The following is a 57671-nucleotide window of genomic DNA, read 5'->3' on the forward strand; positions in this document are numbered from 1 at the left end:
GACGTCTTCAATACAGACAATATCAGTGCGGAATGCGCCCGGAGGGAAGCCCGGGATCGCCTGCGTTCTTTTCTCAGATGCCGGGGTGCCGGAAAGGCGGGATGTGAGGGGCGCATTGTTGGATGGCGCCTTGTATCTGCTTATCGTGGTGGGCGCAGTTCTGGGGAGCTCGATGGGTCATCTCGCTAGGTAAAAAGATGCTTCGCGGTGGTATTGTTGCTGTGGGTTTAATTCGATATGAAAGGGTGACTTTGGTGTCCAAGATGGATTCTACGCTCTCCTATATTACTGACCAGTTGAAGGCGCTTACCTCGATTGCTTCGCCTACGGGCTATACCCGTGCGGCGACTGATTATCTGATGGAGACCCTGCGCGATATGGGCTTTGGCCCCGAGCGCTCCAATAAGGGCAATGTGCTTGTTGAGCTTGGTGGCGAGGGCGAGCCGCTCGTATTGGCGAGCCATGTCGATACCCTGGGCGCCATGGTGCGCTCCATCAAGGACAATGGTCGCTTGCGTCCCACGACGCTCGGCGGGCATCAGTGGTCTACGGCCGATGGCGAGAACTGCACCGTTTACACGCGCGATGGCAATGTCTACACGGGTGTGGTTCTCAACACCGAGCCTTCGGCGCATGTGGCCGATGAGCCGGTCAAGACCATCGAGAAGAACATGGAAATCCTGCTCGACGAGAACGTTGACAGCAAGGACGATGTGCTCGAGCTGGGTATTCAGACCGGCGACATCATCGCTATGGATCCGCGTACCACGGTGACGGAGAGCGGCTACATCAAGAGCCGCTTCCTGGATGACAAGCTGTCGGCGTCGATTCTGCTGGGCCTGGCCCGCGCCGTTGCTGGCGGCGAGGTGACGCTTTCGCGCAAGGTATCGCTGCTCTTTACGGTGTACGAGGAGGTCGGCCACGGCGGTGCCTTTGTGCCGGACGACACGCGCGAGATGATCAGCGTGGACATGGGCTGCGTGGGCGACGACCTGGGTTGCACCGAGCGCATGGTTTCGATTTGCGCCAAGGATTCGGGCGGTCCGTACAACTACGACCTGGTGACCACGCTGTCCAACATCGCGCGCGAGCTGGAGCTCGATTACGCCATCGACGTGTATCCGCACTACGGCTCCGACGTCGAGGCCACGCTCTCGGCCGGCTACGACATTCGCCATGGCCTGATCGGCCCCGGCGTGTACGCGAGCCACAACTACGAGCGCAGCCACATCGACGGTGTGCGCAACACCTACGAGCTCGTCCGCGCCTACGTCCAGCGCTAGGGAAGTAGTTTGCGACTCGGCTGACCAATCGCTAAGGCCCGATTTCTCGGGCCTTTTTTCGCCTTAGGTCGTTTAGTATTATGATGTATGTAATATGTTAAATAAACGCGTAAATTACTTAACGAGGTGATGCAGCATATGAATACATCTGAGTACTTATCTATGGGTGATGCCGCCCGCCTGTTGGGCGTTACGAAAGCCCGCATATCGCAACTTGCCGCATCGGGGACGCTTGTGTGCGATATTGTGGGCGGCCGGAAGATGGTCGAGTACAATTCTGCGATTGCCTACCAAAAGGTCCGCAAGCGAGGACGCCGTCCTGCGGCCGATGTTGGACGCAAGTTTACGCTGATGTCGGCCGACCATGAGGTCGCTCATGTCTCATTTGATCCGACGCGCGAGTTTCCCTTCGAAATCGCCGAGGTCCTCGATGCGCAACGAATGCCGTTTGGCACATGCTCGAGCTCTTCTCCTGCGGTGAATAAGCGGGAGCTCAACGCGTGGTGGGGGCATCGGTCGGTGCCCGATGTTCGCCCCGGGCTTATCTCGCGCTACCGCGAGCTGGGAATTGTCAACGGCGTTGAGGCGCCGGTTCAGTGCCTGGGCCTATCGCTTTCGGATTGCTATTGGCTGCGGCCGGCAGAATGCGACGGGCTCGAATGGCGAAACCTCAATTACTTCGAGAATGATTTTGAGCGATCGACGCCCGAGGGGCGTTCGGGTTGGCTGGAGGGCATCGGTCTTAAAAATCCGGATAACACGTCCGAGGGCGAGCTCCCTAAATCGTGGATGATCCGAAACGGCATTCGCGTTTTGGCTAAAGGGTGCGGGATGGACGATCAGCGTCCCATTAACGAGGCGGTTGCAACGGCTCTACATCGTCGTTTGCTTCCCAAGGGCGAGTTTGTTCCTTATACGGTTGAGCGGATGTTCGATGGCCCTGTGTGTCTGTGCGACGACTTTCTTGACGGCCGCGAGGAATATGTTCCGGCTTTTTACGTTAAGAACGCCCTTGGTGGCCAGCGAGGAAGCTCGACGTACGACCGGTACTGCCGCTTTCTTGGTAAGCATGGAGCAGACGAGGCCGCTGTGAGAAGGTCTATGTCGCAGATGATCGTTTGCGATGCCCTTTTGGCCAACAGCGACCGCCATTGGCGAAACTTCGGCATCATCCGTAATGTCGACACCCTGGAGATAAAACCTGCTCCGCTGTTCGATAGCGGCAACTGTCTGTGGTACAACGTACCAACTGCCGTGCTCGCAACTGGGGAGTTTGGGTTTTCCGCTAAGCCGTTTGGGCCCGACCCTTCCGTCCAGCTGGCGCTTGCGGATTCGCTCGATTGGTTCGATTCATCGCGGCTCAACGGATTTGTTGATGAGGCGATCGAGATTCTTTCGCAGAGCGAATGGGCCACGGCGGAGGGTCGACTCGAGGCCATCCGCCGCGGCCTCGAGCGTCGCATAATCGAGGTTGGTGCCGCTGTTGAGGTACTTCGACACGTGCAGCGATAAACCCGCGGCTACTTAAGTGCGCCGGTCACGGTGCCGCCGCCCAGGACGACGTCGCCGCGGTAGACGACGACGGCCTGGCCGGGGGCGATGGCTCGCTGTGGCTCGTCAAAAGCCAGCAGCATTTGTCCGTCGGCGCCACGTGTAAGGGTCGCCGCCTGGTCCTTTTGACGGTAGCGGTACTTGGTGCCCACGCGAATGCCGCCGGCATCCAGCTCGGCCTCCATGTGGTCGGCAGGGGCGCTCCAAATCCAGTCGTTGGCAGTGAGCGCCGTGGCCGTCAGGTCCTCTGCCTCGCCCAGATGTACGGTGTTGTTGACGGCGTCGACACCCGTCACATACACGGGATGCGCCATCGCGACGCCCAAGCCTTTGCGCTGGCCGATGGTGTAGCGCAGCGCGCCGTTGTGGCGCCCGACCACGCTGCCGTCGCGCCATACGATATCGCCCAGTGCAGCGGGATGTCCGCAGCGGCGCTCGATATAGCCCGCGTAGTCACCGTCTGGAATAAAGCAGATATCCTCGCTCTCGGCCTTCTGGGCGTTGGTAAAGCCCTGCTCGGCGGCTATGCGGCGCACGTCGCGCTCTTTGTCTAGGCCCGCCAGCGGAAAGATCGTGTGCGCCAGGCGCTCCTGCGTAAGCGAATACAAAAAGTAGCTTTGGTCCTTTTTGGGATCTTCGCCGCGGTGCAGCTGCCGGGTGCCGTCTGCCGCTTGGCTTGTTTTGGCGTAATGGCCCGTGGCGATGTAGTCGCAGCCCATATCCAGCGCCGCATCCAGCAACGCGCCAAACTTAATGTGGCGGTTGCAGATAATGCACGGATTGGGCGTCAGCCCCTCCTGGTAGGCGTTCACAAAGCGCTCGATTACGTTACGGTCGAAGGTTTGCTGCAAGTCGAGCACATGGTGGGGAATGCCTATGCGCTCGGCGACGGCCTCTGCGTCGGCGATGTCGCGGTCGACCTTACTCATGCCCGTGGCGGGGTCGGGTGCGGGGCAGGTGAGGCGCATGGTGGCGCCGACACATTCGTAGCCCTGGCTTTTGAGCAGATACGCGGTCACGCTGGAATCGACGCCGCCGCTCATGGCGACGAGCACGCGCTTGTTGTGCATGAGGAGGTTCTCCTTGGTGGCATGTGGCCAAAAAAGAAAAGCGGCGCGGGAGGCTGGTTCCGCGCCGCAGACATTGTAGCAAGTTCGGACGTCTCGTGGGGCATCCTGTTGGGATGAGCTCAGGCTGCCAGAAGAGAGGGGAGACCGGCGTGCCTTGGACTCGTTCTAAGAACGAGAAGCTCTAGTCCTGGAAGAGCGCCGTGGACAGGTAGCGCTCGCCGGTGTCGGCAAGTAGGGCCACGATGGTCTTGCCTTCGTTCTCGGGGCGCTTGGCCAGCTGCAGCGCGGCCCACACGGCGGCACCGGACGAAATGCCCACGAGCACGCCTTCCTTGTGGCCCACGGCGCGGCCGGTGGCAAAGGCGTCGTCGTTCTCGACGGGGATGATCTCGTCGTAGACCTGGGTGTCAAGGACGTCGGGCACAAAGCCGGCGCCGATGCCCTGGATCTTGTGCGGGCCGGCCTGGCCCTTGGAGAGCACCGGGGAGGTGGCGGGCTCGACGGCGACGACCTGAATCTCGGGGTTCTGCTCCTTGAGGAACTCGCCCACGCCGGTCACGGTGCCGCCGGTGCCGACGCCGGCGACGAAGATGTCGACCTTGCCGTCGGTGTCGTCCCAGATCTCGGGGCCGGTCGTGGCCTTGTGAATGGCCGGGTTCGCGGGGTTCACAAACTGGCCGGCGATGATGCTGTTGGGAGTTTCCTTCTGCAGCTCCTCCGCCTTGGCGATAGCGCCCTTCATGCCCTTGGAGCCGTCGGTGAGCACGAGCTGTGCGCCGTATGCCTGCATGAGCTTGCGGCGCTCGACGGACATGGTCTCGGGCATAGTGATGATCACCTTGTAGCCGCGGGCCGCCGCCACCGAGGCGATGCCGACGCCGGTGTTGCCGCTCGTGGGCTCGATGATGGTGTAGTCGCCACCGCGCACGAGCTTGCCGGCCTTCTCGGCCTCGTCAATCATGTTCTTGGCGACGCGGTCTTTGACGGACCCGGCGGGGTTGAAGTATTCCAATTTGACGAGCACACGGGCCTTGAGGTCCTCGTCGGCCTCGAAGTGGGTGAGCTCCAGAAGCGGGGTGTGGCCGATAAGCTGATCGATGGACGTGTAAACATTGCTCATGGTGAACCTCCAAAGTGTTCAAATGACTGGATACCGTGTGGTTTTACGGTGTGTGTGGCAGCGAAACCCACAAACCTTATAGGTTGTTCGTTTTGCTGTTGGCAAGCATAGTAGACAGTAAAGCCTAGTAACGCAATAGGAAATAGAAGATTATTACGAGTCGATTAACCATCTTGACGGGAATAGGTATTTTCAAAACCAATTTTTCGGCTAGAATTTCTACGAATTAAAAGACCGAAAGGCAGCTATATATATGTTGGTTTCCACAAAGGGCAGATATGCCCTGCGCGTTATGGTCGACCTGGCCGAGCACCAGGCGGCCGGCCGCATCCCGCTCAAAGAGATCGCGGCGCGACAGGGGATTTCCGAGAAATATCTCGAGAACATCTTGGCTACGCTCGTGCGCGCCAACATGCTTTCGGGCATGCGCGGCAAGGGCGGTGGCTACGTGCTCACGCGCCCGCCCGAGCAGTACACGGTGGGCGAGATCCTGCGCCTGACCGAGGGTAGTCTGGCGCCGGTCGCCTGCCTGGATGGCGACTGCAAGGGCTGCTCGCGTTCGGATGAGTGCCCCACGCTCGACGTGTGGAAGAACCTGGACAAGCTCATCAACGACTACCTCGACGGTGTGACGCTCGATCAACTTGTCGCTCCCAGCCATGGCTATGACTACGTCATCTAACCCAAATCTGCCATGTGGGGACGGGGCGGAAATGGTAGATTCTCTCGTCCTTTGAGACCTGACAAATAAGAAGGCCGCCCATTTTTGCGATGGGCGGCCTTCGTTTTGGGCTGTTGAGACGGGCGCGGCCGGAATGGCCTTTTAGTCCTCGGCGATGCTGTCGAGAATGCTGCGCATGATGGACACCAGGATGCTGCCCATAAAGGCCGAGCCAAAGTTTGCGATGGAGATGCCGACGCCCAGCAGGTTGACCGACAGGTAACTCGCGAGCTCGAGCATAAAGCTGTTGACGACAAGCTGGAAAATGCCCAGCGTAATGATCGTGAGCGGCAGCGAGATGACCGTCAGGAACGGCTTGACGAACGAATCGACGATGTTCAGGAACAGTCCCACGAAGGCGAAGCAGACCCAGGCCTCGGCAAAACCGAAGGGCTGGATGCCGGGAACGAGGAACGTGGCAATCGCGATGGCGACCGAGGTAAAGAGCCAGTTAAGCATAAAGCGCATGGTGTGAATCCTTTCTTGCGCAGGGTGCGTCGGTAACGCGTGAAGCGGTTTGCTGCGGCAGCTTGGGCGGCCGCTCGGGTGTGCCGCCTTGTTCGGCCGCCCATTGTCTCAGATATTCGTGGAGCTTACGTGCGCATTCGGTTTCAAAACGGCGTTCGTCCTAGAAAATGCGCCGCTGGCAGAGAGTTTTGTCGCTTTAGTTTGGTGGTGTGCTAAACTGCTACGGGCAAAAGCCACACGCGTTGCCCTATTGCATAGAACGGGCGAACGATGCCCGATGTCAGTATCAACTTCGATGCCTTTTGGCGGGTTTGGCGGTGATCGATGAATATCGAGAACATGTTTGACAAGCCTGATGTCAAGCAGCTGGTCCACGCATTTAGTCTTTTGGATGACGAGAAGGATATCCAAGCGTTTTTGACCGATATCTGCACGCCGCGCGAGATCTGCGATCTATCGCAGCGTCTGCAGGTTGCGCGTTATCTGGATGAGGGCGAGCCTTATGTTGAGGTTCAGGCCCGCACCGGCGCTTCGTCCACTACGGTGAGCCGCGTTTCAAAGGCACTCAACGGCGAGTACGGCGGCTATCGCAAGATCCTCATCAAACTGGAGGATGGTGAGTAGGCCAGCGGCAACAAACGAATTGCGCAGAACCGTCCCTTCGGGGGCGGTTTTTTGATCCTTTGGGGACGGAGGAAAACGGATCGCTGGGTTAGACTGACCTCCTCGGTGATCCATTTTCCTCCGTCTCCAAGGGGTCAAATCTGTTGGCGTGGGGCAAATCTGTCCGCGCGGGCGGGTAGGATGGAAACATTGAATATTGCGAACGGTTTGAGTGGAGGACCATGCCTGTTCGAATCTATACCACCAACGCCGGCGCGGATTTGAGCGATGCCGAGGCGGCGCTGCTTGCCGACCTTATTGCCCGCCACGGGCGTGCCGTGCTGCTGGCGCCAACGTTTGCTGAGCTCGACCTGTGCCGTCATGATGCGGCGGAAGCCGGCGTTTCGCTGGGTATTGACTACAAGACGCCTACATCGTGGCTTCGCTCGCTTTGGGAGCTTTTGGGCGACGGGCGCGGTTTCGTCGACAACCTGCAGCGCCAGATGCTGTTTTCGGACATGGTAGCGCGCCTCGACGACGCCGACCTGCAGCCGCTTTCGCGCAGCCAGGGCACGGTGCGTATGCTCGCGCGTATGGCTCGCGATGTGCTGCCGGGTGTGGCAGGGACAGGCACCGAGCGTTGCTGCGACAACGTTTGCAAGCCCAAGCCCAAAAGCGACGCCGAGGCTCGCGTGTTTGAACTTTTGTGCGCCTATGCGCGCGGTTTGGACCGTCGAGATATGGTCGAGCCCTGCGAGGCGGCTGACATTATGGCCGATGCCCTGGCCGATAACCTGCCGGCGTGCACCCGCGCCGTATGCGTGCGCGGTATCACGTCGTTTACGCACGGCCTGCTCGAGCTGCTGTCTGCCGTGGCGAACAATGGGGGAGAGGTCGTCGTACTGCTTGCCTGCGAGCAGGCGGCGATGCGCGAGGAGCTTGCCGCGGCATTTGATGCCCGCGGTGTGCTGTTCGAGGCCGCGCCGCTGAGGGAGGACGCCGTCGCGTCTGATGCCGCTTGCGGGACCGCCGCTCAGCCTGCCTTTATTGAGGTCGCCGGCCCCCATGCCCGTGCCCATGCTTATGCGGACGCCATCGATAAGTTGGCGAAAACGCACAAGGAGTCCAAGGACGATAAGGCTGCTGCAACGCCCGCCGACCCCGTACGCGTGCTCGTTGTTTCTGCCCGGGCACCCCAGCTGTTCGGTGAGCTCGCCTCTCGTCTGGCGGCTCGTCATATCGCTGCCGAGACAGTTGAGTTCACGGCGTTTTCTCAATCCATTGCGGGCAGGCAGTTCACGGCGCTCGCCAACCTGATCGAGCGTATGAAGGCCGCCGACGAAGGGGCAGCTTCTAAGACTGAGTGGTGGCCCGCGCCGGAGCTTACCGACTGGATTTACAGTCCGCTTTCGGGCGCTGATGCTGTCAATGCCCGTACCTTCGATAAGAATATGCGTCTCTCGCGCAGCAAGACTACCGCGGGCGTTAAGAGCCTGCTGCAGAGCGTCCAAGGCCAGGTGAGGGGCGCGCGCAAGGCGGCGAGCGACGAGAACTGGTTTAAGAACGTGCCGTGCGTGGTCTCGGACGTGTTCCAGGCGCTGTGGCGTGACAAGCCCGTGACGGCGCTCAAGGCCATGCTTGCCGTTGCCGAGGCGTTGCCCGATCGCTCGCTGGGCAGCTTGGATGGCCAAGCCCGTCGCCAAGCGGAGGTGGCCCTGCTGCGCCACGTCATCGGCATCCTTATGAATGGCGCCCGCGCGCTCGACGTGTCGCAGGCCGCGATCGTGCCCGTGCTCGATGGCATTCGCACCAAGGTGGACAAGCGTAGTACCGCCTACGATTACGAGACCTACGAGGTTGACCGTGCGCCACGTGCTCAGGTTCGTTTTGCTTCGCTTGCCGATGCGGCGGCTCTGCGCCCCGGCAGCTACGATGCTGTGCTGTTTGCCGATGTCGATCTGGACAGCTATCCGCTCTCGCACGAGGAGGGACCGCTGGCTACGCTGACGGCGAGCCTTGGTCGCGAGGGCGTGACGCTTGAGCCTGCGGCCCTGCTGCGCGTGCGCTTTGGCCGTGCGATGCAAGCGTCGCGTGGTCCGGTTGCGCTCGCCCGCGTGACGCACGATCGCCAGGCGCGCGAGTGCTATCCGGCTGCCGTGTGGACCGAGCTGCGGGCGCACGCCGAGGCCGCTGACGCCGACAAGGCCGCTGACGATGCTAGGGCCGCTGACGATGCTAAGGCCGCTGACGATGCTAAGGCCACTGGTGACGCTAAGGCCGCTGACGCCGACAAGGCGAAGTGCGTGGGTGAGGGCGATATCGTAAGGGACTTCGATCCCGCGGCAGGCGAAGGTCTCAAGCGCGAGCGCGTGACCTGTGAAGCCCCTCAGCATCTGAGTGCCGAGGCCGTGCCGTATTTGGTCCTGCGCCGTCGCGATGGCGAGGGCGAGGGCGCGCCGCTCGTGCCGCGCCTGACGTCCGCCTCGCAGATCGAGGCCTATTCCACCTGCCCGCTGTGCTGGTTCGTCTCGTATCGCGTCAAACCTCAGTCCATCGATGCGGGCTTTGGCAACATGGAGAAGGGCAACTTTGTCCATGACGTGCTGGAGCACTTGCATGCACGTCTTCCGCAGGAGGGCATGGAGCGCGTGACGCCCATGAATCTGCCGCGCGCGCAGGGGCTGTTGCGCGAGGTCTTTGCCGAGACCCTGGCCGAGCATGCGGGCAAGCGCGGTACCGAGGGCCCGCTGGTGCCGCTCTCTCCAGTGGAGGAGCGCCAGGTGGCTGAGATCTTGCCGCAGCTGGAGGGCGTGCTTGCCTACGAGTCCGAGGCGCTCACCCCCTTTGCTCCGCGCTACCTGGAGTTTGCGTTCAACGAGCTCCAGGTCGAGTATGCCGGTTGGCCGCTCGGCGGGCGCATCGACCGCGTGGATGTGGATGCCGAGAATCGCGCCGTGGTAATCGACTACAAGCATCGCACGGGCGTTGAGGAGTTTAAACTCGCCGACCCCACGGTGCGCGACGAGGAATCGGGCGAGGCCGCCATCGACGACCCGCGGTGGCTGCCGCCCCATACCCAGACGCTTATCTATGCGCAGGCCATGCGCCGGGCGCTGGATCTGGATGCCCGTGCGGCGCTCTATTTTTCGACCAAGGGCGGCAAACCGGCGCTGCGCGGCGCCGCGAGTGCCGAGCTGCTCGAGGAGGAGCGTGGTGACGGCCGCATCCCGGGGCTTAAGAAGGGCTTTCCCGGCGAGGGTGGCAGCATGGACTTCGACGCCCTGCTCGATCGCGTGGAGGCCGGCATCGCCGAGCGCCTGCACGAACTCGAGGCAGGCGACGTTGCCGCCGTCGACCCGACGTCGGCTCAGGCCGCGCATGCGCGCTGCTCGTATAACCACGAAGGAACGTTTGTAAGGAGGGACGTGTAGACCATGGATCTTTCGACTTTGATGCCGCAACAACTGCAAGTCGTCAAAACGCTCGACCGTCCGCTGTTTGTCTCGGCGGGCGCCGGTTCGGGCAAGACCTTTACCCTCACGCGCCGCATCGTCTACGCGCTCTCGCCCGAATCCGGTCCGTTTGTCGAGCATCTGGATCAGGTGCTCGCCATTACCTTTACCAAAGATGCCGCGGCCGAGATTCGCGACCGCGTGCGTCGCGCGCTTATCGAAGAGGGTATGGACGAGGAGGCCCTGACCGTCGACGATGCGTGGATCTCGACCATTCACGGCATGTGCTCGCGCATCCTGCGCGCACACGCGTTGGAGCTGGGCATCGACCCCGAGTTCACGGTGCTCACCGATACCGACGAGCTTATGGACCAGGCCGTTGAGCATGTGCTGGCCCGCGCGACGGCGCCCGATGCCGTCCCCGAGCTCGCGGCATCGCTCAAGGCCCTCTACGCCTGGTATCCCATGGCGGGCGAGGGCGGTCCCTTTGGCGCCGGCACGACCATCAAGGGTCTGGTGCGCGACCTGCTGGAGCTGTCGAGTCAGTTGCCGGGCGGTATGGACGACGTGTGCGTGGCGCGCGGCCAGGCCGATACCTCAGCGCTCGCCGATGCCTATCGCGCGGCGCTGGGCGCAAGCAAGGCCGCGACCGAGAAGGCGCAGACGGCGCTCGATGCCATCGACGCGTTCGAGGCGAGCGGCAAGACCATGGTCGATGCGGCGCGACTTATGATGTCGTGCACCATGCCGCGCGCGAGCAAGGCGTTTTCTAAGGAGCAGGTGGAGCTACTCAAGGCCGAGACTGCTGATGCATTTATCAATATCGTGCTTGCCTGCGGTGCCCCCGCGCTCGATGCACTGGTGGGCCTGGCCCGTTCCGTGGAGGCCGAGTATCGCGCGCTGAAGGCCGGCCAGTCCGCGCTCGATAACAACGACCTGCTGCGCATGGCGTACGAGGCGCTGCGCGACTACCCGGCTATTCGAGCAGCCTATGAGGGCCGCTTTAAGATGGTCATGATCGATGAGTTCCAGGATACCGACCAGATGCAGGTTGACCTGATCCGTTACCTGACCGGCGCGGGTGAGCGTGCGCTGTGTACCGTGGGCGATGCGCAGCAGTCGATCTACCGCTTCCGTGGCGCCGAGGTTGAGGTCTTCCGCCGCCAGGAGCGCAAAGTGGGCTCCTCTGCTGCGCCCGAGACGGCTGCCGCATCCGATGCCCCCGCCGGCGAGCTCGTCAAACTCGTGCGCAACTTCCGCAGCCACGACGAGGTGCTGCGCTATGTGGCGCGCGTCTTTGACGGCGATACCGGTGGTTTGATGCAGGGGTTCTTGGATCTTGAGCCGAGTGACGATCGCGAGGACAAGCTCAAGGCAAAGGCGTCGCGCCGCCAGGCGGTCTTCGTTGCCGGCGGCAGCACCCAGGAGCGAACGCAGGCGAAAGCTCGTGCGATTGCGGAGCGATTCCAAGCGCTCGTTAAAGCGGGCCAGCCCCAGGGCAGCATGGTACTGCTACTGGGGCGCATGACCAATGCCGATGTCTACGCACAGGCGTTTCGCGACCAGGGGCTCGACTGCGTCATCGCGGGCGGCTCGGTCTTTGCCCAGGCTGCCGAGGTCCAAACGGTGCGTGCCCTGGGGTGCGCGCTTGCTAACCCGGCCGATACGGCGCAGGGTCTTATGCCGCTGCTGGCCTCGCCGATGTTTGCGCTCGGCGCTCAGGAGTTCCTGGCGCTGGCGACCAAGCTGGACGACCAGACGGGGGAGACCTCGCGCCGCAACATCGACGTGGGCATCATGAGCGATTGCGATGTGCCGGGGCTGCGGGATCTGCCGCTGCTGACGCGCGCCCGTGAGGTGCTGCGCTATGCACTTCGTCGCGTGGGGCGCGATTCGTTCGCCGCCATCGCGCGCGATACTGTCAACGCCTCCGGCTGGTTTGTGCGTCTGGCGCAGCGTGGTCCCGAGGGCAAGGCCATCGCCGCCAACGTGCTCAAGGCGCTCGACGCCGTGGCCGAGGCAGAGGCCGAGCTCGGCAATTCTCCGCGCTCCATCGCGCTCGCCTTCGACCGCTTCTTGGCGGGCAAGGAGGCCCCGGGCGCGCTCAACGAGGAGGGCGACGGCGCGGTGCGCATCATGACGGTGCATGCGTCCAAGGGTCTGGAGTATCCGGTCGTAGCGGTTGCCGAGTGTTTTGGCGTGCGCAAATCGTCCGGTGCGGCTCAGATGGGGCGTGTCGAGGGCGGAGCGCAGGTCGTGGCGCTGCCGGCACGCTTCGACGGCGTTAAACTCGCGGACGGCACGTTCGTGAAGGGCGATGACGTCAAAAAACAGTTTGAGCACGCGTTTAAGGGCAAGGGCACGTCGCTGTGGCTGCCGCCAGAGCTCATGGAGGACGTCTGTGCGACGGGCTCTCCCGCCGAGGCATTTGCCCGCCTGCGTAACGACGACCTGCAGCTTTCGCTCGAGGAGCGGGCTCGCTTGCTCTATGTCGCCATGACGCGTGCGCGAGAGCTGGTCATTCTGGCGATGGATGCCGGCGTGAGCCGCGGCAAGGTGTGTGCGCCGACCTTCGACGTCGAGACCGATCTGACCTATGACGTGCTGCGTCGTATTCTGCCTACCGACGCTCTGGACATGCCGCAGCTCGATGCCGACCGCCTGGTGTTCGACAACTCCAAGCCGGGCGACTACGAGCTCATCTCGCTGGCGGACTTTACGTTTGGCGAGCAGGCGTTTGAGGCCAATGCTTCTCTGGATGCCGAGGGCAGGCTTGTCCGCGGCGATGCGGAGCCGGGGGGCGCCGGTGCGGATGCCCGCGCCGCCGTTCCCGGCCCTGCCGACCCCGAGCCCGATGCGTTTGAGCTCGTGTATCCCCAGACGGTGGGCGTGCGCATGGGCGCCTGCCCGTATCCGGTGCGCGATTCGTACAGCTACTCGTCAATTGCCGCGGCGCTGCATGCCGAGGCCGAGGACCGTGCCGCCGAGGCGCGCGTGCCCATGGACGAGGCTGGCGATGATGCCGAGTCGGATGGCTCGGAAATGACGGATGCGGACGTGGCCGCTGTCGAGCCCGCCGGCAATCCCATGGCCTTGGGTTCGGCCTTCCATGCCGCCTGCCAGTGGCTGATCGAGATGGGTGCCGATGAGCTGCCCGCCGAGCGTGCCGACGCCCTGGCTCGCCTGTGGCGCCTGACGCCGGAACAGCGCGAACGCTTCGACGTTGCCCTGGATCGCTGGCTCAAGTCGGCGGTCCGTGCCGAGCTACTTGCCTGGCCGTGCGTTCGCGCCGAGGTGCCGTTCTTTTCGCTGGGCTGCGAGGATGAAGACATCGCTCGCTACGGTGCATATGCCGAGGGCGCCATCGATGCTTTGGCGACGAACCCGGCGGATTCGTCATGCGCGCTGGTCATCGACTACAAGACGGGCGGCACGCCGGACGAGACGCCGGAACAGCTGCAGGAGAAGCACGCCCTGCAGGCGCGCGTCTACGCTGATGTTTTGCACAAGGCGGGCTTTGAGGCCGTGACCGTCAAGTTCGTCCGCGTGGAGCAAGTCGACCTCGCCAACCCGTGCGAGCCTCAGGTGGTCACCTACAGCCTCTAGCCCTCAATAACTTGCGGTGGAATACGGACTGTTTTGGCCAAAAAAGCCGCCAAACAGTCCGCATTTCACCGCAACTGCGTGAGTAGCCGTGTGGGTTTGGCTAGGTTCGGGTGCTGTCCGTGCCGTGGGGTAAAATCGTTCAGTCAGAACACGAACCCGCATCGGAGCTCATCACATGGCATTCGTCCATCTGCACAATCACACTGTTTTCTCCATGCTCGACGGCGCAACCCGTATCCAGGATATGGTCAACCGTGCCGTTGAGCTTGGCATGCCCGCCGTGGCCATTACCGACCACGGCTACATGTATGGCGTGCCCGACCTGGCGCTGGCCTGCGACGCCGTCAACCACAACACGCCCGAGTACAAAACCTGGAGCCACGACAAGGCCTTCTTGGAAAAGGATCGCCGCGACGAGCTGGTGGAGCCCGACCCCGAGGCAAGCCCGCGCGAGCATGCCCAGTATGTGAAGGACATGGCCATGTGGGACGAGAAGGGCAACATCGACGAGCTCAAGCCGCCCCTGGTCATCAAACCCATCTTTGGGTGCGAGGTCTACTTTACGCCGGACGAGACGCTCGCCCGCGACCATAAGCCCGAGCTCTACCACATGATCCTTCTGGCCAAGGACCAGGAGGGCTACGTCAACCTGATGCAGACGGTCTCCGAGGCCGCCGTGCAGGGCTTTTACTACAAGCCGCGCGTGACGCTCGACAACCTGCGCCGCCACGCCAAGGGCATGATCTGCACGAGCGCCTGCATCGCCGGCATCATCCCCAAATACATCGACCGTGGTGACATGGAGGGCGCCATCAAGTGGGCCGAGACCTTCCGTGACACCTTCGAGCCCGGCGATTTTTATATCGAGATCCAGGAACACGGCATCACCACCGACAACGGCCTGACCGATGAGCAGATGGACCGCACGCTCATTGACATCGCCAAACAGGTGGGCGTCAAGGTTATCGCCACCAACGACTTCCACTACCTGCGCCGCGAGGACGCGCCCGTGCAGGACGTCATCATGTGCATTGGCATGAACGCCAAAGTCGACGACCCCAACCGCATGCGCATGACTGGCTCGGAGTTTTACATGAAGACCGAGGAGGAGATGCGGGCGATGTTCCCGTATTGCCCCGAGGCCTGCGACAACACGCTCGAGATCGCCGACAAGTGCTACGTCGAGCTGGACTGGGACTCCATCATCCTGCCGCGCTTCCCGTTGCTCGACCCCGGCGAGACGCACGAGAGCCAGTTCCGCCGCGAGTGCGAGAAGGGTCTGCGCCAGCACTATGGCGACGACTGGGCCACGCGCGAGATCGGTGGCGTCAACATCAAAGAGCGCTTTGAGTACGAATACAAGGTCATTTGCGACAAGGGCTTTGCCGCCTACTTTTTGATCGTCGCCGAGTACGTGCAATGGGCCAAGGACAACGGCATCGGCGTCGGCCCCGGCCGTGGTTCGGCCGCTGGCGCTATCGTCGCCTACGCTATGAACATCACCGCGTTCGACCCGCTCGAGAACGGCCTGATGTTCGAGAGGTTCCTGTCCCCGCAGCGTACCGAGATGCCCGATATCGATATGGACTTCGACGATGAGCGGCGCCTCGAGGTCGTGGAGCACGTTCGCCAGCTCTACGGCCCCGAGAAAGTCACCCACGTCATCACCTACTCGACCATTAAGGCCAAGCAGGCCATCAACGACGCCGCTCGCGTCCTGGACTACCCGGTCTACATGGGCCAGCGTCTGTCCAAGATGGTCTCGAGCGACCCCAAGGTCAAGCTCAAGCAGGTGCTCGAAAAGCAACCCGGCAAAGAGGACCTGTTTAACCCCGATTTTGCCGAGGCATATAAAAAGGACGACGACGCCCGCCGCATCATCGACACGGCGCTCTCAATCGAGGGCCTCACCCGTGGCGAGGGCGTGCACGCGTGCGCCGTTCTGATCTGCCGCGACCCCGTCAACGAGCACGTGCCCACCAAGCTCGACACCAAGGGCGGCGTCGAGATTACCCAGTACGAGGGCCATACCGTTGCCGACATGGGCCTGCTCAAGATGGACTTCTTGGGCCTGCGCACGCTGACTGTTATCTCCAAGGCAAAGGCAAACATCAAGAAGAACTTCGGCATCGACATCAAAGAGGAAGAGATTCCCTTTGACGACCCCGAGATCTTTAAGCTCATGGGTTCCGGCCACACCGCCGGCGTCTTTCAGGTCGAGTCCGCCGGCATGACGGCCACGATCAAGAACATGAAGCCCACCGAGTACAAGCACGTCGTGGCATTGATCGCTCTGTACCGCCCGGGCCCGCTGGGCGCCGGCATGGTCTCGTCCTACATCAACCGTATGAACGGCAAGGAACCGGCGGTTTCCTACGACGACCGCCTGGACGACATCCTGGGCGAAACCTACGGCACCATGGTCTACCAGGAGCAGGTTATGCTCATCTCCGTCGAGATGTGCGGCTTCTCCAAGGGCGAATCGGACTCGCGTATCCGTAAACCCGTGGCTAAGAAAAAGATCAAGCTGCTCACGTCGACGGTGCTGCACTGGGAGGATGGCTCGGACGAGACCACCTACGACCACTGGATGAACGGCGCTATCAAGAACAACTACACGCGCGAGGTCGCCCAGAAGATTTGGGACGATGTTCTCGAGTTCGCATCTTACGCCTTTAACAAGTCGCACTCCGCCGGCTACGCCATCCTGGTTATGCAGACGGCGTGGCTCAAGGCGCACTATCCGCACGAGTACATGGCGGCCGTTCTGACGTCCTACACGGGCAAGACCGACAAGATCGTTCATTACGTCTCGGCGTGCCGTCACGACGGCATCCCCGTGCTTTCGCCAGATGTCAATGAGTCCGGTACCGAGTTCACGGCTACCAAGGAGGGCGTGCGCTTTGGTCTGGCCGGCATCCGCGGCGTGGGCACCGGCGTGGCGCAGGCGATTATCGCCGAGCGCGAGGCGGGCGGTCCGTTTAAGACGCTGCACGATTTTGTCGAGCGCGTGGACTCGAGCCAGGCCAACCGCCGCGTGATCGAATCGCTCATCAAGGCAGGCGCCTTCGACTCCACGGGGTATCCGCGTCGCCAGATGATGCACTTTGTGGACAAGAACAACCCCGAGAACATCATCGATGCCGCGGTAAAGCGCCAGAAGGATCGCGCGAGCGGCCAGACGTCGTTCTTCGATATGTTTGGCGACGTTGAGGGCTCGGGCTTTGAGGTGAGCGTGCCCGATCCGGATGGCCAGGAATGGGACCGTCACCTTAAGTTGAGTCAGGAGAAGGAGGTTCTGGGCATCTATGTCTCGGACCACCCGCTGCGCCCGTTTGAGTATGCACTAGCCAAGGCGCGTGACTTCTCGTTCTCGCAGATCGACACCGGCTACGAAGTTCAGAATCCTACGGGCGGCACCATCAACCAGGAAATTCCCGAGGGCAAGGCGCTGTGGTGGGCCGGCATGGTCTCGAGCGTGTCCAAGCGCGTGACCAAAAACGGTGACCCCATGGGCATCGTGCAGCTCGAGGACATGGAAGGCGAGGCCACCGTCGTCGTGTTCCCCAAGACCTACAAGGAGGCCGAGGGGTACCTGTACGGCGAGGTCGATCCCGAGACCGGCGCGCAGCTGTCCGATGCCTTTGTGCGCATTAAGGGCAAGCTCGAGCGCTCGGACCGCGGCGACCAGATCATCGCGCAGGAGATCGTGCCGCTCGAGCTCAACGAGGAGAACAACAAGCCCAAGGTGTTTGAGGTCATGGTGCCCAACAGCCGCTTTAGCCAGGGCAATATGGCGCGCCTGGCCACGGTGCTCACCGCTAACCCGGGCGGCGACCGCGTGGAGATCTTTATCGAGCAGGTGGACGGGCGCGTGCTGCGTGCCGAGGTACCTGCCAAGGTCAACGCGCGTTCGATTCCGCTGCTGGCCGAGGCCAAGGCCATTGTGGGTAACCAGGGCCGCGTGACGGTGATCTAAGCTACCCCGGGTGAGATTGGAGGAAGTGATGGCGCAGGGGACGTTTGTGCAGGCGCTTCGCAAAGAGGCGGCGTTGAGCGGCACCTTTATGAAGGGCCGCTCGCTCATGCTCAACGGCGCCGTGCTGTCGATTGAGGACAGCGGCTCGCGCTTCTCCAAAAACGTGACGGTTGAGGGCTCGGTGCGCGGCTCGCGCGGCGACCTGTACAAGACGCACGTGGCGCTCGATATGGACGAGCACGAGGTTATCGACTACGACTGCGACTGCCCCGCCGCATACCGCTATCCCGGTATGTGCAAGCACGCCATCGCCACAGCGCTGGCGTACCTGGACACCAGCGGCATTGAGCCTGTTGAGGGGCTGCGCACGCCGGTTCGCACGTTTACGGCGCAGCCGAAACAGCCCGCACGCGCCGCGTCCGCCGCGCCGGCCGTCAACCCCAACTTTCCCTTCCCGGCGCCCGTCCCCACGAGCCCGAGCCTTGTGGCGGCGCTTTCCGATCTTTCGGACGCGCGCATGGATGAGCTGGCGAGCATGCGCCGCAAACTTGCCGGTGCCGTTGATCCCGACGCCCCCAAAGCGGCGTTGGAGCCCTCGTTGGTGCCGTACTACAATCCGCTGTTCGCTGACCGCTTTAGCTGGGCGCTCGAGTTCCGCATTCGCTGTGGATCGGTCTCCTACGTGGTCAAGGACATCGACGGCATGGCCGATGCCTACGTGCGCGGCGGCACGTTCTCCTATGGCAAGAAGCTCACGTTTGTCCATTCACCTGAGGCCTTTGACGAAACATCGACAAAGCTGCTCAACCTTGTTGTGACGACAGTTGCCTATCTCGATGACATCACAAGCTCGCGTTCGGCGTCGTACGACTTTGCCCGCAGCGGTTTTGTTGCCGAGCGTCAGTTGCCGCTGTCCGAGCATAGCATCGTATATGTGCTGGACCTGCTGCGCGGCCAGACCATCTCTTTTGAGCCCGCCTGGTCGCGGGGGACGACGACGCGTCGCACCTACGACGTGGCGGTTGAGCTGTCTCCGCAAGGGGAGGACGAGGCGTCCGCTAAGCGCCCACCACTTCTTGCCGCCAAAATCGCGCCGGCGGCTGGTGGTAGCTATGACCTGCGCCTGCCCGCCGATATGTACTGCTTTGCGTCGGGCGATGCCGCCTACTTGGTTGACACGCGCCGCGCGCGCCGTACCGACGCTGCATTTGCTCAGCATGCCGCACCTTTTTTGTCGCGCTTGCTGCCGTGCCGCACGCCCGCCCATATTGCCGCCGAGCAGGTGGGTGAGTTCTGCCGTATGGCGCTGCCCATTTTGCGCGACTATACCGACCTCACCGCGCCCGCCGCGCTCGATACTGTGGCACCCGAGGCGAGCTTTGCCATGGCAATCGGCGTCGACGATGGTCTTGTGACCTGCAAAATTACGGTTACCTACGGCGATTGGTCGGCTGATCTCTTTAGTCTTGGTGCTCCGGGCAGTCCTTTCGAAGAGCAACGCCCCGGCGTTCCGCCCCGCGATACGCTGGCGGAGTTTCGCGTTATGGACACGGCTGCCATGTACTTCGATTTCTACGAGGGCGGCCTGGCGTTTGAGGAGCGCGATGACGAGAGCCTGTTCCACTTGCTGACCGAGGGCCTGTCTGCCCTGTCCGAGCTGGGCGAGGTCATGCTCAGCGACCGTCTGCGCCAGATTTCGGTCCGCCCTGCGCCCAAGCTCTCGGTGCGCGCGACCGTCAAGAGTAACCTGCTCGATGTCGAACTGGGCGCGAGCGGCCTTTCGGCGGCAGATCTTGCCATCTATCTGGACTCGTACAAGCGCCACCAGACGTTCGCGCGCCTGACGTCCGGCGACATCGTGCGCCTGGATGAGGGAGCGCGTGCCGCGTTTGGTCTTGCCGAGGACCTAGGCGTCGATGCCGTCGACCTGCTCGACGGCGTGTCGCTTCCCGCGTCGAGTACCCTTTTTGTCGATAGCATGCTCGCACGCACGCCGGCGCTCGAGGCCGATCGCGACGCTGCGTTCCGCCGCACCGTCGAGCGCCTGGACACGCTCGGCAAGATGGACTTTACGGTGCCGGCATCGCTCAAGGCAACGATGCGCGGCTACCAGGTCGACGGATACCAGTGGCTCGGCTCGCTCGAACACCTGGGCCTTGGCGGCATCTTGGCCGACGACATGGGCCTGGGCAAAACGCTCCAGATGATCGCGCATATCCTGGCGCGCGTGGAGGCGGGGGACACCAAGCCCACGCTCGTGGTATGCCCGGCCTCACTCGTGTACAACTGGACTGCCGAGCTGGAGCGCTTTGCCCCGTCGCTCGATGTGTGCGCCATTGTGGGCGCCAAGGCTCAACGTCGTGTACAGATTGCCGGCGTGGCCGAGCATAACGTGGTCGTAACGTCGTATGACCTTATGCGGCGCGATATCGACGAGTACGTCGAGCAGGATTTTGCCCGCGTGGTGCTCGATGAGGCACAGTACATTAAAAATCCGCTCACGCAGGTGGCGCGCGCTGCCAAGCGCCTGCCTGCCGGCGTGCGCTTTGCCCTGACGGGCACGCCCATCGAAAACCGCCTGTCCGAGCTCTGGAGCATCTTCGACTTTTTGATGCCGGGCCTTTTGGGGACGCGCGAGTCGTTTGCCAAGCGCTTTGAGAGCCCCGTCGAGCATGCCGAGGGCGATAGCGCCGCTCGCCTGCAGGCGCTCGTGTCGCCGTTTGTGCTGCGCCGTGTTAAGGAAGACGTGGTGGCCGACCTGCCCGAGAAGATCGAGGACACCGTCATGGCACAGCTTACCGGCGAGCAACGCAAGCTCTACCTGGCCAACCAGGACCGCATCGCCCAGCAGGTGCAGCACCGCGAGGCTGGGGAGTTTAAGAAGGACAAGCTCAAGGTGCTCGCCGAGCTCACCAAGCTGCGCCAGATCTGCTGCGACCCACGTCTACACTACGAGGATTACAAGGCGGGGAGCGCAAAGCTCGATACGTGTATGGAGCTCGTGCACGGCGCACTCGACGGCGGGCATCGCATCCTGTTGTTCAGCCAGTTTACGGGTATGCTCGATATCATCGGTAAGCGCTTGGCCAAGGAGGACATCGCCTTCCTTAAGCTCACGGGCGCTTCGTCTAAGGAGAGCCGCGCCAAGATGGTCGCGCAGTTCCAAGCGGGCGAGGTCCCGGTCTTTTTGATTTCGCTCAAGGCGGGCGGCGTGGGCCTTAACCTGACGGCGGCCGACGTGGTCATCCACTACGACCCGTGGTGGAACGTGGCGGCGCAGGACCAAGCGACCGACCGCGCGCATCGTATTGGCCAGCAACATACCGTGACCGTGTACAAGCTCATCGCCAAGGACACGATCGAGGAGCGCATCATGCAGATGCAGGAGTCCAAGCGCGACCTGGTCAACAGCGTGCTCGGCGGCGACGGCATCTCGTCGGCGCTGTTTACCCGCGAAGATGTTCTGGCGCTGCTGGGCGGCGACGGGCGCTAACCCGCTCGGGTGGGGCCGCCAGGGCGGATAGCGCACGCTGCCCCATCGTCCCCGCCCGTTATGTGTTCATTTGCAATGCCGTGGATGGTTCGCGCGCCTTTGGGCATAAGAAGCATCGAGAACATCGGCACATCAACAAAGGAGAACATCATGGCGAAATTCTTTAAGGACCCCGACGGCAAGCTCATTGCCGCTCTTGGCAACGACGTTGCAACCCCTGCCGGCTGCATGGAGCTGACCGCGAACACCGAGGACGCCGCGCACGAGAAGCACGTGCCCGTCGTTGAGAGCGAGCGCGACGGTCACGTGATCCGCGCACGCGTGGGCTCGGTCGAGCATCCTATGGTGCCCGAGCACTACATCGAGTGGATCGCCCTTGAGGCCGAGGGCCGTCTGGAGGTCCATTACCTTGAGCCCGGCATGAAGCCCGCGACGTTTTTTGCCGGCGGCTCCAAGACCGGCACCGTCTATGCCTATTGCAACCTGCATGGGCTGTGGTCCGCGACGTTCTAGGAGCGCGTCCCCGCTCGGGGTATCATAGCTAGCATATGCACATGCGAGCGCCGACCGCATCATGCGGCCGGCGCTTTTACTACGATTTCGATGGTTTACGACGGAAAGGGCTGAGCCATGAAGCTCGCGCTTGCACAGATCGATATGCGCCTGGGTGATATTGAGGGCATTTGCGGCCGCATCGAGGACCAGGCTCGTCTGGCCCACGAGCGCGGGGCGCGCGTGCTGTGCGTGCCGGCTCCGCTCTTTATGGGCGCCATGCCCGGGGGCCTGGTGGGCACTGCCGACTTTGAGCACGACATGCTGACGGGCCTGACCGGTGTCGCCGAGCGTATCCAAGAACTCGATATGATCTGCATCGTGCCCGCGGCGGTTTCGTTTGAGGGCCAGCCCCTGCTCGACTACATGATGCTCAAGGACGGCCATGTGGTGCCGGCCCGTTCGAGCATTGCCCTGCAGCGTGGTGGGAACGGTGATGCCCGTTGGGCGCCGCCGGTCTTCGACGTGGACGGCGTGCGTATCGCCGTGATCTTCGACTTGGACCGCGAGCTCGAGATGCTGCCGACCGGCGTCGACCTCATCGCCTATTTTCAGTTCAACGCGTTTGACATGACCGACCGCGAGACGGCCGCCATTGCCGCCGTTCGCAGCGGTGCCTACCGCAAGATCGCATCTAAGCGCAGCGTGTGGTTTGCCTGCATGGCGCCGGTCGGTGCCTATGACGAGTCGGTGTATACCGGCGGATCGTTTGTGCTCGACGACTGCGGGCGCGTGGTGGCCCAGGCGCCGTGTTTTGAAGAGAGCCTGCTGGTTCAGGAGATCCAGCGCGGTGTGATGCTCGATGCCTTGGAGGACCACGAGCTGCCCGAGTTTCGCTCCGAGGAATGGCTGTGGCAGGCGCTGGTGCTCGCTGTGCGCGATAACGCCCGTGCCCATGGTACGTCGCGTGCCGTGGTGGCGCTCGAGGGTGACTTGCCGTCGTCCCTGCTGGCAGCGCTTGCCGTCGACGCCCTGGGTCCGCGCAATGTGGTCGGCCTGGTGCTGGGACGCAACCGCATCTTTACGCCGGCGCAGGAAGAGGCCGAGGCCGCCCGTTGTGCCGCCGTTCGCGCGATTGCCGAGCGCCTGCATATTCGCACGGTTGAGCGCGATGCGCCGGATGCGGCGCGCGTACTCGACCGCGATGTGTCGGCGGGCGACGCCGAGCGCCTGCGCTCTCGCACGCTGGGCCTTATGCTGGAGGACACGGCGCTCGAGCTGGGCGCGATGGCTCTGAGCCCGCTGTCCAAGACCGAGTACGCGCTGGCGGCGCCGGCGCTTTGCGGCGGCTATCAGGGCGATTATGCGCCTTTTGGCGATGTGTACCTGTCGACGCTCGAGTTTGTGGCGCGCGTACGCAACCGTACGTCTGCCGTGGTGCCGCAGGAGCTCGTGACGCTCAATGCGGTGGAGGATTGCATGGAGCGCGTGCTGGCGCAAGCGCTCTCGACGCTTAACGGTCCGGTCGACATGCTCGACCGCGCGGCGCAGCTGCTCGGCGGGCTTGAGCCGGGCGAGGTTGATGGCGCGCTCGAGGCGCACGTCGACCGCAATCGCCCCTTCGACGACATTCCGATGGCCACCGGCAAGTCCGAGGCTTGCTCGCTGCTGCTGATGCTCGTGCGCCAGGGAGAGGCGGCTCGCCGCCAGCTGCCGACGGCGCCGATCGTCTCGGCCCGTTCGTTTGCCGAGCGTGCCTGGCCGTATATGCTCGCGTGGTCCGACCTGGGACTGAGCGGCAAGGAACGCATGACGGTCGATGCGCTGGCACGCGCCGAGGTGCGCCGCTTTGCCGACGAGGATACAAGCGAGCGCATGCGTGGCGAGATGATGGGCATACTGGGTGACCTGTTGGGTATTTCGCCCGAGCAGATGGAGGAGCTGCGCTCCGAGGATGGTCAGCGTCGCCTGCATGAGGGCATGAAAAAGTTTGAGGGCGAGGTCCAGGACGCCATCGAAAAGATGATGGGCGGCCAGGGCGGACCGCAGGGTGGACCCCAGGGCACGCCGATGCCGCAGCCGCCGGTTGATCCCCGACAGTTCCCATTCTTTAGCCAGAACTAGGTCTCTGCGTGCCCGCTTGCGTATGCTCAACCTACAATTCTATCTCGGCTGACTTATAGGGCTAGCGTTGTGTTATTCTAGAACAGACGTTCGTGAATGATGCGCGGGGCCCTGTCTTGCGCCGTACTTGTGGCGAGGGGAGGTCGGCTTGGTCATTTTGGGTATCGACCCCGGTTTGGCCCACACGGGTTGGGGGATTATCGAGGAGCGGCGCGGTGAGGTTCGCTGCCGTGCCTACGGTTGTATCGAGACCAGCGCGGGCAGTCCGCTCGCGGTGCGCCTGTCGCATATCGCCCGTGACCTCAAGGGCGTTGTCGAACGCTATCGACCCGATACCGCTGCTATCGAGAGCATTTACTTTGGCGCCAACGTTCGCTCGGCCATCCCTACGGCGCATGCCCGCGGTGCTGCACTCGTGGCGCTTTCGGAATGCGCGCTCGAGATTGGCGAGTACACGCCTATGCAGATTAAGCAGGCGGTTGTGGGCACCGGCGCTGCGGACAAACGGCAGGTCGCCTACATGGTGCGTACGCTCACACAGCTCGACCATGACCCGCATCCCGACCATGCCGCCGATGCCCTGGCCTGCGCCATCTGCCACGTTAACCTCAGCCGCACCCGGGCGCTTACCGGTGGCGAGTTCTATCAACAGAGAGGAACCGGATACTGATGATTTCCCAGCTCCATGGAACGCTTGTCGAGGCCACGATGAGCTCGGCCGTTGTCGATGTATCGGGCGTGGGCTTTGAGCTCGGTATCTCGGGCAGCACTGCCGCCACGCTGCCTACGCCCGGCGGCGAGGTCCGCCTCTATACCCGTATGCAGGTGCGTGAGGACGCCATGACGCTCTTTGGCTTTACCTCCAAGGACGAGCGCACGATGTTCGATCGGCTCGTATCCGTCTCGGGCGTCGGTCCGCGCCTGGCGCTTGCCGTGCTTTCCACCTATACCGTGGGACAGCTGTATTCGCTGGTGATGGCCGAGGACGACAAGGGCATGGCCAAGGTTCCCGGTGTAGGCAAAAAGACCGCGCAGCGTCTGATCCTGGAGCTCAAGAGCACCTTTGCCAAGGACAAGGGCTTTATGCCGGTCGATGTGATTCCCGGCCAGGTTGCGATGCCCGTGCCCGCTGCCGCTCCCTCGGCGATTGATGACGCCCGTGCGGCGCTCCTCTCCATGGGCTTTAGCCCGCAGGAGACCGATGTCGCCCTGAGCGGGTATGATGGGCAGGATATGCGTGTCGAGGATCTGCTCGGCGCGGCGCTTAAGCGACTTGGAATGGATGCGTGATGTGGGAAGCCGATGACTCTCAGGACCTGTGGGCGACGCCCGGCAGCTCGCCGGCGGCATCCATGGCGCACGGTGAGCGCATGGTGGGCTCGGAGCTGACGCCCGAGGACCTCGATGTCGATCGTACCCTGCGTCCCCAGCGCTTGGATGACTACTGCGGTCAGGAGCATATCAAGCAGAGCCTTCGCGTGCTGATTGAGGCCGCGCAGAGCCGCGGCGAGACGCTCGACCACGTGATCTTCTCGGGCCCTCCGGGTCTGGGCAAGACCACGCTGGCTGCGGTTATCGCCAACGAGCTGGGCGCTCAGATCAAGACGACGAGCGGTCCGGCCATCGCGCGCACTGGTGACCTCGCGGCCATCCTAACTAACTTGCAGCCGGGTGACGTGCTGTTTATCGACGAGATCCACCGCCTCAACCGTTCGGTCGAGGAAGTTCTGTATCCCGCGATGGAGGACTTTGCGCTCGATATCGTGATCGGCAAGGGCCCGGCGGCGCGCTCGATTCGCCTGGATATCCCCAAGTTCACGCTGGTGGCGGCAACGACTCGCTCGGGCATGTTGACCGGTCCATTGCGCGACCGCTTTGGCATTTCATATCGCCTGGATTACTACACGGTCGAGGAGCTCGCTCAGATCGTGACACGCTCGGCGACCATTCTGGGTGTGACGATCGACCATCCCAGCGCACTCGAGATCGGCTCGCGTTCGCGTGGTACGCCGCGTCTTGCCAACCGTCTGCTCAAGCGCGTGCGCGACTACGCGCAGGTGCGCGGCAACGGCCCCATCGAGCTCGATATCTGCCGCCAGGCTCTCGAGTTCTTCGAAATCGACGAGCTTGGTCTGGACTGGATGGACATTCGCATCTTGGAGACGCTCGCTAAGACGTTCTCCGGTCGTGCCGTGGGACTTACGACCCTTGCCAGCGCGGTGGGCGAGGACCCGGGCACGCTTGAGGATGTCTACGAGCCCTATCTGCTGCAGTGCGGATTGATGATTCGCACACCCCAGGGTCGCCAGGCAACCCTGCGCACATTCGAGCATTTGGGTATTGAGCCAACCCTGTAGGAATGGGCTTGTTTTAGCGCATCTGTAGGCTATCGCTGAGCATCGGGTAAACATATCGCCGTTTGTCGGTTGCGGGTGTTTTACTATTGCGCGCCCGTGCTATGCTGGATTGGTCTTTTTCTCATCCGGTAACGAAAGGACCGCCCATGCCTACTGACATCGAAATCGCACGTTCTGTTACGCCGCTGCCTATTACCGAGGTGGCCAAGAACGCCGGCGTCGACGTTAAGCATCTGATTCCGTACGGCTTTGACAAGGCAAAGGTCGACTATTCCCTGCTCAACGAGCCAACTGATCACCAGGCCAAGCTCGTCCTCGTGACCGCCATCAACCCCACGCCCGCCGGCGAGGGCAAGACCACCACGACCATCGGCCTGGCCGACGGTCTGCGTCGTCGCGGCGTTAAGAGCGCCGTGGCCCTGCGCGAGCCTTCGCTCGGTCCCGTGTTTGGCGTGAAGGGCGGTGCCGCCGGTGGCGGTTGGGCCCAGGTCATCCCCATGGAGGACATCAACCTGCACTTTACCGGCGACTTCCATGCCATCGGTGCCGCCAACAACCTGCTGGCCGCCATGCTCGACAACCATATTCAGCAGGGCAACCAGCTCGGTATCGACGTTAAGCGCATCACTTGGAAGCGCGTTGTTGACATGAACGACCGTCAGCTGCGCCATGTCATCGACGGTATTGGCGGCAAGGCCCAGGGCGTGCCGCGCGAGGACGGCTTCGATATTACCGTTGCCTCCGAGGTCATGGCGATCCTGTGCCTGTCCACGAGCATCAACGATCTTAAGGAGCGCTTGGGCGAGATCGTTGTCGGCTACAGCTATGCCGGCGAGCCCGTCCGTGCACGCGACCTTAAGGCCCAGGGAGCTATGGCCGCACTGCTCAAGGATGCGCTCAAGCCCAATCTGGTGCAGACACTCGAGGGTACGCCCGCGTTTGTCCACGGCGGTCCCTTCGCCAATATCGCCCACGGCTGCAACTCCATCATGGCCACGCGTATGGCTATGCGTTTTGGCGATGTCGCCATTACCGAGGCCGGCTTTGGTGCCGACCTGGGCGCCGAGAAATTCCTGGACATCAAGTGTCGCATGACGGGCGTTCGTCCCAGCGCCGTCGTGGTCGTCGCGACCGCTCGTGCCCTTAAGTACAACGGCGGTGTTGCCAAGGCCGATCTCAACGAAGAGAACCTCGAGGCCCTCAAGGCCGGCATGCCCAACCTGCTGCGCCACGTCGACAACATTCAGAATGTCTACGGTCTGCCCTGTGTGGTCGCCATCAACCGCTTCCCGACGGACACCGAGGCCGAGCTCGAGCTCATCGAGTCCGAGTGCCAGAAGCTCGGTGTCAACGTTAAGCTGTCCGAGGTTTGGGCTAAGGGCGGCGAGGGCGCGCTCGACCTGGCCGATGAGGTCATGCGCCTGATCGAGCAGCCGAGCGAGCTCAAGTTTGCCTACGTGGACGGTGCCGATGTGGCCGACGCCCTCGAGGCCGTTGCTACCAAGGTCTACCGCGCCGACGGCGTCGACTTTACGCCGGCTGCCAAGCGCCAGCTTGCCGAGCTGCGCGAGAACGGCTTTGGCAACCTGCCGGTGTGCGTTGCCAAGACGCAGTACAGCTTTAGCGACAACGCCAAGGCGCTGGGCGCTCCCGAGGGCTTCCGCATCACCGTGCGCGAGCTCAAGGTTTCCGCCGGTGCCCACTTTGTGGTCGCGCTGACCGGCAGCGTTCTGACCATGCCGGGCCTGCCCAAGGTTCCCGCGGCCGAGAACATCGACGTCGACAACGATGGCAACATCACCGGCCTGTTCTAAGCCTGCTGCTCATATCCGCTTGCCCGCCCCGCCGCGCCACCAAGGCCCGGCGGGGCTTTTTGTTCCCAAGGGGACGGAAGAATCATTTTAGGACGGCGGCAATGTTGCGCAACAAGAATGGGGATTTCTCTCGTACGGTGTAGTTGGTAGAACTGCGCGGGTGCATTGCGGCCGCGATGAGAGACGGGAGATGCGATGTATTGCACCAAGTGCGGAGCTCAGATACCCGATGGCTCCACGTTTTGCACGAGCTGCGGCGCTCGCGTGGGTGGCGCCGAGGACCAGGCGGAGCCTGTGGCGTTTCCGGTAGGGGATGCGCCAGCGGCCGCTCCTGCGGGGCAGCACGCTCCTCAGGGCGCCTCGGCTCATATGGCGGTGCAGCCTCGTTATGAGGAATCTATGACCAAGTCAGCCGAGGTCGCTCAACCGTTTGTTCCGACGCCGCAGCCAAAGAAACCCAAGCACAAGGGCCGTATCGTCGCTGCCGTTATCGGCGGTGTTGCCGTTGTCGCCATTGTCGCCGCTATCGTGATCGTGCCGCGTATCGGCGCATCTTCCGAGGTAACTTCGGGTGGCAAGGGCTACGTTGTCTGCGCATGCGAGACTAAAGTGCTGCCCAAGAACAGCAAAGGAAAAAAGCTCAAGAGCTATACCGTCGAGCTGGCGCCGGTGTCCGGCAAGGGCAAGAGCTACACCATCAAAGTGGATGGCGAGGACGGCTTTGCCATGGAGGACTTTGGCGAGCTGCCCGACCAGAAATACCAGATGACCATCACCTCGGGCAAGGGCAAAAAGAAGAGCACGACCACCATGAAGGTCGACTACGCCAAGGAAGGCTCGGACGCCCCCAAGAACGTTGAGCTCACGCAGTCCAAGAAGGAGGCCAAGGCTTCTGCCAAGGCAGCGGTCAAGACGGCAGATGAGCTGTTCACCGACAAGATTCTCGAGTACCAGAAAAAGTACGGCGAGGGCGAGGCTGTCGGGTTCGATGAATATGCGTATGGAGCCCAGGGTGTTGCTTACGCCAAGCTCATTGACTTTGATGGCGATGGTCAAGATGAGCTGCTGATTGAGTATTCCGATGAACCGGTGGACCGTGGGGATAACGCAGCCGCTGCGCATCTTGAGGTCTGGGCGTATAAGAATGGCGAGATTGAGAAGGTCTACACGCCAGAGGTAAACGTATCTCATCAGGAGGCGTGTGTGTCTGTCTGGCTTGATGAATACGAGGGCAAGATTGGTTTTTCACAGTGGTATGACCATGGGACAGCAATTAAGCAAAGCGATCTCTCTGGCGAAAGTGGTCCTTCTGCTCACGAATACCAAGTTAAATTCATTGGCTACGATGGAAAGTCATTCAAAGCCATGACCGATCTTGTTGCCCCGAATGAAGTCGGTTCTGCCTCTTTGGGCGGTTTTGGTTTCTTGTATGCCGACGAGAGCTCGGTTAACAGCACCATTGGCACGGTCGCCACGATGCTGGAGCAGCTGAAGTCGAAGGACTCTGACGATGCGCAGGCGAGCTGCGAGGCCGTCTCTGCCACGCAGGATGTCAACTTTACGGCTGCGGTTGGCGAAGGCCCGCTGAATCCGTCCCCCGATGATACGTGCCAGATTTCGGCTACGTGGACCTATCCTCAGGTAAAGGGCCAGGGCGTGGGTGTCGCCAAGTTCAACAAAGATATGGTTCAGCTGGTCGCGGATACGCTCGACGCGAGCAAGCAGGCCTCGATGGACGACGAGGACAGTCGCGTGACCATGATGTACACTGCCGAGATCGTCTCGATCGATGGCGATATCGCCTGCGTGCGTACGTTCACCAACAGTTATCAGCCTCCGTATCGATCGGTGCAGAAGATGAGGTCGGCGTACTACAACCTCAAGACAGGTGAGCAGGTTTCGCTCGAGGACTCGCTTGCGCAGCACGGGCTCTCGTTTGACACGCTCAAGAGTGAGGCAAAGCAGGCAATTAGAACGGCAAAGCCGGATATAGACTCCGTGTCCGAAGACAACATCGACGACGACGATAACTACACCGAGGATCATTTCTACTACGACGGCAAGGGCTATATCATCGTCCTCGATACTGGCGAGTTTGACTGCATGGCATGGGATACCCACGACTTGGTTGCGCATGCCTTCGATTCGAGCTATTCCTGCGGTCAGGACGTAACGCCCGAGCGGGCTAGGGCCACGTACGTACCCAACGAGTAGAGTAAAGCCGCAAGAAGCGAATTACAAAGTCCCCCGGTGACGCAAAGCGCAGCGCTGCCGGGGACTTTTTGATGCAAATTGGCTCCGAAATAAGCTATCTGGGCCAGTCGCGCCACGAAAAGCGCCCATCTACTATGTTTGCCAGGGTTGGACCGACCATGGAGCGTTTTTTAACAATGCGGCAAGACGTTTACCTGCGGTTTTGTTAACACAAATATGGCTATGGTTGGCACCCTTGGGTTAAACGTAGTAGATGGGCGCATTTTTTGGTGCACAGCCCAAGAAGGGATCGTTAGCCGCGCTGGAGGCCGAAGAGTTTGGCGTTGCGCTCGGCGACCATCATGTTGATGTCGGCGATTTCCATCTCGCCGTCAATGTAGGGCTGGTAGGTGCCATATGGATCGCCTGCTCCCAAGCTGCAACTGCCGCAGTTGTCGCAGCTGCCGTTGCCGCAGCCCGCGAGTGCCAGCTTAATGGCCTCCTCACGCTCGGCACGCGTTGTGTCTTTGATGAACTTGCTTTTTGCCATGACGTATCCTCGATTCGCTTGTGACCGTCGGCCGCGCTTGTCTTGTAGATACCGGCGGGCTTTGCCCATCATAGGCTTTTGCGCGGGTAGAATGCATGGATAACTTGATGCTTACGGGCGACGGAAAGGAATCGTTGCATGGACCAGGATAAGACGACCGTAATGGGTGGCTACGGCTCCCCGCGGACGGGCAATGGCGCCGATGAGACCCGCGTCGTGCCGAATCCCGGCTACGCTGCCCCCGATACGACGCAGGCGTCGGCCGATCCCACGCGCGTTGTGAATTACGGGAACGCGGCGCAGGACCCGTATGGCGCCTCGTCGCAGAGTCCCTACGGAAGCGCGGCGGCAAACCCTTATGATGACTTGCTGCAAAACCCCATTCCGCAACCTCAGCAGACGACATATATGCCGCGCACGGCACAGCCGCGCTACGAGTCGCGCGACCGATATGCGCGCGAGCCGTATCGTGAGTATCCCAAGTCTATCCCTCAGTATGGCGAGGACGAGGAGAAGAAGTCTTCGCGTTCGTCGAGCGTGATCAAAAAAATCCTGATTGTGCTGGCGATCTTCTTTGCCCTGTCGGTTGTGTTTGCCATCGTGTCGGGCATGCTCAACAAGCGGGGCGCCACGACTGATACCACGGCCGAGCAGACCGAGACGACCCAGTCCGGCGTCGTCGACCTGAGCGATATCCCGGGTCAGTACTGGTCTAACGCCAAGAAGCTCCTCAAGTCGCGCGGGGCCGATCTTTCGAATGCCGTGATTCTGACCGATGACGGCTCGACGCCTGTTGTCGACGCCAACTGGGTCGTGACGTCTGCCTACTATAACGACAACGGTAACCTCGAGATTCAGCTCACGCGCAAAGACAGCTTGTCGGGCAATGCGTCCGGCGACCAGGGCACCACGGACAGCTCGAGCTCCAACACGCTGGAGGACCTGAGCAACAAGGCGCAGGAGTTGGGAGACAAGGCCCAAGAGCTGGGCGATACCGCACAGAACCTGGGCGATATGGCAACGAACGCCTGGAATGCCCTGCAAAACGGCATTTCGGGCGCACAGGGAAACTAGCGGTCGAGCGGCTAGAGCCTTAGCAGTGCAAACAAAAACGGGACGCAGGATCGCGTGACCAGGCGCGTAGGCGCGTTGGTCGGCGGTCCTGCGTCCCGTTTTGCTGTCGATTACAGCTGCTCGGCCGGACGCTCGGGTGAACTAAAGCCCGAGTCAAATGTGACGACGCACGAGGCGTCGGGCCGGCGCTCGTGCACGATTCGCGTGACGAGCTCCAGCAGCTCCTCGTCGGATATGTCAAAGCCGTCGGGACGCACCAGGTCAAACGAAACGAATCCGTCGTGCTCGTGCAGGTCGTGGATGGAGAGCGCGGGATCGATCTGCATGACGCCGCGCTTGACCCAGCCGCGCAGGTCGTCACCGGTGGTGGCGATGGGGTCGCAGTGCAGCGTGATGTCGATGCCCATCTGATGCTTGATGTCGTGTTCGATGGTGTCCAGGATCTCGTGATGTTCAAACGCATCGCCCTCGCCGGGCATTTCCACGTGCGCACTGGCAAACTGACGACCGGGGCCGTAGTCGTGCACCATGAGGTCGTGCGTGCCTAGGACCTGCGGATACGACATGATCTTGTCGCGGATTGCATGGACGAGCTTGGGGTCGGGCGCTTGCCCCAGCAACGGGCTGATGGCGTCGCGCACGAGGCCCATGCCGCTGATGCAGATGAAGATGCCCACTCCCAGGCCTGCCCAGCCATCGAGGTCAAAGCCGGTCGTCTGCGAAATAAGCGCTGCGGCCAGGACCGAGGCCGAGGCGATGACGTCGTTTTTGGAATCCTGCGCCGTGGCGATGAGCGTCTCGGAATCGATGCGGTTGCCCAGCGTGCGGTTGAACGCCGCCATCCAAAACTTGACGAGCATGGACAGGACAAGGGCTGCCATGGAGAGCGTCGAATACGCGGTGGGGGAGGGCTTGATGATCTTGGTGACCGACTCCAGGATCAGATTGATGCCGACGGCGCAAACGAGAACGGCGACAAACAAGCCGGCGAGGTACTCGTAGCGGCCGTGGCCATAGGGGTGACCTTCATCGGCCGGGCGGCTGGCAAGGCGGAATCCGAGCAGGCTCACGATGTTGCTCGAGGCGTCGGAAAGGTTGTTGAAGGCATCGGCGATAAGCGAGACGGAGCCCGCGAGCAGACCAGCTATGCCCTTGGCCAGGCACAGCGTGATGTTGAGGCCGATGCAGATGAGGCCTGCGGCAAAACCCGCGTTGGTGCGGCAGGAGGTATCGACCGGCTCGCTTTCGCTGCCGGGAACAAGCGTATGTACCAGCCGATTTACAAATAGCATAACGATCGTCCTCACAATCATGTTTAAGGGGATAGTGTAGCTCGCACAGACGTAACGTGTACCGATGCTCAGAAAATGCAGCAATGGTCTGCCGGCGCTAACGGACGCGAGGCGGAGGGGGGACCGTCCGCGCGCCTTCGAGTTCACTGCGCCTTCCCGTTCGACCGAGTGCTCCATTTTGGGCCACATGGGTATGGGCACGCGCCGATTTGCTCGACATACTTAATGTCGACAGCCCTGTGCAAAGGAGGACGTTTCCATGGACGAGATGTTTGCCATTAAATGCCAAAACTGCGGCGGCCCCATGTATTCGCACCAGGCAAAGCGCAGCTTTGAGTGCGCCTATTGCGAAACGGTTATTCCGTGGCAAGCGGACGCCGGGGAGCCCAAGAGCGCCCTGGGTATCCGTCATACGCCGCTGACGGTGGTTGACGGGCTGCTCAAGCTCACGCACGTCTCGCAGCTCGAGCGCCCAGAGGATCCGGACTGGTATTTCTTCAATTCGCACTGGCGCAATCAGTCGGTTCTGGAGCATCTGCTGTGGGAAGATCGCGGAACGGCGCAGGAGTTCCAAGAGGCGACGCATGTGAGCATTCCCTGTCCCTTCTGTGGTGCGTCCTTTGAGGGGTCATCGACCCAGCGCGTGTTTGAGTGCCCGTCGTGCGGCAACAAGATTGGCGTGGCCGACCTGCTCAAGCCCGGCACGTTTAGTAAGCGCCTGACCATGGGTGTGGGTGCCGAATACGTTCCCGAACAGGGCATCCCCTGTGAGATATCGCCGCAGCAGGCACGTGCCAACGCACTGCAGCTGGTGCGCCAGTACCCGGAGGCCTTTGCCGGGCACGACGTGGAAGACGCGATCCAAAACGACATGATGCTCTTCTATTTCCCCATGGCGCTAGCGGACCTGCGCATGATGGCGTCCTTCCCGGGCAAGGGCTTGAGCAAGGAGACCCTGGTGTACTACGAGGTTCTCGACTGGGCATATCCCAGGGCTAACTACCTGGATGTTCGCCTTATGGGCATTTTGGAGCCGTGGGACTTTGGCAAGGTGGGGCCGTTCGATCCCGCTATGCAGGAAGGCGACTTCCGCGTCGTTTCCGTCGATGCGTCCACCAAGGACCAGGTGGTCATTGATAAGCTGGCGCTCGATATTGCCGGCAACGATGCCGAGGCGGTGCTGGGGCTCAATAAAAAGAGCATCCGCGCCTGGGCGCGCAAGGCCCGCAAGCACAAGGACGGCCTGGTGATGGTGCCGGTCTACTTTGTCGATCGTCCGGCGACGGACAGCCGCGACGGCGAGCAAGTGCGCATCGCCGTGAACGGGCAGACGGGTCGCGCGGCGGCGGTGGTGTTTAGCGACAAGCGCGAGACGCATGTGGTGGCACCGCTCAATCCCAACGTGATGCTGTCGAGCGAAAGCACCGTGCACGCCACGCCCATCGAGGTCAAATACGTTAAATCGCCGTTCCTATACCAGATCGTGCGCCGTGGAGGCGGCGAACAGCCGCGGCAGGTGGCAGCCGCAGCCGAGGGTTCCTACCGAGAAGAAAAGCCCAAACGCCGCGGCCTACTGGGTGCGCTATTTGGGAAGTAGGGGAGTGGTGCTGGTTAGCCTTATGACGCGATAGCTAGGGACACGGGGCGGCTCGCAGGAGTGCGGGCCGCCCCGTTTTTATGCGGCGAGTCATGGCGTCCGAACTGCCGTAGAGACTTAGCTAAATGGCTATTTAGAAGAACAGTGCGAAGCGGTTGCCAATCGCGAAAAAGGCCTCGCTGTCGAGCTTTCCTCGCTATGCGATTTAGTGAAAGAAAAAGCCGATTACAATGAGGCTAACTTTGATACCTACGTTTCAACAGAGTCTCTGCTCCCTGGCAAGAAGGGCAGGCAGGCACCGTCGTCCCTGCCCCAAACCGGAAAAGTTACGGTCTACAAGGACGGGGACATTCTGGTTTCGAACATTCGCCCATACTTTAAAAAAATCTGGTACGCAGACCGAACTGGAACCTGCTCGGGTGATGTCCTAGTGTTTAGAGCCAAGCAACCGGAGCAGTCCGGTTACCTCTATTCATGTATGCGCAGCGATGCTTTTTTCGATTACATCATGAAGGGCGCAAAGGGCACAAAGATGCCAAGAGGGGACAAAACGCAGATGCTCACTTATAAAGTTGCAAGTAATCCAAGTGGAGCAACCGTTGATTTTATTGAATCAGCGCTTAGCCAAGCATCGAGCTCAAGCAAAGAGAAACACCGTCTCGCCGCTCTTCGTGACGTTCTCCTCCCTAAATTAATGTCAGGAGAAATCGACGTCTCGAAGGTCGACCTCAAGCAGCTAAATAGCCATTTACTTCACTATGTGCAACACGCCGTCCACACTGTGGCTATCGTACTCGACGAAAGGAGCAGCGTGGAAACCGTTATCAATGCCGTGCTTTCGGAAATGCAGAGCCTTCTTGACCCACATCAGCTCAAGCATCTAACTATTACGCTTAGACGGGCACTTGGACCGAAACAGGCGGAGCCAGGACAAGATTTACTTGCGCTCTTTCTCACCGCTAAAGAGGTCGAGGGATGCTCTCCTAAAACCATTGCATACTATGAGGCAACCTTACGGCATATGAACACAGCGCTTGCTAAACCCTATACCCAGGTTGAGAGTGACGACTTGCGCCGCTATCTCAATGATTATGAGGTGAATCGCGGTTCTAGTAAGGTCACAATCGATAATATACGCCGTATCATGTCGAGCTTCTTTTCATGGCTTGAAGATGAGGATTACATTGTGAAAAGTCCTGTAAGGCGCATTCGTCGCGTCAAAACAGCTCAGGTAACCAAAGAGGTGCTTAGCGATGAGGAACTGGAGGTATTGCGAGACGCCTGTGAGTCCAAGCGAGATCTTGCCATCGTTGATCTACTCGCTTCGACGGGCATGCGTATTGGCGAACTTGTGCGACTCGACAGGAAGGATGTCAATCTGCACGAGCGCGAATGCCTTGTAATGGGAAAGGGAAATAAGCAGCGCCCCGTTTACTTCGATGCGCGCGCTAAGCTTCATCTTACGGAATATCTTTCGAGCCGTGCTGACAAGAGTCCTGCATTATTTGTCGCGCTCGATTCCTCAGCTCGACGTATTACGGTGGGGAGCATAGAACTTCGTTTACGTGACCTAGGCAGAAGCGCCGGTATCAACCGCGTTCATCCGCATAAGTTTCGCCGTACGCTTGCCACTCATGCTATCGACAAGGGAATGCCCATAGAGCAGGTGCAAAAGCTGTTGGGCCATGCGAAAATAGACACCACCATGCATTACGCCATGGTTAATCAGAACAACGTAAAGGCTTCGCATAGGAAGTATTTGGAATGACGCGTGTACGACTTGGAGAGATCTGTGAACGCCTAAGCAGCGGAAAGAGCATTAAAGCCGCTGAGGTTCAGGATTCGGGGACATATCCGGTAATCGGCGGCAATGGTCTTCGTGGATATGCAGAGCGTTACAACTTCGATGGGGAATGTGCCGTTATCGGTCGCCAAGGCGCCGCTTGCGGTAATGTCCGCTTTCATTCTGGCAAGGCTTACATGACCGAACACGCAGTCGTTGCCGTTGCAAACGAATCCAATGATCCGCATTATCTTGCCTATCTCCTGTCAACTATGAGCCTAGGACGGCTGTCCGCTCAATCGGCTCAACCTGGTCTTTCTGTTAAAACGCTTTCGAAGCAAGAAATCGACTTGCCTTCGCTCGAGAAGCAAAGGCAAGTCGTCGAAGTCATTGGTAGTATTGATGCCAAAATCGGGGTAAACGCTAAGCTAAATGGCTATTTAGAAGAGCTTTTGTTGGCTCAATTTACTGCACTGTCACCAAACGAAAACTGGACCGAAGGAAGAGCCGACTCGTATTACGAAATCGGAATAGGCAAGACCCCACCAAGGAAAGAGCCGGAATGGTTCTCTGATGTCAAAGCCGATAATCACGTATGGCTTTCAATCAAGGATATGGGCGAAACGGGGACATATTCGCTTGATAGCTCCGAATACCTTACTGACGCCGCAGTAAACGCCAAAAACGTAAGAAGAGTTCCAGCAGGCTCGGTACTTCTCAGCTTTAAGTTGACGGTCGGCAGAGTCAAGATCGCCGGTTGCAATATGACAACCAATGAGGCGATTGCCTGCTTTGCGTCTGATGACAAAAGAAAGCTAGCTTACGCTTATCCTTATTTGCGTTCATTTGATTATGGGAAATTGGGAAGCACATCTTCAATCGCGACGGCCGTTAATTCCAAAACCGTCAAAGCAATGCCTTTTGCAATGCCTGGCGATTTGGAGCTCAGCGAGTTCTATCTATCAACCAAACCGATATACGAACAGCTGCTGGCAACTGCTAAAGAGTCACGCTTTTTTGCGCAGTTGCGTGATGTCCTTTTGCCCAAGCTAATGTCGGGCGAAATCGATGTTTCGAAGGTCGATCTCACGCAGTTAAATAGCCATTTAGCTTAGCGTTGAGTCGGATTTTATTCGAGACAGAATCGCATAGCATAACGATTGAGTCTTGCGTCGGGCGATCGGGCAGGGGGATTGGCATTTGTGCGTAAGTCTTAGCGTTGATATTGCCTCTGGTGCTGCCGGTGTTAAAAGAGGCCACCCAGTCCCAATAAGCTTTCGACTGGGCATAGTATTTGACATAGCGAGGATTAACTTTCTTATCGTCCAGCGAGAAGCGAATTAAGAAGCCCGCGAAGGCAAACTCGCCGTCGCGAGAATCGTAGTAATAATTCTTTCCGGTACTGTTGCCCGTTCTGGCGAAAACGATATCGCCTTCTCTCAGCATGTATTTGTAAGCGGCGGGGTCGTCTACCGATTTGCGGTCGTTCCAATTCAGGGTGCCGTCGTCGTTGATATCCGTAATACGAAGATATGCAGGTAATTCCGCATCATAATCCACAGCCGAAGCGGCAATGCCATATTTTCCGTCGCCGAGGCTTAGTTCTCCAAGAGTCGCAACGCTAAAGTCCATACCCAATCGCCTCCAAGTTTTTCTTAATCTGCTCCTGCAGGCGGTTGGACTCTTCAAAGCACTTTGATATTTCGCTAGTCAGGCGTGCCATCTTCTCTTCAAATGGTTCGCCGTCGTCTTCGGCCTCGGCAATGCCTACGTAGCGACCGGGCGTCAGGATGAAATCTTGCTTGGCGATTTCATCCAAATCCGCTATAGCGCTGAACCCCTTCACGGGCTCGAACTCGCCCTTGCGGAAGGAGTCGAATGCGGATGCAACTTTGTTGATGTCCTCTTCGGTAAACTCGCGTAGTTTGCGAGAGACCATGGTGCCCATTTCGCGGGCATCGATGAATAGCGTCTTGCCGGACTGAGCCTTCTTCTTGTTCAGGATCCACAGACACACGGGAATTTGGGTGCTGTAGAACAGCTGCCCCGGCATGGCTACAATGCCCTCGACCAAATCGTCCTCTACGATAGCGCGTCGAATATCGCCCTCGCCGCTCGTCTGGCTCGAGAGCGACCCGTTTGCCAATACGAGGCCAATCTTGCCCGTGCCGTTAAGATGCCAAATCATATGCTGCATCCAAGCGAAGTTAGCGTTGCCCGTGGGCGGCATGCCGTACTTCCAACGTACGTCTTCCTGCAGCGCTTCGCCGCCCCAGTTCTTGAGGTTGAAGGGTGGGTTTGCCAACACATAGTCAAACTTTTCATTCTTGTGCTGGTCGGCGCTGAAGGTGTCTGCATAGTTGCCCAAATCGGCCTCGATGCCGCGAATACCGAGGTTCATCTTTGCGAGCTTCCACGTGGTAGGGTTGCTCTCCTGGCCAAAGATGGTGATGTCCTGTACCACGTTGCCGCCATGGTGCTCGACGAAGGCGGCGGATTGCACGAACATGCCTCCGCTGCCGCAGCAGGGGTCGTACACACGACCGTGGAAAGGCTGGAGGATTTCAACCAGCGTGCGCACGATGCACGACGGCGTATAGAACTCGCCGGCGTTTTTGCCCTCCATTGATGCGAATTTCTGCAGGCAATATTCGTATGCGCGCCCTAACAGGTCTTTCTCGCTCTCGTTATCGGTCATTTGTACGTTTGTGAATAAGTCAACGACGTCGCCTAAGCGCCGCTTGTCTAGTTCAGGACGAGCGAAGTTCTTGGGCAGCACGTCTTTGAGTTTGTCGTTCTCGCGCTCGATGGCGCGCATGGCATTGTCAATGATCTGGCCAACTTCGGGCGTATGCGCCGCCTGCGAGATATTCACCCAACGTGCTTCTTCGGGAACGAAGAAGACATTCTGCTCCATGTAGCAGTCGCGATCCTCCTCGTCGCCGTAACCCTCTGCGACGAGCTCTAGGTAGCGTTCGTCGAAACGGTCCGAGAGGTACTTCAGGAAAATAAGGCCTAACACGACGTTTTTGTACTCGGCAGCGTCCAAGTTGCCACGCAGCACATCTGCAGCGTTCCACAGTTGATCCTCAAAGCCAACGTCGGCCGTGTTCTTCTTGGTGTCCTTAGCCTTGCTTTTAGCCATGCTGTTTTAACTCCCTATGCTGCATTGTCGGCCCAGAGTTCGCACTGATCCATCACGGTGGCCAGTGCCGATTCCATGCCCTCTGGCGGATACTTATGATGTTTGAGCAGGCGCTTGATTGCAACACGCATGGCAGCACGAGCACTTTGCTTTTTCTGCCAATCGACCGTGCGCATTTCGCGCATCTTCGCAGCGAGCTCTTGCGTGATAGCGACCAACTCGTCATTTCTTTCGCGATAGTAGTCGGCGACTGCCTGCGGTTGTGTCAGCGCCTCGTAAAACGCAAACTCCTCTTCGCTAAGCCCAAGCGCCTTTGCCTTTTGGTTTTCGGAAAGCATCTCTTTCGCCATCTTGAGCATTTCTTCGAATACCTCAGCGTTTGTGAGCTGCCCGTTGAGATAGCCATTTACCATGCTTTGCATGAGTTCTGAGTACTTCTTTGCCTGCGTTACGCTCTTCTTGCGGTAGCCCTTGATCTGGTCGTCGATGAGTTTTCGCAACAACTCGTAAGCCAAGTTCCTCTCTTTCATACGCGAGAGGCTCGACAGAAACTTGGGATCAAAAATCGAAACCGTTTCGTTTTCCACCTTAAACAGGTCTATTACGCCGTCGGTATGGACGATGTTCTGTTCGAGCAGTGCATTGATGCGGTCATTTACCTGCTTAAGGGTAAGTTTGCCTCCGTTTTTGCTGCGGGTGCCGCCCTGCTCGGTGAGCTGAAGGATGAGCTCTCGAACAACCTGGAAATAGCCGGCCTCGATGCGCTGCATGTCTGTTGCGCGACTTTTGGCGAGTCCATAGGCTTTGAGCATGACTCCTGCCTGCTCAACAAAGTCGCGGGTGGTATCTTCGTCGCCGGGTGCAAGGATATGATTTACTCCACCCGTTATGAGTTCGCTTCGACGTGCGGCGGACTCGGTGCTCATGAATTCCGAATAATCGTAACCAAACATTTTGTCGCGACAGACCGCCAGTTTTTCCAAAAACTTAGGATAGGCGGTTTTCCCGATATCCATGTCGCCGTATTTCTTTTGGTCGCGCTTGGTGTAGTCCTTCATGGCGCGTTTAAGGGCGTTAGCTATGCCTACGTAGTCAACAACCAATCCGCCAACCTTGTCTTTATACACTCGGTTTACGCGTGCGATTGCCTGCATCAGGTTATACCCGCGCATGGGTTTATACACATACATGGTGGCAAGGCTCGGCACGTCAAAACCGGTGAGCCACATGTCTACGACGATTACGATTTTGAGCGGGTCAGCATCATCCTTAAAGCGCTTTGCCATCTCCTTCACATGGGCCTTATTGCCTACGACGTCGAACCACCACTCGGGGTCCTGATTGCCCATGGTCATGACAACGCCGAGTTTGCCCTCGTCCTTCCAAGAGGGTCGCAGCTCGCATATACGTTGATATATAGCCATGGCGGCGGGGCGCGAATACGCAACGATCATTGCCTTGCCGGTGAGTTCGTGCGCACGGTTGGTCTCATAGTGCTCTACGATGTCCTGACATAGGGCATCGATGACTTCGGGTGCACCTAGAACGGCGTCTAGATTTGCAAAGTTACGCTTGCTTGCGTCAATGGTTTCGGCATTAGCCTGCTCGGTGAGCTTTTCGTACTCATCGTCAACTTTTGCAAGGATGCCCTGATCCAGTTTGAGTGCGACGACGCGGCTCTCGTAGAACACGGGTCGAGTTGCGTCGTCCTCTACTGCCTGAGTCATGTCGTAGACGTCAATATAATCGCCGAAAACTTCGCGAGTCGATCGATCTTCGGCAGAAATAGGGGTACCGGTAAAGCCGATGAAAGTCGCATTCGGAAGGGCGCGGCGGATGAGCAACGCGGTGCCCGTGTGCTTCTTGCCGTCACGGTCGTATTTCTCCTCGAACCCGTACTGCCCGCGGTGTGCTTCATCAACCATCACGACGACGTTCTTGCGCTCGGAGAGGGCGATGGCCTCCTCCTCGAATTTCTGCATAGTGGTGAAAATGATGCCGTTGGCGCGGCGGCTCGAGATCTGCTGCGCAAGATCGGCGCGGCTCTGCGCCTGAACGGGCGTCTGGCGCAGGAAATCTGAGCATCTGGAGAACTGCGCGAACAGTTGCGAGTCGAGGTCGTTGCGGTCGGTAATTACCACGATGGTCGGGCTGTCGAGTTTCTCTTCGAGCAGATGGGCAAGGAAAACCATCGAAAGCGACTTGCCCGAGCCCTGCGTGTGCCAGAAGACGCCGCCCTTGCCGTCGCCGCCGATGGCTTCATGCACGCTCTCGAGCGCTTTGTTCACCGCGAAGTACTGATGGTATCCCGCGAGGATTTTCGCGTCCTCGGAGAACAGAATGAAGTTCTTCAGGATGTCGATGAGCCGCTCCTTGGGGAACATGCCGTCCAGAGGGGTTTTCCAATCGGCGTACTGGGTGGCCTCGTAGCTTCCATCGACGCTCTTCCACTCAACGAAGCGTGACTCGTTGGCGGTGATCGTGCCAACCTTGGTGTGAAGCATGTCGCTGGTGACGCAGAAAGCGTTGTACACGAAAAGCGATGGAATCTGTCGTTTGTAGTTTTGAATCTGTTGGTAGGCGTCTTCGCTGTCAGCGTCAGCTCGAGCGGGTGACTTCAATTCAAAGAGAACGAGCGGAAGCCCGTTGACGAATACGATGACATCTGGACGTTTGTTGGCACCACGCTCGATGTAGGTCCACTGGTTAACAACGTGGAAGCTGTTCTTTTCGGGATTGCCGTAATCGACCAAGCGCACGATGTCTGTATGCTCTTCTTTGCCGTCAAACCAGCTTGTCTCCACACCGTTCTGGAGCATGTCCATAAAGATGCTGTTCTTGGCGATGAGGTTACTGCCCTCGATTTCCTTTAGTCTGGTTATTGAGGCATCAATCGCGCGACGATTGAGCGTGGGGTTAATGCTCTCAAGAGCGGGCCCAATGACGTCAGGTAGGAAGGCGTCGTCAAACGCGTCAGAGGAACGAGCGACATCAGGTCCATAGAGGTGCTCGTACCCCAGGCTCGTTTGCAAGTGGTCAATGATGCCTTGTTCGAAAGCATCCTCATTAAATGACGTTGAGGAGCTGTAGTCGACAGCAATCATGCGCACTCCTTACCTTATGCTTCTTCGACACTGGTGAGCCTGTCCACCATTGCATTCTAGCAGTTAATCTTGCGTATATTGGTATATCTGACACCCGTTAGTTGCCATTTGACCTATTGGCTGATCGTGCCCGAATGACAATTGGTGGTAAGGCTCTCTTACTTATTAAACTGGCCCCTTTTTATGGGCGCTCGTGTTGCGACAGTTGCCCAAGCGCTTGCTTGAAGCTGTTGTTGGTGATCTTGAGGTCGTTTCCCGCTTGCATTTTAATGAGTGTCGGGCCGGAGGCGATGGCGGATGTGGTGCGATGGTGCCAAGAAAAGCGCCTAGACCTGGGTGAAGAACCGAGGCCGCGGGCGCTTTTCTATTTCTTTGGTCGCATGGATTGTCTGTTCTGTTGGCCGCGCCGGCGTTGTTTCTTTGCTCTCGTTCGCGCGGTATCCGCTTGTGGTGGTGGATGTAAATAAACGGTGGAGCGGCTGCAAAAGAGCCGTCTCGCTGGGTAAAATCAGGATGTGCCGCGGAACCCGCTCCTCAGCTAGTCACACTTCGGAAGCGCGGGCAACGCAGGTATTATCGTCTAAAGGGCCGGCTGCAACCGGCCCTTTTCATGGCTCCCTTCGCTATCCGTTACTGCTTATATTCTCGCCAGATCGAGTAGAGGTCTGGGCAATGCCGTGGGAGACATCCTACCCATCCCATAGTTTGGAACAGCGTCGGTCTAACGGGCAATCAAACCTCTAGCACTCTTTGAATTGAGCAAGCATCTGCCCGAAGAAGCTGAGCTCGGATGGCTCATAAATGAGCGAACCGCCGTCCGCGGTCCTGTAGACCCCGCAGGGGAGGTAACGCCCGTCGGGGAGGACGTAAAGGTTTTCTTCCTCCCTCAGTTCCGTTGGGAGTATCGGGGTCTCGTTTTCGTCCATTTGGAACTCATCTATATTCGCGATCTTCCTCTCCATGGTGCCTCCAGCCTTATTTCTTGTATGGTGCCCTAAAACAGGCAGCTCTCAATTAGATCCTTCCCTCGTAGAGTATCGATCCATTCCTGTGGAATTGCGTCGATACCGTATGCCGTGCCGGCGAGGGCGCCGGCGACGGCTGCGGTGGTGTCGGTGTCGTCGCCCAGGTTGACGGCGGCAAGGACGCACTCTTCGTAACTGTTGGTGTTCACAAAGCACCAGGTGGCGGCTTTAAGCGTGTCGCGCACGAAGCCACCTGACCTGATTCCACGCTCGGGCACGTCTTTCAGCTGGAGCACCCATGAGGGAAGTGCACCGTTCATCACGTCCCTCATCAGCTCGACAAATATGACGCATGCGTCGGTCGATGTTCTGTGAGCGTGCGTTATCGCGGAGACCTCGCAGATCTCGTCGTCAGTCGCGTCGACAAGCGCCAGGGGCGCGATGCGCATGAGCGAACCGTTACCGTTGTCGCGTTCGCCGGAGCCTCCTTTGCCGGTGTGCAAGGCGCGGGCGGTCGTGCCGCCGTAATCGAAAACGCCGTCGATTGTATACTCGCCACGGGCAATCCAGCTTACGAACTTGTCGCGCATGTCTGCGGTGTCGATGTGCCCAAGCTCTCTAATCGAGTCGCAGGTAGCAAGCGTCATGGACGTGTCATCGCTCCAGGTGCCGGCGGGCTGCCCGTGCGTGCCGTAGCCGATCATGTCGGTGCATTCGAACGTGCCACGAGGCCTGAACTCGTAGGGAACGCCCAACGCGTCGCCGACGGCAAGTCCATAGATGCAGTCGCGCAGCGTTGTTTTCGGTCTGTCTGTCATGGGAAACACCTCTCGTACTTTGGATTGAGGATGCGCGGCTACCTGCGGCAATATGTCCATCCCAATTCGGAACGCAGTGAGTCCCGAATTGGAAGAGCTTGTCAGCTAATCTAACAAATGAAAAACCCGCAACGCTATTGCTTTATACGGCAATAGGGACCTCTTTCGGGCGCCCTGCCTTTGGTGCGTCGGCGAGTCGTGCCTCGATGGAAGCTTTGGACACCATGCGCTTGGTGCCGTCCTTCCAAGAATCCAACAGCCCAGCATTTATCAGTTGCGATACCCGTGCTGAGCTAACACCGAGCATGCGCGCGGCATCCGCTGCGGTGACGGCGGGGATGTCGGCGAGTTCGCGGCTGACGGCTACGGCGATAATCTTGCCGCCGTGTCGCGGCTCATGTCCGAAGTCTGGCGCGGGAAGATCGACGCCACCCATAAGGTGATCGTCGACCATACATGCGAGAAAATCAGCGGCGCTTTCGACAGCGTCGTTTAGATCGGAGCCAAACGTTCCTCCTCCGCCCAGCGAGCCACATGGCACGGCATCGACCATACCGTCCGAATCAAAGAACTCAAATTCCCATACGTAAACCATGCAAGACCTCCTCTAAAAAGCGATGCGAAATGTGATGAGGATGAGCTATCGAAGCCCTGCCTGCCTTAGGATTCTTTTGGCAATTTGATCCTCAATCTCTCGGTGGCGTTTCACGAGCACGAGTTTATCTCCTTTGACGAACTTCTCGTGATTAGTGCCTCCTTTCGAGATGAAGCCGGCTTCTTCGAGGATACGGATCAATTCGCGTCTCTGCATCTCAGCCTCTTTCAATAACTATATATTAGCACTTCCTAAGGGTTTTCTGACTTAAATCTTAGCCATTGTTAATCCTTTGTTTTACGTCGCAATCCTTGGATAACGGCTTATATTCCTTGTTGTATTAGTCTATTTGCTCGTGCGGACACGATTTTGGTGCTCTGCGCACGACCGCGAAAAGGGTTTGCGGTGACTAAAATGTGGCCATAGAGACAGTTTTAACGAACCCCATGGGAGTGGCACGCATGGACAACAACACCTTGCTGTTTCAGGACAAGGGTTCGGGTAGGTTTAAAGACGTCAGGATCTACCCTAATCGCATCGAGGTGCTCAAGAAGGGCACTTTTGGTGGCAAGCACACCGAGATTGTCTATCTTAAGGACATCACGGGGGTCAACAGGATCAAGGGCCGCGACGTTTTCCTACGTAACAGGCTGTTGACCGCTTGCGTCTTTAGCCTGAGTAGCCGTGCGAAGGCCCAGGAATTTGTGAACGCGCTGAACATGGTGATGTAGCCGAAAGCGGCGTTCGGGCCAAGGTAAAAATCGGGGGCACAGAACGGTGTTCTGCGCCCCCGATTGAGTCGATGTGTCTAAAAGGCTGGCTTGCCTATTCGCTAGCGCCTTCGCTGTCTTCGCGGTCACTGGCAAGCATTGCCGCGCCGGCGACCGTTGTCGCCACGGCGGCAGCGGCGAGCCCGGCGGCAATGCCGGAGCCGTCGCCCGTGTCGGCGAGTTTTCCGCCCGAGCTCTTGCCCTGGTCGCTCTTGTTGCCGCCGCCGTTCTTGTCGGCGCCGCCTGCGTTGGAACCCGTGCCGCTGCCGGTGCCGCCTGCACTGCTCGAGGCCGCTACGGTAAAGCTTGCTGCTCCATCGCTGGCGAGCGTGTAGTTCTGTGCCGCGTCGCCCAAAAGGCCTTTCGCACGCACCCAATACGTCCCCGCGGCAAATGCCTCGCCCTCGGCCATCGCCGTGCCCGGTGCGCCGTTCGCATCGTGCATAAACTCGAGCTGGGCGGTGCAGGGATCGTTTTCGAGCTTGCCCTCGAGTGATGCCGCAATCTTGGCGCGCACGTCTTCGCCGGCCTTAAGGCCTTCGAGCCCCTCAAAATGGGGCGTCAACGCGCGCGGATCGATATCGATGGACACATGACCCCGCAGCTCCGTAACGGTCTCGTTGCCCAAGGCGTCGACATCCACATATTCGATGGTAAACGCATGGCCCGAAGCCGCCACGTTGAGTACGTTGCTGCTGTCGACGAGGCGGAAATGGCCCTCGCCAACGGTCTTGCCATCCTGGAGCGAGGCATCGCTCAGCGAGTCGCCGTACGTCATGCGCATGCGGGTCGGGAGGCAGCACGAAGCCGACTGCGCGTGCTTCGTATCGTAATCGTAATTGCGCTGGTAGATGCTCCGGGCCAGCGCCGCATCAACAAAGTCGGATGCGATGATGCCAATGTGCTTGAGGTAATCTGACTTTGTATCCTCGATGCCGCTGGGATTGATGTACGGGCTCTTGTACAGATGCTCGTTGACCACTCGTGCTGCGGTAAAAGGATTACTTCCTTGCTTGTGATTCGTGCAGCTGGTGTAGTTGATAGACCAGCAGCGCTCCAGGACTTGCTCCTTGGCCCCGTTATCGCCCTCGACATCTACCTCGTTGCGGGTGAGCTTAGCCGTCTCCTGCAGGGCCATATCGACCCAGCTGATCTTGTCGGTTCCGGTGCATTCGTAATGGTCCTGGGCATATACCTTGGTGCAATAGGCTTTTTTGTCGCCTGTTTCCCCTGCGGCTTCAAAGCCTTGCGCGTTTTGGACGAGACACATAGAGGAGCTGCTGGGGTGTGTTGCGATTTTGTTGTCCCATTCGGTGAGGTCGAGGCCCCACGTGTGGCCGCTTACGCTGTCGCCGGCGAGTCCAAATCGGCGCAGCAGGACGATCTTTCCGCGCACCTCGTTCAGTGTGGGAACGCGGCTCGACGTGTAGAACAGTTTGGGGTTGTCGTCCAAAACCTTGGCGAAAGCCGTCGTAACACTTTCGTCGGTAGCCTCGTTGTTGCCTCGGGATACAAGCATGATGAGCGCTTCTGACGGGTGTTCGTTCAAAAACGTTTTGAAGTAACCGATGACATCGGAGAGATGCATGAAGTGCCCGTCTTTTTTGAGCAGGTAGCAACTTCCATGGTCGATGCCGGGGTCGTTGCCTTTTCCGAGTCGGATATCAAAATAGCGAATGCCTTCGAGCAACTGCGTGGGGATGTAGTCCTGCTGGCACTTTGCTTGCGAGGATTGGGGTTCGGTGTCGTTGTCCACGCTGCAAGTTCCCGAATCGTGCGTGCCCGGGATGCTCAGCTCGTCGAGGTACTTGTTGCCTTCGACGTGGCTCATCCAACATGGTCCGTCGACGTAGCTGCTATACGTGGTCCAGTCGATGCTGCTAACTGTGGCATTGGTCTTGTCCATGCTGTAGCCGACAAGCTCGAGCTCCCACGGAATGGAATATTTCTTTTGGCAAATCTTGTTGTTGTCTTGGTCTTTGCCTTTCGATTCTATGGCCAGGTAGTTAATACCGTTATTCGTGTATATGCGGTCTCGAATAATATAAGTTCCGTCGAACTGGCGGTCGAACGTATAGGCGCGGCTGTCCTTATGGTCGTACTCGCCACTCCATACGTGGATGACCTTTCCATCTTTGTCCGAGTCGCCATCGACCGACCAAATGCTGTAGCCCGTCTTCTTGTGCTCTTCGAAATTGAGCAGGGTGCGGATGGCGTACCAGTTTGTGCCGTCCGCATCGGTCCCTACGTGCTCAAGGATGAGCTTGCTGGACGTGCCGTCGTTAAACAGGTGGCAGACGTTGCCGCGAACGTTGCCGTCTTGGTTGACGCTCGCGGTGCGAAAATAGCCCGCGGGGCGGAGGCGAATGACGAAATTACCGAGGTGCTCCGCCGGTTTGGGCGTGTCGTCTGCAAATGCCGCTCGCAGGGGAATGCCCGGTGCCGCGGTTTCTGGCAGGCTTGCAAGCGGCGACAGCGCCGCAAGACCTAAGCCCAGCGTAAACGCTCGGCGACTGATGGCATGATGTTCGGCCATGACTCCTCCATTCGCAGGGTGCGGTTATGCGATAGTTTTGGTCACTATACTGCCCAGATGTTTAAAGATGCTGGTTTAATTGTCTGCGCGGCGCAATAAATCGGTGGGCGGACGTGTTGGGGTGTTTATCGTTTTCGTACTATTGCCACATTTGGGGCGGTTCCGGCGTCCGGCATCCTCGCGTTCGTCGGCTACCGGCATAAGAAAGGGAGGGTCGGTTTACCGGCCCTCCCTGGGTACGAAGCGCTGGGGTACCGTCGCTTGTTTGCACTGCGACCGTGTTTCCCGTTGCGCTCGCCAGTCGCTTAGCGCTTGATCTCGATATCGTCGAGCTTGACGTCCATGGCCTCGGTCTTGGCTTCGGCGATGTCGTCGGCAAACTCCAGAGACTTCATCATGGTCTTGACGGCGTCCTTGTGCTCCTCGACATTGTCGATGCTCACGTAGACGCTGCCGCCGCCTGCTTCGGTGAAGTACTCAGTCGTCACGCCGCCCGAGTGTGTATAGGAAGCGTTGCGCCAAGTCTTGCCGTTGTACTTGACGGGATCATTCTCGGTCCACTCAAAGTTGGCCTTCCATTTGGCCTCGTAGTCGAACAGCTCGTCGGCGTTCTTGTCGGAGTCGAAGACAGGGATGAAGCGATCGCTGGCGTGCTCGCTCTCGGTGAACTTAAACTGGGCCCTATCGGCGGTGTCGCCTGCGACGTCCGTGATTTCGACGCCCTCGGGCACCTCGACCTTAAACCAAATGAAGTCGGTCCTCATATCCACGGCTGGCTTTTCTGCTCCGCCGCCACCGCCACTGCCGGCAGCGCCACCGCTTCCACCGCAACCCACCAGGGCAACTGCGGCAAAAAGACTCATGCAGAGGGTGAGAATCGCAAAGGCCTTCTTTTTCATGGTCGTGTCCTCCTCGATCTGTAACCGCCCATGGATTACCTGCCTTTACTGTACGCGTGGGCGGCTCGCTAGGGTGGGCCATGTGTCCCATTCTGAGGGCCGGATTTGCGCCGTTAAGTGGCAATATGCTCGGACGCAAAAGAGGGGAGGGCCGATGCTGTCGGCCCTCCCCGGGGTTGGGTGCCCGTTGTTTTAATGGGGCGCGTGTACGCGGGTGCGCATAGGCACGTGCGGGTGTCCCGTTACTTGATCTCGATGCTCGAAATCTCGACTTCGCGTGCCTCGGAAACTGCCTCTTCCATGTCATCGGGGAACTCGATGGAGTTGAGGAGCGTCTCGGCTTCTTTCTTGTGCTGGTCGAAGTTCGAGATGAGGACGTAGACGCTTCCCGGCTCAACGTCGGTAAAAAGCATGGTTGAGATGCCGCTGTTGTCCTCGTATGTTCCGACGAGCCACGTCCTGCCGTTATACTCGACGGACCCGCCATCCTTCCACTGGAACGTATCCCCCTTCTTTTCCGCCTGGTCGGCGTGGGATTCCTCGGCCGTCAGCGCTTTTTTCCAAACGGGGATAAAGCGATCGGCCGAGGCGTTCTCGTTCTCGGGGAAGGTGAGCTGGACCCTGTCGGCGTTCTTGCCGGCGGAGTCGCTCACGCCAACGCTCTCGGGCATCTCGACCTTAAACCAGATAAAGTCAGTCTTTTCGGCGACGGGGGCCTTTTTCCTGCTCTCGCTCTTGGCGGTGCTGCCGCTTCCGCCCGATGCGCTCCCGCCGCAGCCGACAAGGGCAAATGCGGCAAAGAGGGCGATGCAAAGGGAAAGAATCGATAGGGTCTTTTTCTTCATGGTGGCGTCCTCCTTGTCTGCCAGGGACATCGTGCGCCGCGGATCGCTGGGGCGGCGGTTACGCATGCACATGATGCCTTTGTTTACTGTGCGGTTATTCCTCCATTCGTCGTCCGGCGCCGTGATGAGCTTGCCCCAACATAGGGCTCCTTACCTATATGTATGCCCCAGTTGCCGCTGCCCGGGAGTCTCGAAAGGTGGGCCATGTGTCCCATGTTTGTGTCGCTGCCGCCTATCGTGTGCCATAGAAATCCGCGATGGCCAGGTGCGCTGACGCTCATGTGCTTATGGGCTAGACTTAGCACCATTACGTGATCGATGCGGTCGGTCGGCGGTTGCCACCCGACCGATGTATATGACTTGAAGGTGCATGTGTATGAGCCAAGAGATGATGGACAAGACCTGCCGCGGGTTTGCCGAGGCGCTGGCCGCGCGCGAGCCGGTTCCCGGCGGTGGCAGCGCGAGCGCCTTTGTGGGCGCGCTGGGCGCCTCGCTGTGCGGAATGGTTGCCCGCTACGGTGCGACCAATCCCGCGCTTGCTGATCGTGCGGATGACCTGACGCGTGCGTTTGCCCATGCTGATGAGCTGGCCCAGGAGCTTGTCGAGTTGGTTGCCGAGGACGTTCGTGCCTATGGGCAGGTGTCCGCGGCGTACGGTATTCCGCGTGACGATCCGGCTCGAGCGACCGCGATTCAGGATGCGCTGCATGTGGCCGCTATGCCGCCGTATCGCATTATGGATGCCTGCGGGCGTGCGCTGGCGCTGCTCGAGGACATGGCCGACAAGGGTTCGCGTCAGCTGCTGTCCGATGTGGCGTGCGGCGCCGTGTTCTGCCGTTCCGCTATGCAGGGCGCGAGCTTGACGCTCTTTGCCAACACCACGTCTATGAAGGACCGGGCGCGCGCCGAGGAGCTCGAGACCGCGTGCGATGAGCTGCTCGACACGTGGTTGCCGCGCGCCGATGCGCTGGCGCGCCGCGCCGCCGACGCTGCAAGGAGGAGAGGATAGCCATGGCTGAACTGCTGAAGGGTGCTCCCGTTGCTCGCGCTTTGACTGAGGAACTTGCTGCTCGCTGCGCAGTCCTGCGCGAGCGGGGCGTTGTTCCGACGTTGGCTATCGTGCGTGTGGGTGAGCGCGAGGACGACCTATCCTACGAGCGCGGTGCGCTCAAGCGCTGCGAAAAAGTGGGGGTTGAGGCTCGTCGCGTTTTGCTTTCTGCCGATGTTTCGCAGGACGAGCTGTTGACGGCCATCGAGGACATCAATACCGATTCGGCTGTTCATGGCTGTTTGATGTTCCGCCCGCTGCCCGCCGGCCTTGACGAGAACGCCGTCGCCGCAGCGCTCGATCCCGCCAAGGACGTTGACTCCATGACGCCGGCTTCGCTGCTCACCACGCTTTCGGGGCGCGGCGAGGGTTTTGCTCCTTGCACGGCTGAGGCCGTGTTGGCGCTACTGGATCATTACGGCGTTGAGCTGGATGGGGCCAAGGTCGCGGTCGTTGGTCGGTCGCTGGTGATTGGCCGTCCCGTTGCCGCCATGCTTACGGCTCGCAATGCCACCGTGACGACGTGCCATACGCATACGCATGACTTGGCCGCTGAGTGCCGTGCTGCCGACATTGTGGTTGCGGCCGTTGGACGCGCGCGTACGATTGGCGTGGATGCCGTTCGCGAGGACCAGACGATCATCGATGTTGGCATTAACTGGGATGAGGACGCTGGCAAGCTGGTGGGTGACGTCGATTTTGTTGCCGCGGAGCCGGTCGTTAACGCCATCACGCCCGTGCCGGGCGGCGTGGGCGCCGTGACGACGGCGATCCTCGCCAAACACGTGATCGAAGCGGCCGAGCGCGCATCGAAATAGGCGTTTTGAAGCTGTTTAGGGGGTTAGCTCTTTAGCTCGTGGACAAAAAATGCCAAATATGAGTACTGCTGCCAAGATAGTCACATATATTTTAGGTCAATTTGGCTCTCTAACGATATTTATTATCGATAGAGAGCCTATTTTATTGGACCTATGAGGAATTACATCATCTAATTTTCGAACAGATGTAGACTTCCGACACCCATGCGTAGCAAAATTGCTGTTACTAAATTGGTGACAGTACTCATATTTGGCATTTTTTGACCACAGGGGTTGCCAGCGCCGTGGTTTCGCCCTTTCTGCGCCGAAGCGATACACTGTTATCGTTTGATTTCTTCGCTCAAGGAGGATGCGCATGCCGTGCACAACGATTTTGGTTGGTAAGAACGCGAGCTACGACGGGTCGACGTTAGTTGCCCGCAATGAGGACTCGTCCAACGGGGTGTTTGAGCCCAAGCGCATGCGCGTGGTGCATCCCGACGAGCAGCCGCGTGTCTACACGAGTGTTCTAAGCCACCTGACCATTGAGCTGCCTGACAACCCCATGCGCTACACGAGCGTCCCCGACGTCGTTCCCGGTCATGGCATTTGGGCCGAGGCTGGCTTCAACGAGCTCAATGTTGGCATGTCCGCAACCGAGACACTCACCACCAACGAGCGCGTCCGCGGCGCCGATCCGCTCGTGGACTACGTGCCCGCCAAGGGCAACGAGGGCGAGGACGGCTATGTTCCGGCACAGCCCGGCGGCTTGGGCGAGGAGGATATGGTGACCCTGGTGCTGCCGTACGCCAAGTCTGCCCGCGACGGCGTACGTATCCTGGGCGACCTGCTCGAGCGCTACGGTACCTACGAGAACAACGGTATCGCCTTTAGTGACGTTGACGAGATCTGGTGGCTCGAGACCATCGGCGGACACCACTGGATCGCCAAGCGCGTGCCCGATGACGCCTATGTGACCATGCCCAACCAGCTGGGTATCGACAGCTTTGACCTGGACGACGCCGAGGGCGCCCAGGTCGACCACATGTGCTCTGCCGACCTGCGCGCCTGGATGGCCGAGTGGCATCTGGACCTGACGCTGGGCGTCGAGGGCGACGGTCCGGCGACGGTCTTTAACCCGCGCGAGGCCTTTGGTTCGCACAGCGACAGCGACCACGTCTACAACACGCCGCGCGCCTGGTACATGCAGCGCTGCCTCAACCCCAGCGATGTGTGGGACGGTCCCGACGCCGACTACACACCCGAGAGCGACGATATCCCCTGGAGCCGCGTACCCGAGCGCAAGGTGACCATCGAGGACATCAAGTACGTGCTTTCGAGCCACTACCAGGGCACGGAGTACGACTGCTACGGCAGCAAGGGCACGCCCGCTACGCGTGGCGCCTATCGCCCCATCGGCATCAACCGCAACAGCCAGCTCGCCGTGTTGCAGCTGCGCCCCTATGCGCAGCCGGCCTACCGCGCCGTGCAGTGGATGGCCTTTGGCTCCAACTCGTTTAACGCGCTGGTTCCGCTGTACGCCAACATCGAGACCATGCCCGAGTACTATGCCGACACGCAGGCTCGCGTGACGTCCGAAAACTTCTACTGGGCCAACCGCCTGATCGGCGCGCTGGCCGACGTCCGCTTCCATGAGTGCGGTCGCGCGGTCGAGGATTATCAGGAGAAGGTCGGTGGCATGGGCCACAAGCAGATCCATGACGTCGATGCTGCCGTAGCCGCTCTGCCTGAGGCCGAGGTACCTGCCGAACTTGCACGCGCCAATGAGGCCTTTGCCGAGCGTGTTCGTGTAGAAACCGATGCTCTACTGGGTAAGGTGCTCTACACCACGAGCTGCGCCATGAAGAACTCTTTCGCGATGAACGACAACGTGAGATAGGGATTTCCCGTCGATCGAATAGCGCTAAAACGCTTTGTCGCTTTCACTCAATCTTGGGTACAAGAACGCCAATGCAGTTGTTTGTGATTGGAGACAACCATGGTTATGAAACTCGATCAGCTTGTTAACGGCGCCATCAACGTGGGCTTTGGCGCTGCCGCCGTTGCTGTCGAAGGCGGCAAGAAGGTCCTCGACGACCTTAACACCAAAGGCGAGCAGGTCCGCAAGGACACCGCCACCCCCGATATCGCCCGCAGCGTGTCCGACATGTTCGAGCAGGCCGGCGGTACCATCTCCGATCTGACCGAGCGCTTGGGCATGCAGGGCGAGACCGCGGCCCAACGCGTGCTCGACGAGCTCATCCTTGCCCGCGTCCGCGTTATGACCGCGCCCGAGCGTACGGCCTTCCTGGCCCATGTGCGCGACATCGTCGATTCGGTCGAGGACAACGTGACCTCGGTGCCCGTCGAGTCCGTTGAGCCCGACGATGCGAAGGATACCGAAGAGGCTGAGTAGCAGCGCAGATGGCAGATTCCACCACCGATTACAACAATCTAGATCCCTTGGGTGACGAGGCGGCGGTTGTCGATGAGGTCGACGCCGCCGTCTCGGGCGCTCGCAAGAAGCCGCGCGCTGTCGATATGGTCCCCGAGGAGCCCGAGGCGATGGCGCCGGATGAGGAATACCAGCTCACGCCGGCGGGTCGCCGCGAGCGCATCGGGCAGATTGTTCGCCTGGTCAAAAAGTACCGCGTGTGGGATAACCTCACGCCGGTTCGTTTGCGCCACCTGCTCGAGGAGCTCGGCCCCATGTTCGTTAAGATGGGGCAGATTCTGGCCAACCGGTCCGAGATTCTGCCGCAACGCTTTTGCGACGAGCTGCGTCGTCTGCGCTCCGACGTGGAACCGGTGCCGTACGAGGTCGTACTCAGTTGTCTGGAAGAAGAATACGGCCTGCGCCTGGGGGAGATCTTCGATGCGATCGATCCCAACCCGCTTGGTAGCGCATCGCTCGCGCAGGTGCACCGTGCCCGCCTGGTGACGGGCGAGGACGTGGCCGTCAAAGTGCAGCGCCCCGGTGCGCAGCAGGTTATGGCGCAGGACATCGATATCATCCGCTCGGTGGTGCGTATCGTTTCCAAGTTCGTCAACACGGATCAGTTTGTTGACCTGCACGGCGTAGTCGAGGAGTTGTGGACCTCGTTTCGCGAGGAGACCAACTTTTTGGCCGAGGCAAAAAACCTCAACGACTTCTACGAGTTCCATAAGAGCGTTCATGGTGTGACGTGCCCTAAATCCTATCTGGACCTGTGCACCGAGCACGTGGTGGTCATGGATTACGTCGACGGCATTTCGATCGCCGATCCCAAGCGCCTGGTAGCCGAGGGTTATGACTTGGAAAAGATTGGCGCCGCAATTGTCGAGGACTACTCGACGCAGGTGCTCGATGACGGCTTTTTCCATGCCGACCCGCATGCGGGAAACATCATTCTCAAGGACGGCATTGTCTACTTTATCGACCTGGGCATGGTCGGGCGCATGTCGAGCCACGACCGCGGCATCGTCAAGGACATGATCTTTGCCGTGGCCGAGGGCGATGTGCCCAAGCTCAAGGATTCGCTCATGCGCTTCGCCGTGACGCGTGGCGACTCGGCCGAGCTCGATCATTCAGCCTTTTTGTCCGATCTTGACTTTATCGTGGCTGACTTTGCGGGCCTTGACCTGAAGGATCTGGATATCGGCGAGTTTTTGACCTCGCTGTTAAACCTCGCGCGTAAGAATGACGTTGAGCTGCCGAGCGTGGTGACGATGTTCGCCCGCGGCATGGTGACGCTCGAGGGTTTGCTGACCGAGTACATGCCCAACGTCAACATGATCCAGATCATCCAGACGCACATCAAAAACGAGAAGAGCACTTACGCGCGCATGCGTGATATGAGCCGCGACTTTGCGGCGAGCAGTTACCGTGCTGCCAAGGGTTCGCTTGAGGCGGCCGAGTATCTGGGCCTGGCCTCGCGCATGCTCACGCGCGGCCAGCTTAAGGTGAACACGCAGATCATGAGCAGCGATAAGGCGCTGCGACAGCTGGGTGGGATTATCGACCGCATGTCGATGGCTATCGTGATCGCCGGTCTGTTTATCGGTTCGTCGGTGGTGTACTACGCGCGCATCGAGCCAGTTGTCCTCGGCATTCCGGTCATCGGCTTCTTTGGCTACGTGAGCGCGCTGGTGCTGGCGCTTATGCTGGGTCGCAATATCTGGCTCAACAGCCACGGCGGCAAGCACTAGAGGCTGCGGCCGTCACCGCATTTTCCTATCGCAAACAATAGCTTTTACCTTGGGCTTCGCCTGCGTGCGAGGCCCTTTTGCGTGATACCATTTTGACGGTAATAATCGATGGCCTAGATGGTGGTGCGGAGACGCACGAATGCGCGGTTTTCCTGCGCGTTTGGGAGAATCGGGGTGCAAGTCCCCGGCTGTACCAGTAACCGTAATTCCTCTTGGCTCGGGATGTTCGCGTCGCAGATCGGACGGCGCGCGCGAGTCGTTAAGGTTAAGTCGGATCGCCTCCCATCTTGCGTGCGGCTGCGGCGTATGCCGCCGGTGTGCATAGGGCTCTGGAGGGAAGGGGGACCCCGATGGGGGAACTCGAGCGCAACATGCGCGATGACGTGGGGCAGCCTCAAGGCAACGCTCCAAGTACAGACAATGGGGGACAAATGGATATGTTTGAGGACGAGCGCGAGCGCGCCTCGTTGCATCGCCGTGGCGCGATTGCATGCGGCGTAGCCAAGCGCGGCCTGGTGGCATTCCTGGCCTTCGCGATGGCCTTTGGCACCACGCCGGCTCAGCTGTGGGCCGAAGGCGCCGAGGGCATTGCCGAGGCTGTGGCTCAGGCTGCGACGCCGGGCGAGGGTGCAGCGCCTGCGGATGGTGCTGCCGACCAGGGTAAGGCCGAGGTTTCGGATTCCGAGGGCGCGCCTGCAGCTAGTGCCGCCACTACAGAGGCGGCAACTGGCGACGAAGGCTCGGCGACGGGGGAGAGCCCTGCCACGAGCGTGCAGTCTTCGATGGCATCCGCTGGCCAAGCAGGATCTGCCGCCGCGACTGCCGTCCAGACAGAGAACCCGACAGAAACCGGCGATGTCGCCAAGAAGCAAGTCGAGGTCTCGTTCTCGATTGTCGGCACCGATGCCGACGGCAAGGCTCAGACCTGGGTGGCACCTACGCAACTCAAGCTCGACGAGGGCGCGACGGCTGCGGATGCCTTTATTAAGCTGCAGGAGAAGACGGGCTTCAAGGCGGACTACGATGCAAACACGGCATACGGGTTCTACCTCAAGAGCATTACGTCCCCGACGGATAGCCGCACGCTTGCCTACGACGCGACAACTGGTGCCTTCTGGCAGCTCTTTGTTGATGGCGCGTCTTCCTCGGTTGGCGCGAGCAGCGTCAAGCTCACCCAGGGGCAGAAGATTGAGTTTGCCTATACGGCTGGTAGCTCGTCCCCTGTCGTTAAGGACCAGCTTGCTGCGAATGTGACCGTCATTGGTCGCGATGCCCAGGGCAAGACTCAGACTTGGGTCGATAACGCGCAGTATGTGGTGACGTCCGGCTCGAGCGCACT

The 57671-nt window shown here is 59.8% G+C and carries 41 protein-coding genes (1 of these 41 running past the window's edge); 26 read left to right on the forward strand and 15 right to left on the reverse strand.

Going from position 1 to position 57671, the window contains the following annotated elements; translation table 11 throughout:
- The first annotated feature begins 263 nt into the window (after positions 1 to 263).
- Positions 264 to 1283, forward strand: a complete 1020-nt coding sequence (locus DW913_RS05225) for a M42 family metallopeptidase (protein ID WP_117797877.1) — start codon at positions 264 to 266, stop codon at positions 1281 to 1283.
- A 138-nt stretch (positions 1284 to 1421) separates the two neighbouring features.
- Positions 1422 to 2795: a DNA-binding protein gene (locus DW913_RS05230; protein WP_147349629.1), complete on the forward strand. Its 1374-nt coding sequence runs from the start codon at positions 1422 to 1424 to the stop codon at positions 2793 to 2795.
- A gap of 8 nt (positions 2796 to 2803) precedes the next feature.
- Here the strand turns inward: DW913_RS05230 and mnmA are convergent, their stop codons facing one another.
- Together mnmA and cysK are read right to left on the reverse strand one after the other, a co-directional pair.
- Positions 2804 to 3904, reverse strand: coding sequence for a tRNA 2-thiouridine(34) synthase MnmA (gene mnmA / locus DW913_RS05235; RefSeq protein WP_117778476.1), 1101 nt, complete (start codon positions 3902 to 3904; stop codon positions 2804 to 2806).
- Between the two features lie 181 nt (positions 3905 to 4085).
- On the reverse strand, positions 4086 to 5024 hold the full coding sequence (gene cysK, locus DW913_RS05240) for a cysteine synthase A (RefSeq protein WP_055250951.1): 939 nt from the start codon (positions 5022 to 5024) through the stop codon (positions 4086 to 4088).
- Between the two features lie 253 nt (positions 5025 to 5277).
- Here cysK and DW913_RS05245 point away from each other — a divergent pair, with 253 nt between their 5' ends.
- Positions 5278 to 5706 carry an Rrf2 family transcriptional regulator gene (locus DW913_RS05245; protein ID WP_117797805.1) on the forward strand — a complete coding sequence of 143 codons (429 nt, stop codon included), beginning with the start codon at positions 5278 to 5280 and terminating at the stop codon, positions 5704 to 5706.
- Positions 5707 to 5847: 141 nt separating this feature from the next.
- On the opposite strand, the gene DW913_RS05250 is transcribed toward DW913_RS05245, so the two are convergent.
- Entirely contained in the window at positions 5848 to 6213 is a 366-nt protein-coding gene (locus DW913_RS05250; protein WP_117797806.1) for a phage holin family protein, read from the reverse strand.
- 324 nt (positions 6214 to 6537) lie between these two features.
- Between DW913_RS05250 and DW913_RS05255 the strand changes: the two genes are divergently transcribed.
- The 12 genes from DW913_RS05255 (at position 6538) to DW913_RS05310 (ending at position 30347) form a co-directional block, all read left to right on the forward strand.
- A complete protein-coding gene (locus DW913_RS05255) occupies positions 6538 to 6837 on the forward strand; it encodes a YerC/YecD family TrpR-related protein (protein ID WP_022094855.1) in 300 nt (99 codons plus the stop codon).
- A gap of 221 nt (positions 6838 to 7058) precedes the next feature.
- Positions 7059 to 10247: a PD-(D/E)XK nuclease family protein gene (locus DW913_RS05260; protein WP_117797807.1), complete on the forward strand. Its 3189-nt coding sequence runs from the start codon at positions 7059 to 7061 to the stop codon at positions 10245 to 10247.
- 3 nt (positions 10248 to 10250) lie between these two features.
- Complete coding sequence (locus DW913_RS05265) at positions 10251 to 13874, forward strand: UvrD-helicase domain-containing protein (RefSeq protein ID WP_117797808.1); 3624 nt, start codon at positions 10251 to 10253, stop codon at positions 13872 to 13874.
- A gap of 175 nt (positions 13875 to 14049) precedes the next feature.
- Positions 14050 to 17853, forward strand: a complete 3804-nt coding sequence (dnaE, locus tag DW913_RS05270) for a DNA polymerase III subunit alpha (RefSeq protein ID WP_117797809.1) — start codon at positions 14050 to 14052, stop codon at positions 17851 to 17853.
- 28 nt (positions 17854 to 17881) lie between these two features.
- Positions 17882 to 21346 (forward strand): SNF2-related protein, encoded by a 3465-nt coding sequence (locus DW913_RS05275; RefSeq protein WP_117797810.1) that lies wholly within the window; start codon positions 17882 to 17884, stop codon positions 21344 to 21346.
- Between the two features lie 150 nt (positions 21347 to 21496).
- Positions 21497 to 21859, forward strand: coding sequence for a desulfoferrodoxin family protein (locus tag DW913_RS05280; protein WP_117797811.1), 363 nt, complete (start codon positions 21497 to 21499; stop codon positions 21857 to 21859).
- Between the two features lie 117 nt (positions 21860 to 21976).
- The gene (locus tag DW913_RS05285; RefSeq protein WP_117797812.1) at positions 21977 to 23962 is read left to right on the forward strand and encodes a hypothetical protein; all 1986 of its coding nucleotides are present in this window, start codon (positions 21977 to 21979) and stop codon (positions 23960 to 23962) included.
- Positions 23963 to 24110: 148 nt separating this feature from the next.
- Complete coding sequence (ruvC, locus tag DW913_RS05290; RefSeq protein WP_035137351.1) at positions 24111 to 24632, forward strand: crossover junction endodeoxyribonuclease RuvC; 522 nt, start codon at positions 24111 to 24113, stop codon at positions 24630 to 24632.
- A complete protein-coding gene (ruvA, locus tag DW913_RS05295; RefSeq protein ID WP_117797813.1) occupies positions 24632 to 25252 on the forward strand; it encodes a Holliday junction branch migration protein RuvA in 621 nt (206 codons plus the stop codon). Before ruvC ends, ruvA begins: the two co-directional genes overlap by 1 nt.
- Positions 25252 to 26319: a Holliday junction branch migration DNA helicase RuvB gene (gene ruvB, locus DW913_RS05300; RefSeq protein WP_117797814.1), complete on the forward strand. Its 1068-nt coding sequence runs from the start codon at positions 25252 to 25254 to the stop codon at positions 26317 to 26319. The genes ruvA and ruvB overlap by 1 nt, the downstream gene beginning before the upstream one ends.
- Positions 26320 to 26465: 146 nt before the next feature.
- Positions 26466 to 28133 (forward strand): formate--tetrahydrofolate ligase, encoded by a 1668-nt coding sequence (locus DW913_RS05305; protein ID WP_117797815.1) that lies wholly within the window; start codon positions 26466 to 26468, stop codon positions 28131 to 28133.
- A 195-nt stretch (positions 28134 to 28328) separates the two neighbouring features.
- On the forward strand, positions 28329 to 30347 hold the full coding sequence (locus DW913_RS05310) for a zinc ribbon domain-containing protein (RefSeq protein ID WP_117797816.1): 2019 nt from the start codon (positions 28329 to 28331) through the stop codon (positions 30345 to 30347).
- Between the two features lie 292 nt (positions 30348 to 30639).
- Here DW913_RS05310 and DW913_RS05315 read toward each other — a convergent pair whose 3' ends face one another.
- A complete protein-coding gene (locus DW913_RS05315; protein WP_117797817.1) occupies positions 30640 to 30876 on the reverse strand; it encodes a hypothetical protein in 237 nt (78 codons plus the stop codon).
- A gap of 138 nt (positions 30877 to 31014) precedes the next feature.
- Between DW913_RS05315 and DW913_RS05320 the strand changes: the two genes are divergently transcribed.
- The gene (locus tag DW913_RS05320) at positions 31015 to 31950 is read left to right on the forward strand and encodes a hypothetical protein (RefSeq protein ID WP_117797818.1); all 936 of its coding nucleotides are present in this window, start codon (positions 31015 to 31017) and stop codon (positions 31948 to 31950) included.
- Positions 31951 to 32060: 110 nt separating this feature from the next.
- On the opposite strand, the gene DW913_RS05325 is transcribed toward DW913_RS05320, so the two are convergent.
- Positions 32061 to 33242 carry a cation diffusion facilitator family transporter gene (locus tag DW913_RS05325; protein ID WP_117797819.1) on the reverse strand — a complete coding sequence of 394 codons (1182 nt, stop codon included), beginning with the start codon at positions 33240 to 33242 and terminating at the stop codon, positions 32061 to 32063.
- Positions 33243 to 33501: 259 nt separating this feature from the next.
- Here DW913_RS05325 and DW913_RS05330 point away from each other — a divergent pair, with 259 nt between their 5' ends.
- The 3 genes from DW913_RS05330 to DW913_RS10075 all read left to right on the forward strand — a co-directional run bounded on the left by DW913_RS05330 (position 33502) and on the right by DW913_RS10075 (position 37737).
- Positions 33502 to 34839 carry a hypothetical protein gene (locus tag DW913_RS05330; RefSeq protein ID WP_117797820.1) on the forward strand — a complete coding sequence of 446 codons (1338 nt, stop codon included), beginning with the start codon at positions 33502 to 33504 and terminating at the stop codon, positions 34837 to 34839.
- An 844-nt stretch (positions 34840 to 35683) separates the two neighbouring features.
- Complete coding sequence (gene xerA, locus DW913_RS10275) at positions 35684 to 36607, forward strand: site-specific tyrosine recombinase/integron integrase (RefSeq protein WP_117797878.1); 924 nt, start codon at positions 35684 to 35686, stop codon at positions 36605 to 36607.
- Positions 36604 to 37737 carry a restriction endonuclease subunit S gene (locus DW913_RS10075; RefSeq protein WP_199580773.1) on the forward strand — a complete coding sequence of 378 codons (1134 nt, stop codon included), beginning with the start codon at positions 36604 to 36606 and terminating at the stop codon, positions 37735 to 37737. The genes xerA and DW913_RS10075 overlap by 4 nt, the downstream gene beginning before the upstream one ends.
- Here the strand turns inward: DW913_RS10075 and DW913_RS05350 are convergent.
- From DW913_RS05350 to DW913_RS10280, 7 genes are all read right to left on the reverse strand, one after another.
- Positions 37709 to 38254, reverse strand: a complete 546-nt coding sequence (locus tag DW913_RS05350; protein ID WP_117797821.1) for a restriction endonuclease subunit S — start codon at positions 38252 to 38254, stop codon at positions 37709 to 37711. The two genes, DW913_RS10075 and DW913_RS05350, sit on opposite strands and share 29 nt — an antisense overlap.
- Positions 38244 to 39767, reverse strand: a complete 1524-nt coding sequence (locus tag DW913_RS05355; protein WP_117797822.1) for a class I SAM-dependent DNA methyltransferase — start codon at positions 39765 to 39767, stop codon at positions 38244 to 38246. Before DW913_RS05355 ends, DW913_RS05350 begins: the two co-directional genes overlap by 11 nt.
- 14 nt (positions 39768 to 39781) lie before the next feature.
- Positions 39782 to 42871 carry a type I restriction endonuclease subunit R gene (locus tag DW913_RS05360; RefSeq protein WP_117797823.1) on the reverse strand — a complete coding sequence of 1030 codons (3090 nt, stop codon included), beginning with the start codon at positions 42869 to 42871 and terminating at the stop codon, positions 39782 to 39784.
- A 740-nt stretch (positions 42872 to 43611) separates the two neighbouring features.
- The gene (locus DW913_RS05365) at positions 43612 to 43833 is read right to left on the reverse strand and encodes a hypothetical protein (protein ID WP_117797824.1); all 222 of its coding nucleotides are present in this window, start codon (positions 43831 to 43833) and stop codon (positions 43612 to 43614) included.
- A gap of 32 nt (positions 43834 to 43865) precedes the next feature.
- Positions 43866 to 44654: an ADP-ribosylglycohydrolase family protein gene (locus DW913_RS05370; RefSeq protein ID WP_117797825.1), complete on the reverse strand. Its 789-nt coding sequence runs from the start codon at positions 44652 to 44654 to the stop codon at positions 43866 to 43868.
- Positions 44655 to 44796: 142 nt separating this feature from the next.
- Positions 44797 to 45249 carry a helix-turn-helix domain-containing protein gene (locus tag DW913_RS05375; RefSeq protein ID WP_117797826.1) on the reverse strand — a complete coding sequence of 151 codons (453 nt, stop codon included), beginning with the start codon at positions 45247 to 45249 and terminating at the stop codon, positions 44797 to 44799.
- A 45-nt stretch (positions 45250 to 45294) separates the two neighbouring features.
- Positions 45295 to 45465, reverse strand: coding sequence for a type II toxin-antitoxin system HicA family toxin (locus DW913_RS10280; RefSeq protein ID WP_084591772.1), 171 nt, complete (start codon positions 45463 to 45465; stop codon positions 45295 to 45297).
- Positions 45466 to 45710: 245 nt separating this feature from the next.
- On the opposite strand from DW913_RS10280, the gene DW913_RS05385 reads away from it, so the two are divergent.
- Positions 45711 to 45980: a hypothetical protein gene (locus DW913_RS05385; RefSeq protein ID WP_147349630.1), complete on the forward strand. Its 270-nt coding sequence runs from the start codon at positions 45711 to 45713 to the stop codon at positions 45978 to 45980.
- 94 nt (positions 45981 to 46074) lie between these two features.
- Here DW913_RS05385 and DW913_RS05390 read toward each other — a convergent pair whose 3' ends face one another.
- From DW913_RS05390 to DW913_RS05400, 3 genes are all read right to left on the reverse strand, one after another.
- The gene (locus DW913_RS05390; RefSeq protein ID WP_117797828.1) at positions 46075 to 48555 is read right to left on the reverse strand and encodes a phosphatidylinositol-specific phospholipase C; all 2481 of its coding nucleotides are present in this window, start codon (positions 48553 to 48555) and stop codon (positions 46075 to 46077) included.
- Between the two features lie 305 nt (positions 48556 to 48860).
- Positions 48861 to 49454 (reverse strand): hypothetical protein, encoded by a 594-nt coding sequence (locus DW913_RS05395; protein ID WP_117797829.1) that lies wholly within the window; start codon positions 49452 to 49454, stop codon positions 48861 to 48863.
- 242 nt (positions 49455 to 49696) lie between these two features.
- The gene (locus DW913_RS05400; RefSeq protein WP_147349631.1) at positions 49697 to 50299 is read right to left on the reverse strand and encodes a hypothetical protein; all 603 of its coding nucleotides are present in this window, start codon (positions 50297 to 50299) and stop codon (positions 49697 to 49699) included.
- A 376-nt stretch (positions 50300 to 50675) separates the two neighbouring features.
- On the opposite strand from DW913_RS05400, the gene DW913_RS05405 reads away from it, so the two are divergent.
- From DW913_RS05405 to DW913_RS05430, 6 genes are all read left to right on the forward strand, one after another.
- Positions 50676 to 51308, forward strand: coding sequence for a cyclodeaminase/cyclohydrolase family protein (locus DW913_RS05405; RefSeq protein WP_158566196.1), 633 nt, complete (start codon positions 50676 to 50678; stop codon positions 51306 to 51308).
- 2 nt (positions 51309 to 51310) lie between these two features.
- Complete coding sequence (locus tag DW913_RS05410; RefSeq protein ID WP_117797832.1) at positions 51311 to 52165, forward strand: bifunctional 5,10-methylenetetrahydrofolate dehydrogenase/5,10-methenyltetrahydrofolate cyclohydrolase; 855 nt, start codon at positions 51311 to 51313, stop codon at positions 52163 to 52165.
- A gap of 355 nt (positions 52166 to 52520) precedes the next feature.
- Entirely contained in the window at positions 52521 to 54044 is a 1524-nt protein-coding gene (locus tag DW913_RS05415; protein WP_117797833.1) for a C69 family dipeptidase, read from the forward strand.
- 99 nt (positions 54045 to 54143) lie between these two features.
- A complete protein-coding gene (locus DW913_RS05420) occupies positions 54144 to 54560 on the forward strand; it encodes a hypothetical protein (RefSeq protein ID WP_117583986.1) in 417 nt (138 codons plus the stop codon).
- An 8-nt stretch (positions 54561 to 54568) separates the two neighbouring features.
- Entirely contained in the window at positions 54569 to 56332 is a 1764-nt protein-coding gene (locus DW913_RS05425; RefSeq protein ID WP_117797834.1) for an AarF/ABC1/UbiB kinase family protein, read from the forward strand.
- 431 nt (positions 56333 to 56763) lie between these two features.
- A protein-coding gene (locus tag DW913_RS05430; protein WP_158566197.1) for a DUF4430 domain-containing protein crosses the window boundary here: on the forward strand, positions 56764 to 57671 show its 5' portion. Its footprint extends 2848 nt past the window's final position; only the first 908 of its 3756 coding nucleotides appear in the window; it begins with the start codon at positions 56764 to 56766; its stop codon lies beyond the right edge, outside the window.

The organism is Collinsella sp. AM42-18AC (assembly GCF_003467965.1).
Taxonomy (GTDB): domain Bacteria; phylum Actinomycetota; class Coriobacteriia; order Coriobacteriales; family Coriobacteriaceae; genus Collinsella.

Excerpts from the sequence above, each read along its gene's own strand:
- DW913_RS05315 (WP_117797817.1), bottom strand. The coding sequence starts at position 30,876 with ATGGCAAAAAGCAAGTTCATCAAAGACACAACGCGTGCCGAGCGTGAG.
- DW913_RS05305 (WP_117797815.1), top strand. The coding sequence starts at position 26,466 with ATGCCTACTGACATCGAAATCGCACGTTCTGTTACGCCGCTGCCTATT.
- DW913_RS05225 (WP_117797877.1), top strand. The coding sequence starts at position 264 with ATGGATTCTACGCTCTCCTATATTACTGACCAGTTGAAGGCGCTTACC.
- DW913_RS05255 (WP_022094855.1), top strand. The coding sequence starts at position 6,538 with ATGAATATCGAGAACATGTTTGACAAGCCTGATGTCAAGCAGCTGGTC.
- mnmA (WP_117778476.1), bottom strand. The coding sequence starts at position 3,904 with ATGCACAACAAGCGCGTGCTCGTCGCCATGAGCGGCGGCGTCGATTCC.
- xerA (WP_117797878.1), top strand. The coding sequence starts at position 35,684 with ATGCAGAGCCTTCTTGACCCACATCAGCTCAAGCATCTAACTATTACG.
- DW913_RS05425 (WP_117797834.1), top strand. The coding sequence starts at position 54,569 with ATGGCAGATTCCACCACCGATTACAACAATCTAGATCCCTTGGGTGAC.
- DW913_RS05410 (WP_117797832.1), top strand. The coding sequence starts at position 51,311 with ATGGCTGAACTGCTGAAGGGTGCTCCCGTTGCTCGCGCTTTGACTGAG.
- DW913_RS05325 (WP_117797819.1), bottom strand. The coding sequence starts at position 33,242 with ATGCTATTTGTAAATCGGCTGGTACATACGCTTGTTCCCGGCAGCGAA.
- DW913_RS05415 (WP_117797833.1), top strand. The coding sequence starts at position 52,521 with ATGCCGTGCACAACGATTTTGGTTGGTAAGAACGCGAGCTACGACGGG.
- DW913_RS05360 (WP_117797823.1), bottom strand. The coding sequence starts at position 42,871 with ATGATTGCTGTCGACTACAGCTCCTCAACGTCATTTAATGAGGATGCT.
- DW913_RS05245 (WP_117797805.1), top strand. The coding sequence starts at position 5,278 with ATGTTGGTTTCCACAAAGGGCAGATATGCCCTGCGCGTTATGGTCGAC.
- ruvA (WP_117797813.1), top strand. The coding sequence starts at position 24,632 with ATGATTTCCCAGCTCCATGGAACGCTTGTCGAGGCCACGATGAGCTCG.
- DW913_RS05310 (WP_117797816.1), top strand. The coding sequence starts at position 28,329 with ATGTATTGCACCAAGTGCGGAGCTCAGATACCCGATGGCTCCACGTTT.
- DW913_RS05355 (WP_117797822.1), bottom strand. The coding sequence starts at position 39,767 with ATGGCTAAAAGCAAGGCTAAGGACACCAAGAAGAACACGGCCGACGTT.
- DW913_RS05390 (WP_117797828.1), bottom strand. The coding sequence starts at position 48,555 with ATGGCCGAACATCATGCCATCAGTCGCCGAGCGTTTACGCTGGGCTTA.
- DW913_RS05370 (WP_117797825.1), bottom strand. The coding sequence starts at position 44,654 with ATGACAGACAGACCGAAAACAACGCTGCGCGACTGCATCTATGGACTT.
- DW913_RS05365 (WP_117797824.1), bottom strand. The coding sequence starts at position 43,833 with ATGGAGAGGAAGATCGCGAATATAGATGAGTTCCAAATGGACGAAAAC.
- DW913_RS10280 (WP_084591772.1), bottom strand. The coding sequence starts at position 45,465 with ATGCAGAGACGCGAATTGATCCGTATCCTCGAAGAAGCCGGCTTCATC.
- DW913_RS05320 (WP_117797818.1), top strand. The coding sequence starts at position 31,015 with ATGGACCAGGATAAGACGACCGTAATGGGTGGCTACGGCTCCCCGCGG.
- DW913_RS05385 (WP_147349630.1), top strand. The coding sequence starts at position 45,711 with ATGGACAACAACACCTTGCTGTTTCAGGACAAGGGTTCGGGTAGGTTT.
- DW913_RS05330 (WP_117797820.1), top strand. The coding sequence starts at position 33,502 with ATGGACGAGATGTTTGCCATTAAATGCCAAAACTGCGGCGGCCCCATG.
- DW913_RS05260 (WP_117797807.1), top strand. The coding sequence starts at position 7,059 with ATGCCTGTTCGAATCTATACCACCAACGCCGGCGCGGATTTGAGCGAT.
- DW913_RS05250 (WP_117797806.1), bottom strand. The coding sequence starts at position 6,213 with ATGCGCTTTATGCTTAACTGGCTCTTTACCTCGGTCGCCATCGCGATT.
- DW913_RS05400 (WP_147349631.1), bottom strand. The coding sequence starts at position 50,299 with ATGAAGAAAAAGACCCTATCGATTCTTTCCCTTTGCATCGCCCTCTTT.
- DW913_RS05265 (WP_117797808.1), top strand. The coding sequence starts at position 10,251 with ATGGATCTTTCGACTTTGATGCCGCAACAACTGCAAGTCGTCAAAACG.
- DW913_RS05230 (WP_147349629.1), top strand. The coding sequence starts at position 1,422 with ATGAATACATCTGAGTACTTATCTATGGGTGATGCCGCCCGCCTGTTG.
- DW913_RS05285 (WP_117797812.1), top strand. The coding sequence starts at position 21,977 with ATGAAGCTCGCGCTTGCACAGATCGATATGCGCCTGGGTGATATTGAG.
- DW913_RS05405 (WP_158566196.1), top strand. The coding sequence starts at position 50,676 with ATGAGCCAAGAGATGATGGACAAGACCTGCCGCGGGTTTGCCGAGGCG.
- DW913_RS05375 (WP_117797826.1), bottom strand. The coding sequence starts at position 45,249 with ATGGTTTACGTATGGGAATTTGAGTTCTTTGATTCGGACGGTATGGTC.
- cysK (WP_055250951.1), bottom strand. The coding sequence starts at position 5,024 with ATGAGCAATGTTTACACGTCCATCGATCAGCTTATCGGCCACACCCCG.
- dnaE (WP_117797809.1), top strand. The coding sequence starts at position 14,050 with ATGGCATTCGTCCATCTGCACAATCACACTGTTTTCTCCATGCTCGAC.
- DW913_RS05350 (WP_117797821.1), bottom strand. The coding sequence starts at position 38,254 with ATGGACTTTAGCGTTGCGACTCTTGGAGAACTAAGCCTCGGCGACGGA.
- ruvB (WP_117797814.1), top strand. The coding sequence starts at position 25,252 with ATGTGGGAAGCCGATGACTCTCAGGACCTGTGGGCGACGCCCGGCAGC.
- DW913_RS05280 (WP_117797811.1), top strand. The coding sequence starts at position 21,497 with ATGGCGAAATTCTTTAAGGACCCCGACGGCAAGCTCATTGCCGCTCTT.
- DW913_RS05395 (WP_117797829.1), bottom strand. The coding sequence starts at position 49,454 with ATGAAAAAGAAGGCCTTTGCGATTCTCACCCTCTGCATGAGTCTTTTT.
- DW913_RS05420 (WP_117583986.1), top strand. The coding sequence starts at position 54,144 with ATGGTTATGAAACTCGATCAGCTTGTTAACGGCGCCATCAACGTGGGC.
- DW913_RS05275 (WP_117797810.1), top strand. The coding sequence starts at position 17,882 with ATGGCGCAGGGGACGTTTGTGCAGGCGCTTCGCAAAGAGGCGGCGTTG.
- DW913_RS10075 (WP_199580773.1), top strand. The coding sequence starts at position 36,604 with ATGACGCGTGTACGACTTGGAGAGATCTGTGAACGCCTAAGCAGCGGA.